This window comes from Nostoc sp. 'Peltigera membranacea cyanobiont' 210A, assembly GCF_002246015.1.
Taxonomy (GTDB): domain Bacteria; phylum Cyanobacteriota; class Cyanobacteriia; order Cyanobacteriales; family Nostocaceae; genus Nostoc.
Genome location: NZ_NOLJ01000007.1, coordinates 496719 through 554389, shown reverse-complemented (window position 1 = coordinate 554389; position 57671 = coordinate 496719). Strand labels below are relative to the sequence as shown.

48 protein-coding genes and 3 pseudogenes (1 of these 51 only partly in view) are annotated in these 57671 nt (G+C 43.1%); 30 read left to right on the top strand and 21 right to left on the bottom strand.

Annotated elements, in window-relative coordinates; all coding sequences use genetic code 11:
- On the bottom strand, positions 1–581 hold the start of the coding sequence (locus CDG76_RS24425) for a restriction endonuclease-related protein (protein ID WP_094351473.1). The gene continues 937 nt to the left of window position 1, outside the view; the window shows 581 of its 1518 coding nt (coding positions 1–581); its start codon is at positions 579–581; the stop codon falls past the left edge of the window.
- 187 nt (positions 582–768) lie between these two features.
- The gene (locus tag CDG76_RS24420; protein WP_223265360.1) at positions 769–1539 is read right to left on the bottom strand and encodes a lipoate--protein ligase family protein; all 771 of its coding nucleotides are present in this window, start codon (positions 1537–1539) and stop codon (positions 769–771) included.
- A 113-nt stretch (positions 1540–1652) separates the two neighbouring features.
- Between CDG76_RS24420 and CDG76_RS24415 the strand changes: the two genes are divergently transcribed.
- Complete coding sequence (locus CDG76_RS24415) at positions 1653–2132, top strand: DUF6985 domain-containing protein (protein WP_143854164.1); 480 nt, start codon at positions 1653–1655, stop codon at positions 2130–2132.
- Positions 2133–2263: 131 nt separating this feature from the next.
- Here the strand turns inward: CDG76_RS24415 and coaBC are convergent, their stop codons facing one another.
- From coaBC to CDG76_RS24400, 3 genes are all read right to left on the bottom strand, one after another.
- Complete coding sequence (coaBC, locus tag CDG76_RS24410; RefSeq protein ID WP_223265359.1) at positions 2264–3568, bottom strand: bifunctional phosphopantothenoylcysteine decarboxylase/phosphopantothenate--cysteine ligase CoaBC; 1305 nt, start codon at positions 3566–3568, stop codon at positions 2264–2266.
- Positions 3569–3654: 86 nt separating this feature from the next.
- Entirely contained in the window at positions 3655–3867 is a 213-nt protein-coding gene (gene isiD, locus CDG76_RS24405; protein WP_094351471.1) for a protein IsiD, read from the bottom strand.
- A 154-nt stretch (positions 3868–4021) separates the two neighbouring features.
- Positions 4022–4627 (bottom strand): alpha/beta hydrolase, encoded by a 606-nt coding sequence (locus tag CDG76_RS24400; protein ID WP_442946389.1) that lies wholly within the window; start codon positions 4625–4627, stop codon positions 4022–4024.
- A gap of 294 nt (positions 4628–4921) precedes the next feature.
- Between CDG76_RS24400 and CDG76_RS37630 the strand changes: the two genes are divergently transcribed.
- Entirely contained in the window at positions 4922–5041 is a 120-nt protein-coding gene (locus tag CDG76_RS37630) for an ATP-binding cassette domain-containing protein (protein WP_190240965.1), read from the top strand.
- Positions 5042–5211: 170 nt separating this feature from the next.
- Here CDG76_RS37630 and CDG76_RS24390 read toward each other — a convergent pair.
- From CDG76_RS24390 to CDG76_RS24380, 5 genes and pseudogenes are all read right to left on the bottom strand, one after another.
- A pseudogene (locus CDG76_RS24390) lies at positions 5212–7881 on the bottom strand (beta strand repeat-containing protein); the annotation flags it as partial.
- 838 nt (positions 7882–8719) lie between these two features.
- Positions 8720–8875, bottom strand: a complete 156-nt coding sequence (locus tag CDG76_RS37625; protein ID WP_190240970.1) for a hypothetical protein — start codon at positions 8873–8875, stop codon at positions 8720–8722.
- Positions 8876–9085: 210 nt separating this feature from the next.
- The gene (locus tag CDG76_RS24385; protein WP_262984357.1) at positions 9086–9553 is read right to left on the bottom strand and encodes an ISAs1 family transposase; all 468 of its coding nucleotides are present in this window, start codon (positions 9551–9553) and stop codon (positions 9086–9088) included.
- Positions 9519–9716 (bottom strand): annotated as a pseudogene (locus tag CDG76_RS39200) (ISAs1 family transposase); the annotation flags it as partial. The pseudogene CDG76_RS39200 and the gene CDG76_RS24385, both read right to left, overlap by 35 nt.
- A gap of 294 nt (positions 9717–10010) precedes the next feature.
- Positions 10011–11151: pseudogene (locus CDG76_RS24380) on the bottom strand (ISAs1 family transposase).
- A gap of 280 nt (positions 11152–11431) precedes the next feature.
- On the opposite strand from CDG76_RS24380, the gene CDG76_RS36475 reads away from it, so the two are divergent.
- From CDG76_RS36475 to CDG76_RS24290, 19 genes are all read left to right on the top strand, one after another.
- Complete coding sequence (locus CDG76_RS36475) at positions 11432–11620, top strand: hypothetical protein (RefSeq protein ID WP_143854163.1); 189 nt, start codon at positions 11432–11434, stop codon at positions 11618–11620.
- Positions 11621–12075: 455 nt separating this feature from the next.
- Positions 12076–14433: an NACHT domain-containing protein gene (locus CDG76_RS24375; protein WP_094351468.1), complete on the top strand. Its 2358-nt coding sequence runs from the start codon at positions 12076–12078 to the stop codon at positions 14431–14433.
- Between the two features lie 388 nt (positions 14434–14821).
- Positions 14822–16909: a glycosyltransferase gene (locus CDG76_RS24370; RefSeq protein WP_223265358.1), complete on the top strand. Its 2088-nt coding sequence runs from the start codon at positions 14822–14824 to the stop codon at positions 16907–16909.
- Between the two features lie 23 nt (positions 16910–16932).
- Entirely contained in the window at positions 16933–17499 is a 567-nt protein-coding gene (locus tag CDG76_RS24365; RefSeq protein WP_094351467.1) for a hypothetical protein, read from the top strand.
- 78 nt (positions 17500–17577) lie between these two features.
- Positions 17578–19386, top strand: a complete 1809-nt coding sequence (locus tag CDG76_RS24360; RefSeq protein WP_223265357.1) for an ABC transporter ATP-binding protein — start codon at positions 17578–17580, stop codon at positions 19384–19386.
- On the top strand, positions 19383–21188 hold the full coding sequence (locus CDG76_RS24355) for an ABC transporter ATP-binding protein (protein WP_094351466.1): 1806 nt from the start codon (positions 19383–19385) through the stop codon (positions 21186–21188). The genes CDG76_RS24360 and CDG76_RS24355 overlap by 4 nt, the downstream gene beginning before the upstream one ends.
- A gap of 142 nt (positions 21189–21330) precedes the next feature.
- Complete coding sequence (locus CDG76_RS24350) at positions 21331–21909, top strand: acyltransferase (RefSeq protein ID WP_094351465.1); 579 nt, start codon at positions 21331–21333, stop codon at positions 21907–21909.
- Positions 21909–22508: an acyltransferase gene (locus CDG76_RS24345; RefSeq protein WP_223265356.1), complete on the top strand. Its 600-nt coding sequence runs from the start codon at positions 21909–21911 to the stop codon at positions 22506–22508. The genes CDG76_RS24350 and CDG76_RS24345 overlap by 1 nt, the downstream gene beginning before the upstream one ends.
- Positions 22498–23679: a glycosyltransferase gene (locus tag CDG76_RS24340; protein ID WP_094351464.1), complete on the top strand. Its 1182-nt coding sequence runs from the start codon at positions 22498–22500 to the stop codon at positions 23677–23679. The genes CDG76_RS24345 and CDG76_RS24340 overlap by 11 nt, the downstream gene beginning before the upstream one ends.
- 2 nt (positions 23680–23681) lie before the next feature.
- A complete protein-coding gene (locus tag CDG76_RS24335; protein ID WP_094351463.1) occupies positions 23682–24884 on the top strand; it encodes a hypothetical protein in 1203 nt (400 codons plus the stop codon).
- Between the two features lie 76 nt (positions 24885–24960).
- On the top strand, positions 24961–26301 hold the full coding sequence (locus CDG76_RS24330) for a glycosyltransferase family 2 protein (protein ID WP_094351462.1): 1341 nt from the start codon (positions 24961–24963) through the stop codon (positions 26299–26301).
- A complete protein-coding gene (locus CDG76_RS24325; RefSeq protein WP_094351461.1) occupies positions 26298–27437 on the top strand; it encodes a glycosyltransferase in 1140 nt (379 codons plus the stop codon). Before CDG76_RS24330 ends, CDG76_RS24325 begins: the two co-directional genes overlap by 4 nt.
- 28 nt (positions 27438–27465) lie before the next feature.
- Positions 27466–28638, top strand: coding sequence for a glycosyltransferase family 2 protein (locus CDG76_RS24320; RefSeq protein ID WP_094351460.1), 1173 nt, complete (start codon positions 27466–27468; stop codon positions 28636–28638).
- Positions 28635–29765 carry a glycosyltransferase family 2 protein gene (locus tag CDG76_RS24315; protein WP_094351459.1) on the top strand — a complete coding sequence of 377 codons (1131 nt, stop codon included), beginning with the start codon at positions 28635–28637 and terminating at the stop codon, positions 29763–29765. The genes CDG76_RS24320 and CDG76_RS24315 overlap by 4 nt, the downstream gene beginning before the upstream one ends.
- Positions 29766–29793: 28 nt before the next feature.
- Entirely contained in the window at positions 29794–31008 is a 1215-nt protein-coding gene (locus CDG76_RS24310) for a glycosyltransferase family 2 protein (protein ID WP_094351458.1), read from the top strand.
- 85 nt (positions 31009–31093) lie between these two features.
- Positions 31094–32335, top strand: a complete 1242-nt coding sequence (locus tag CDG76_RS24305; RefSeq protein ID WP_094351457.1) for an efflux RND transporter periplasmic adaptor subunit — start codon at positions 31094–31096, stop codon at positions 32333–32335.
- A 225-nt stretch (positions 32336–32560) separates the two neighbouring features.
- Entirely contained in the window at positions 32561–33742 is a 1182-nt protein-coding gene (locus tag CDG76_RS24300) for an ABC transporter permease (protein WP_094351456.1), read from the top strand.
- Positions 33743–33922: 180 nt separating this feature from the next.
- Positions 33923–34345: a helix-turn-helix domain-containing protein gene (locus CDG76_RS37620; protein WP_223265355.1), complete on the top strand. Its 423-nt coding sequence runs from the start codon at positions 33923–33925 to the stop codon at positions 34343–34345.
- Positions 34346–34404: 59 nt separating this feature from the next.
- Positions 34405–34866, top strand: coding sequence for a transposase (locus CDG76_RS24290; RefSeq protein WP_190240964.1), 462 nt, complete (start codon positions 34405–34407; stop codon positions 34864–34866).
- Between the two features lie 646 nt (positions 34867–35512).
- On the opposite strand, the gene CDG76_RS24285 is transcribed toward CDG76_RS24290, so the two are convergent.
- The 6 genes from CDG76_RS24285 to CDG76_RS38575 form a co-directional block, all read right to left on the bottom strand.
- Positions 35513–36406 (bottom strand): calcium-binding protein, encoded by an 894-nt coding sequence (locus tag CDG76_RS24285; protein WP_223265365.1) that lies wholly within the window; start codon positions 36404–36406, stop codon positions 35513–35515.
- A 14-nt stretch (positions 36407–36420) separates the two neighbouring features.
- Complete coding sequence (locus CDG76_RS24275) at positions 36421–37533, bottom strand: IS630 family transposase (protein ID WP_094347467.1); 1113 nt, start codon at positions 37531–37533, stop codon at positions 36421–36423.
- A 224-nt stretch (positions 37534–37757) separates the two neighbouring features.
- The gene (locus CDG76_RS24265; RefSeq protein ID WP_094351452.1) at positions 37758–38330 is read right to left on the bottom strand and encodes a helicase-related protein; all 573 of its coding nucleotides are present in this window, start codon (positions 38328–38330) and stop codon (positions 37758–37760) included.
- A gap of 14 nt (positions 38331–38344) precedes the next feature.
- A complete protein-coding gene (locus tag CDG76_RS24260; protein ID WP_094351451.1) occupies positions 38345–38815 on the bottom strand; it encodes a hypothetical protein in 471 nt (156 codons plus the stop codon).
- Entirely contained in the window at positions 38815–40434 is a 1620-nt protein-coding gene (locus tag CDG76_RS38580) for a hypothetical protein (RefSeq protein ID WP_223265354.1), read from the bottom strand. The genes CDG76_RS24260 and CDG76_RS38580 overlap by 1 nt, the downstream gene beginning before the upstream one ends.
- Complete coding sequence (locus CDG76_RS38575; protein ID WP_223265353.1) at positions 40391–41998, bottom strand: hypothetical protein; 1608 nt, start codon at positions 41996–41998, stop codon at positions 40391–40393. The genes CDG76_RS38580 and CDG76_RS38575 overlap by 44 nt, the downstream gene beginning before the upstream one ends.
- Before the next feature lie 47 nt (positions 41999–42045).
- Between CDG76_RS38575 and purH the strand changes: the two genes are divergently transcribed.
- On the top strand, positions 42046–43566 hold the full coding sequence (gene purH / locus CDG76_RS24250) for a bifunctional phosphoribosylaminoimidazolecarboxamide formyltransferase/IMP cyclohydrolase (protein ID WP_094351450.1): 1521 nt from the start codon (positions 42046–42048) through the stop codon (positions 43564–43566).
- Between the two features lie 365 nt (positions 43567–43931).
- On the opposite strand, the gene CDG76_RS24245 is transcribed toward purH, so the two are convergent.
- From CDG76_RS24245 to CDG76_RS38565, 4 genes are all read right to left on the bottom strand, one after another.
- On the bottom strand, positions 43932–44441 hold the full coding sequence (locus CDG76_RS24245) for a PIN domain-containing protein (RefSeq protein WP_094351449.1): 510 nt from the start codon (positions 44439–44441) through the stop codon (positions 43932–43934).
- Positions 44438–44737 (bottom strand): hypothetical protein, encoded by a 300-nt coding sequence (locus CDG76_RS24240; RefSeq protein ID WP_190240963.1) that lies wholly within the window; start codon positions 44735–44737, stop codon positions 44438–44440. The genes CDG76_RS24245 and CDG76_RS24240 overlap by 4 nt, the downstream gene beginning before the upstream one ends.
- Positions 44738–44976: 239 nt before the next feature.
- Entirely contained in the window at positions 44977–45315 is a 339-nt protein-coding gene (locus CDG76_RS38570; RefSeq protein ID WP_223265352.1) for a hypothetical protein, read from the bottom strand.
- A gap of 12 nt (positions 45316–45327) precedes the next feature.
- Positions 45328–45504, bottom strand: coding sequence for a hypothetical protein (locus CDG76_RS38565; protein WP_223265351.1), 177 nt, complete (start codon positions 45502–45504; stop codon positions 45328–45330).
- Positions 45505–45633: 129 nt separating this feature from the next.
- Here CDG76_RS38565 and gatB point away from each other — a divergent pair, with 129 nt between their 5' ends.
- A complete protein-coding gene (gene gatB / locus CDG76_RS24230; protein ID WP_094351447.1) occupies positions 45634–47109 on the top strand; it encodes an Asp-tRNA(Asn)/Glu-tRNA(Gln) amidotransferase subunit GatB in 1476 nt (491 codons plus the stop codon).
- A gap of 650 nt (positions 47110–47759) precedes the next feature.
- Positions 47760–49022 (top strand): bifunctional ornithine acetyltransferase/N-acetylglutamate synthase, encoded by a 1263-nt coding sequence (gene argJ, locus CDG76_RS24225; RefSeq protein ID WP_094351446.1) that lies wholly within the window; start codon positions 47760–47762, stop codon positions 49020–49022.
- A 427-nt stretch (positions 49023–49449) separates the two neighbouring features.
- Here argJ and CDG76_RS24220 read toward each other — a convergent pair whose 3' ends face one another.
- The gene (locus CDG76_RS24220; protein ID WP_094351445.1) at positions 49450–49872 is read right to left on the bottom strand and encodes a hypothetical protein; all 423 of its coding nucleotides are present in this window, start codon (positions 49870–49872) and stop codon (positions 49450–49452) included.
- 769 nt (positions 49873–50641) lie between these two features.
- On the opposite strand from CDG76_RS24220, the gene CDG76_RS24215 reads away from it, so the two are divergent.
- The 6 genes from CDG76_RS24215 to CDG76_RS24190 all read left to right on the top strand — a co-directional run bounded on the left by CDG76_RS24215 (position 50642) and on the right by CDG76_RS24190 (position 57205).
- Positions 50642–52024: a CmpA/NrtA family ABC transporter substrate-binding protein gene (locus tag CDG76_RS24215; RefSeq protein ID WP_094351444.1), complete on the top strand. Its 1383-nt coding sequence runs from the start codon at positions 50642–50644 to the stop codon at positions 52022–52024.
- Positions 52025–52123: 99 nt separating this feature from the next.
- On the top strand, positions 52124–52963 hold the full coding sequence (ntrB, locus tag CDG76_RS24210; protein ID WP_094351443.1) for a nitrate ABC transporter permease: 840 nt from the start codon (positions 52124–52126) through the stop codon (positions 52961–52963).
- A 180-nt stretch (positions 52964–53143) separates the two neighbouring features.
- A complete protein-coding gene (locus CDG76_RS24205; RefSeq protein ID WP_094351442.1) occupies positions 53144–55144 on the top strand; it encodes an ABC transporter ATP-binding/substrate-binding protein in 2001 nt (666 codons plus the stop codon).
- Between the two features lie 408 nt (positions 55145–55552).
- Positions 55553–56410, top strand: a complete 858-nt coding sequence (locus tag CDG76_RS24195) for a nitrate ABC transporter ATP-binding protein (RefSeq protein WP_094351440.1) — start codon at positions 55553–55555, stop codon at positions 56408–56410.
- A 95-nt stretch (positions 56411–56505) separates the two neighbouring features.
- Positions 56506–56640 (top strand): hypothetical protein, encoded by a 135-nt coding sequence (locus CDG76_RS39195; protein WP_262984356.1) that lies wholly within the window; start codon positions 56506–56508, stop codon positions 56638–56640.
- Positions 56641–56725: 85 nt separating this feature from the next.
- A complete protein-coding gene (locus CDG76_RS24190) occupies positions 56726–57205 on the top strand; it encodes a YbjN domain-containing protein (RefSeq protein ID WP_094351439.1) in 480 nt (159 codons plus the stop codon).
- Positions 57206–57671 lie beyond the last annotated feature (466 nt).

Here is a 57671-nt window from a genome sequence, read left to right as displayed (position 1 = left end):
TTATCTAAAACAGTATGCACGCAAGCAGCGCGATCGCTTAATCCTTCTTCAATATATAGACGACCCAATTTGCACATTGCTTGATAGAGTTCTGGTGGCAGCATACTATCGTCTTGGCGCACAATTTCTCGACCTGGGAGAACCCGGTCATATTGGCGAAGAATTCCCTGAGCAAGTAACATCACAGCATCTTCAGCCATATCTATAGCTGGGCGATGTCCTGTAGGTAAAGGCAAAGAAGTTGCTGAAACTGTAGGTAGCCAAGTAGGATCATGACCTTGAGCCTCTGCAATAATTTGCCTCTCTAAAACATCTTCACCAAAGGAAGGCAAAACTTGAGCGATCGCCGCAAGTGTCCAACCCTTCTTCAATAGGAGAGCAGTTGCCAAACCCTCCAAAATTTGTCTAAATCCAAATTCTTGCCCTTTGGGTTGTGATAAAAGTTGTTTTGCTCTCCATGACCGAATGGTACGGAGGGCAGGTGATTCTATAGAGATTTCAAGGTGTTTAATCTGGCGTTTTAGCTCCTTTGTCAGAGCCTCCGCAGTTCCCTGCCACTGACGCACGTCCTCAAAGTACATGGCTATGTATAATGCAAATTACATCTTAATATATTTACACTAAATGATGTAAATTAAAATGTTAATTTTTTATTTACACTGCAAAACTACGCTGTACAGGAATTTTACTTACAACAAACTTTGGTTTTCTACGTATTTCCTACATAACCTCAAGTTTTGGAATAGGCGATACCTACGGTGAGCTACGTTAACGCACTTCATAAAGCGATCGCAATTTGAGGATATCTTGCCATTCGAGATCGGTGAATGGTTGAGTAGCTAATTCTATGCCAAAGTACTGTTTTGCTGTCTCTGTCAATGTCTCCACAATCTTGACAATCCAATCAGCCTCTTCCTGTGTATTGCAAAGTGAGGTATTCCACGGAGCCAGTTGTTCAAAGATTTCCTGAAATAAACCTTTGTCTGTAGACAAAATCATTGAGCCGTGTTGAAGAATGGTATTTCTTCCCTTGCGCTGGGCACTACCAATAAATTTACTTCCATCGGCAGTAACTAAATCGGCTGCTGTTGCTGTGTTGAAGCAACTGGGATTATGAATGTAACCTCGTCCAGCAGAACCATAACTTAACTCAATACCCAAGGTTTGCCAGCCTTGGATTAAAAAGTTACAGATTTTTTCATAAGTACCCCAGCTTTTTCCAGTACTAGCTGAGGTAATCAGGGCATAGGTTAAGTTCCCTTGGTGGAGAACAGCTCTACCTCCCGTTGGACGACGAACTAGATCGAGTGGCTGTCCCTGGTAAATCAGATTATGCCACTCGGCAGGCCATTGTTTTTGCAGATGTCCCAAGGAGAGAGCATAGGGCCACAAGGTATAAAAACGCAGGGTAGGCGGATGCTGTCCCTTTTCACATTGATTGAACAACCAAGCATCGATCGCCATTTGCACTGCTCCTGATGTCTGAAGCATTGGGATGAAACGCCAGGTGGATGGTGATTCCATTGCTAGTTGTTTCATCGGTTTTTTAGGAGAGGGATATTACTGGTAAGGGCCTGAGCAAGAATATGTAACTATGAACAAAGATAAACATATTTTTTCATAATTTTGATGAATAAAGGTAGTACTTGAAGATGATGAAATCCCCAACGAGTTACTACGATGCTGAGTTTGGACAGATGAGAATGGAAGATAACCACTGGACTTTAGCAGAATGTGCTGTTTTGGGCGATCGCCGTGTACCGATTTGTGTGGATTTTGAACACGGGCAGATTGGGGAACTTTCATCGCTTCAGCGTGAAGCTATTCGGCAAGCTCTAGCCTTGCCACCAGACGTTTTACGCATCACTGCTTCTCTGGTGCTGCAAAATTATGATGTATATCGTGACATGATTGGAGATGAGTCAATGCCGCTGCTGGCTAATCCCATTCAAGTCTGGGATCAGGTCACTTTCTCATATATCTATGTGCCGCCCCACGTTGAGTATGACCGGCATATTCCTACCTTTGAGTTGCTAGCTGAGTGTTCCTGGGACCCAGAACACGGCTTAGAAGTACGCTTTTGCAATGGAGTAGCAGACGATGCAGATCAGATAGGTGAAACAGGACGTTAACAATTCAAAATTCAAACATTTTAGACATTTCAGATGGGGATTTAAACCCCTAATTTTAATTATGGGGTTCCTATACCCTACACCCTATCCCCTACACCCTAGACCTCTTGCATAAGTCGAATCGACCCCCCTTAATCCCCCCTTATAAAGGGGGGAAACTTGAAATTTTGCTCCCTCCCCTTCACAAAGGGAGGGTTGGGGAGGGGTGATTCAACGATTTTTGCAAGAGGTCTCCTCTTCATAAAATCAAATAATTGATGTGCCATTTCTAATTTAGAACAAGGTGCGATTTCTACCTGATTTCCTTGACTATCTAAAAATATCGCTTGATTATTATCACTCCCAAAACCACTATCAGGTTGATCGATGGGATTAGCAACGATCGCATCAAGTTTTTTATTGTGTAATTTTTCTAATGCTGGCTTGACAATATCGCCAGTTTGTGCAGCAAAACCAATTAATATTTGATGTGACTGCTTGAGTTCTGCTAACTGGGCGACTATATCCGGTACTGGTTCCAAAGGTAAAGCTTGGGGGAGCGATCGCTTGGGCAATTTCTCTGTACTATAATCTCGTGGCTTCACATCTGCCACGGCTGCTGACATGACAATGATATCAGCGTTGGGTAAACATTCCACCATGACGTGCTGCATTTCGTCTGCACTAACAACGGGAATCGCTTGTACTCCCAATGGTACATCCCAATTAGCTGGGCCATGTACCAGAGTGACATTTGCTCCTCGGTGAAATGCTGCTTGAGATAGCGCCAATCCCATTTTACCTGTGGAAGGATTACCAATAAACCTTACTGGGTCAAGATACTCTCGCGTTCCCCCAGCGCTAATTAAAACTCGTTTACCTACTAAATCTCGTTTGCCTTGAGTGTGTAACAGCGATTGGATGTGAGCCAAAATTTCTGGAGGTTCTGCTAATCTACCAGCACCGACGCGATCGCACGCTAATAATCCTGATGCTGTATTCATCCCATGATATCGGCTATCGATCAATAGCTGTTGCCAATTTCGCTGTACTGATAGCTGTTCCCACATATCCGTATTCATTGCGGGTGCTAACAGCACGGGACAAGTAGAAGCCAGCACGGTATTTGTGAGTAAATTATCAGCCATCCCGTAGGCTAACTTTGCTAATGTATTAGCTGTTAAAGGGGCAATTACCATCACATCTGCCCATTCACCCAACTCAATATGCAACGGACGAGAGTGAGTTGGTTGCCAAAAATCATCATCTGTGTAGGCGGGATGACGAGATAGAGTGGCTATTGTCAGAGGGGTGATAAACTTTTGCGCCGAACGGGTGAGGATAACTCGAACCTCTACCCCAGTTTTAAACAGCGTCGAAACCAATTCACAAATTTTGTAGGCGGCGATACCGCCACCTACACCAATGAGAACCCTGTTCAATTTTGGATTAGTCATGGTAAAAAGTTAAGAGTGAGTCGTTCAAAAATTAGTACTAAATAGTTATAAATTCTAATTCTTAACTCCTAACTCTTAACTCTCAACTAAGCTTCATCATAGGGTTCCAAGTCTAAGAGGTAGATATAGGGTTCAACTAACTCTGGACGCTGAAATGCGATCGCTCGCAATAGATGCCAATCATTTAAACCCTCAAAAGCATTACTATAATTATCCAGTTCCAGACGTGTAGCTAGTTCTTCTACTTCTACTGCACTCATGGCAGCAATTTCTTTTTGGGAAATGCTTAAAGTTGTCATAATACTTGCCCCTCCCTTATGCAGCACTCGCCTTCAGCATGGGTTAAGTTGCGCTGAACGCAGCCACCCAATATATATTACTCATTAGAAGTCATTAAGTTCGTGAAAATTGTCAGAATTTGTACCAGAATTTATAAAAAATTCGTAATCCTGACTAAGCAATTGTATTTACAACGAAATTTCGTAGCACCTCTAACGTTTTTGGATCTATTTCATGCCCCATATCAAATTCGTGGTATTCTACTGGCACTCCTAGAGACTTGAGAGTTTCTCGTGCCTTCAAAGCAGCTTTCAGGGGCACAACTTCATCATATCTACCGTGAGTGATTAAAGTCGGCGGAATCCCACTTTTAGCTGCCGTTAGCGCGTCAGGATGTAAATACCCGCTCATGACAACTAAACCTGCTAAGGGTAATTTTGAGCCAACATCTAAAGTCATTGCTCCACCTTGAGAAAATCCACTCAAAATGGTACGTGACAAAGGTATGCCAGTGGTACTTTCTAAAGATTCCAAGAAATCTGTTAGCAGTTGCCGACTTTCTGGCAACCCTTGATACATATTTTCCCCCCGCAGGTCATACCATGCCCTCCCTATAGGGGAATAGGGATAAGGATAAGGTGCATTGGGCAATACAAATTGGTAATCGGGTAAGTTGAGCAAGGGTAACAAAGATGCTACATCCTCAGCATTAGCACCCCAACCATGCAAAGTGACAATTAAGCCTGCTGGGGGTTGAGAAGTTGCTGTGGGAACGGTAATGGCTTGTAAAGACAGAGGTTTACTCCTAAAATTTTACTTTTGTACATAGATCCTATCTCTTCAAGCAGACTTAATATTTAACGGCATTTGCTGCTTACCTAAAGAATACCGACATCCTATGGTGCTAGCCACCAAAAGCCGGGTAATTTCGTCTAAAAATATTTTTCACCAATTTCTATACAAGAATAATTCCTATCTGTAAACTTTTGCTTTTGGTTAATTTTTTGAACCAAAATGTCACCAAGCGGTTTGCAGAAAGTGCCTTTCCTGGTGTAGATAACGCATCTTTGAAGGTTGCAACAAGGAGATATCTTGGGATTGTTCCGCCCATCTGGTTGTGGTAAAAGTACACTGTTGCAAATGATTGCTGGTTTTGAGCGATCGCAAGTAGGAAAAATTAAAATTGGTCTTTAATTTATTGATTATCTCATCAAAAGGGGAGGTTATTTGTACAAACCCAACTATTGGTGCGATCGCTGGCTATAATTGCATCGAGAAATCGGATGCGAGTTGCTATTTTAGACACTTCGCAATCCGATAATTTACTATTTTCTCTGCTTAGAGTAATAGAGCGCTAATCACGATTAAACAACCACAAAATTGTTTTTGTTTAGTGACAAACCAGCAGATAGTTGTGCAAATTGTACTTGAGTAAAGGCGCTTGCATTGCCATCTTGGTCAAAAAACAATGCACCTGTAACATTGTTGTAAATAAATCGCTGAGTGCTAGTGGTTGCAGATGCTCCGATCCTAAACTGACTTGTCTTAAGTAAACCTGGTGATAATCCCCCACCAAAACCAGCAACTGATACCCGAATCAGTTCATTAGTCGCGTTGAAGTCATCAATTCTATCAATGCCTTCATCGAAACTATTGAAAGCAAAGGTATCAGTACCACCAGCACCGTTGAGAGTATCATCCCCATTGCCCCCCACAATCAAGTCATCGTAAAATGTACCTATAATATCTAATCGTTCGATATTCTTGTAGATAACCCGGTTTGCCCCCGCTGTAATTGAGCCAGTGTTAGTGGTGGCATTGAAAGTGGAAGTAATTCCCTCGCTACCACCGCTGTCATGGACGATCAACAAATCGTCACCTGCGCCTCCATCTATTGTGTCATTGCCACCAATAACCTCAACCGTATAAGATTCACGGTATCCGACATCGTAAGAATAGTTTCCTGTTATCGTATCGTTGCCATTGCTCCCCACAATATTGTCATTGTCGCTTGTACCTGCGATCTGTAATCGTTCGATATTCTTGTAGCTAACCTGATCCGTGCCTGCCGTAATTAAGCCAGTATTAGTGGTAGCATCGAAACTTGAAGTGATTCCCAGGTAGGCGGTATAAGACAATAAATCATCACCTCTGCCCCCATCTATCGTATCATTTCCCCTACCGCCTGGATTGAGCGTATCATTGCCATTACTCCCCACAATCAAGTCATTGTAGGATGTACCTGTAATATCTAATCGCTCGATATTTTTGTAGCTAACCCCACTCGTGCCCGCCGTAATTTTTCCAGTATTAGTAGTAGCATTGAATGTCGAAGTGATTCCCTCGCTACCATAGTTCAAAAACTTCAACAAATCGTCACCTGTTCCCCCATCTACCGTATCATTGCCACTCCTGCCCGGATCGAGCGTATCGTTCCCATTGTTCCCTACAATATTGTCATCATAGAATCCACCTGTGATGTTTAATCGTTCGATATTCTTGTAGCTAACTAATCTCGTGCCCGCCGTAATTTTTCCAGTATTAGTAGTAGCATTAAATGTCGAAGTGATTCCCTCGCTACTAGTTGCGGTATAAGACAACAAATCGTCACCTTTGCCACCATCTATCGTATCATTGCCACTATAGCCCGGTTCAAGGGTATCGTTGCCGTTGCTGCCCACAATCAAGTCATCGTAGGAGGTACCTTTGATCTCTAATCGTTCGATATTTTTGTAGCTAACCCGGTTTATACCTAATGTAATTGAGCCAATGTTAGTAGTAGCATTGAATGTCGAAGTGATTCCTCCGGTAACATAGTAGGAACCGTCACTGGTATAGGACAACAAATCGTCACCTTTACCTCCATCTATAGTATCATTGCCACTGTAGTTTTTAGAGAACGTATCATTGCCGTCACCACCATTCAGCAGGTTATTGCCTTTTGAAAAGTTAATAATCAAGTAATCGTCACCAGCGCCACCGTTGAGGGTGTTGTTACCAGAGGAGTAATTGTCGCTCTCGCCGCGGTTTGCGTAGCCTGAAGCAGATAGAGTATCGTTGCCATCACCCCCAGAGAGCAGATGATCGCCTCCTAAAGTATCAAGATTTGAAGAACCAACATTCAAGCGATCGTTACCAGTACCACCAAGAAGGGTGTCATTTTCCCTACCACCATTAAGCAAGTCATTGCCTGCACCACCCCACAACAGGTCGTTACCAGTACCACCGTCGAGAACGTCATTCCCTTCACCGCCCCACAAGAGGTCGTTATCAGTACCACCGTCGAGAACGTCATTCCCTTCACCACCGTTGAGAGAGTCCTCTCCTTCATCACCGTTGAGAGTATCATTGCCAGTACCCCCGTTGAGAGTATCATTGCCAGTACCCCCGCGTAGCAGATCGTTACCACTTTTGCCATCTATTTTGTCATTACCCCTTTGACCATTCACTACATCATTTGAGTTGTCTAAACCTGTAATGTTGTTGTTCAGGTCATTGAGGAATGTCACTGTGTTCTTGTTGAACAAGTAAGTTTGAGTGGAGTTGGCATCAAACACATCAAAACTGTCAGTAATGCTGGTTTGTCCATTAAACAGGATATTGCCAATAGCAGGTCGTAAAGAAGTTGTTGGAAGATTATCCAGGTTTTCTAATTTTAAGTTTTGAAGGATAATTTTTGCACTAGACACATTTTCAAAGGTGATTTCTAGATTGCTGTTGTTCTGAGTAAGCAGCAGATTTTGGGCAGTAAGATAATAGTCTTGGAATTGGATGACATCCACTTCGGCAATGATTGCTGCTGAGGGAGCTACGCCTTTACCTACGCCAGCGAAATCAGTAATAGTATCAGTGTTGTTACTAAAGTTGTAAGAGTTTATCTTGTAGATAAATTTATCCTTGCCACCGCCACCAGTGAGAATATCGTTGTCCTGAGAAACTGGGATAGTACTATCGTTACTATCACCATTAATCGTATCTGCGCTGTTAGTGCCCAGTAGGGTATCATTCCCGTTGGTTCCAATGATATTTGTCATAACTTTTCCCTACCTAAATCGATTTTTTGAGTAAATTAAGTTCTCAAGTTGCAGTTAGTGCTGTTTGAGCGCGCAAAAATTCGCCAAATGTTGACGTTTCGACATTCTTTTATGTCACCCTTGAGGGTTACGAATTTTTCTTTGAAGATTTCCCCTTTGATTGGCTTTTACGTAGCACTTATCTAACTATCTGGAACTATCTAAGTCTTAGGCACTATACAAATTCATGAGCGTGTGGATTCGATTCACAAAAAAACTAGCTTTAGGATTATTTCAATCATCTTTTATCAGTAGCGTAGGCTGTAAAAACCGTAGGCATCGCTGAAAAAGAGTTAAAAATCAAGCTTGAATGCCTGAAAACCACACCTCATAATTTAGTTGGTTTGTCAATGTGTAAGTCTTACTAGCTTCAAAACAGGGAACACTTGACAGAGCATAGAAGAAGGAATCTTTATGTCCTCGTTGTGGGTTATTGTCCGTGGGTGTTTAGCCTGAAAATAGGGAGCATCTAAATAACCTGATAATAACTAAATACCGAATATTTACTTATATGTCTATATACGAATAAAAATCTTTGCATACTCTTCATATTATTTGCTGAGAAATGTATATATTGAGAGCCTATCCGAAAACCAAAATGGGTTTAAAAGTAATCCAAATACAAGCGAAATGTAACGTCGCTAAGTAGTTATCTACCTTCTTCTCCTTGCTAGCCCAAACTGTTCAAGTCAAAACAATTACGGAGAACCTGTTCATCTACTTACGTTACCACGCAACTACTGGATCTCAGAATGATTCCTAAAGGTCTTGAAGTAAACCAAGGCAGGGTTAGCGCATCTCAAACCCCATTGACAGTTGGATTATAGGGGAGTGTTGAATTTGAGAGAGCCGCCGCCAAAACAGAAACCATATACTGATCATTCATCGCGGCTCGCCGTGACTTTTGGCGAATACTGCGGCGGAAAGATGATTCTCGCTCTAAGGCGAATGGCACTAAGAAAAGCTGAAACCTCCTTGCTGGCAGGGTGTGGGAGGTGTGGGGGGTGTGGGAGGCAATGCAGCGTTCATTGATGTGCAGTTATTCAATTTCTCCTCTTTCTCCCCACCCTCCCCACACCTCCCACACTTCCCACTCTCCCCACACTCAAAAATCTTGTTATATCAGGGCTTTGCGATTAACTTAGTGCCATTCCGCTCTAAGGCATTAAGGGCAATGCGACGTAGCTTTAGCATTATTCTGTGGACTGTGCAGAGAACGAATTCGACATTCATCTTCATGAAAAGTGACATCTAATGTCCAATGAACAGAATTTTCTATTCCCCAATGCTGTCGAATGGCGCTACCAATTTTATGAGCATCACTGGCGAGACTGGTGATATAAAATTGCACCTCATGGGTAGTCTGATTCCAATGCTCAATGGAACGCACTACCATAACTACTGTTGTCAGTCCTGCCCACAAATCTTGTTCATGAAGTACAGGAAGTTGTGACACTGGTACGGTGTAAACCTGACGATTCTCGATGCGGTGATGTCCTTTTTCTATCCGTTGACTAATATTCACATCAACATCTTTAAATCCCAGAGATTGTGCTATTTCAAACCAATTTTTCACTTGTTGGTGCAGCGTAGGGTGATTATCTTTCAGGCTCAAAATAAATATAATCAGCATTTGCGGCAATGATTTTTTGGGCAATGGATTTTTGAGTGCCCATTGCATCAATGGTGATGATGCAGCCAGATATGTCTAGCATTTCTAACAGTGCTGGAATTGCCGTGATTTCATTGGATTTGTCAGTGACCTTTGTTTGTCCCAAGACCAGACGGTGTTCACTTGACCATGCACTAACCGTGTGTAAAGCTTTTAGCTGAGATTCTCGGTCATATGAGCCTCTTTACTAATAAAAACTAAGAGAGATTTCAAAATGACATAGATAATTGTAAAAATTGATGGAATGATAAATAAAACAAATGAAGCATTTTTGATAAATATGAATTAGCTTATCTGTGGCTGAAGAATTATTTATTGATACTAAACGATTCAAGATTTGAGTTTGTAAAAGCATGTTTATCTAGAGGAAAAGGGAGATTTTTTCTAAAGGTTTAAATTCAACTTCTGATATATTAGTTTATGCTAATGCTAAAAGTATTGATAAATAATTGTTATCCAGCCCTGCGAGAAACTGTTTATTTTTTATTCCACGTTTGACGCGCTTCTCTTGACCTAAAAGATTGACTGCAATATGTCTGAGAATTGCAAAATTCTGTGGAGCATTATCTTTTCTAATCCGACAGTCATCTTCCCTCAAGGCGACATCCAATATAATATCCAATGTAATGAATTCTCAATTCCCCAATGACTGCGAATAGAATTACCAAACTGTTTAGCATTTGACTCAAGGCTACTGATAAAATAATGGGTTTCAACCGTTGTTTCACCATTTAATGAACGAACGGATTCTACCATTCCAACACTATTGAAGTTTGACCAAACTGAATTTGAGTTAAGCCGAGACTGGATTTGAGATAACATCACATAGTGGCGGATTTCACGACGACCATGACCTATTTCATCTGTTTTATATGGGCTATGTTCAATCCCCTCAAAACCTGCATTTATCCCTGAGTTAAATAGTTTTTCTACCTCATCATAAAGATTTCCCTGATTCTTTTTTAACGTAATTACATAATCTGCATTTTGCTGTGTGATTAATTTCACGATTTCTTTCTGGCAGCCAATTGCATCAATTGTCACAATACATCCAGACAGTTCTAAGACCTTTAATAATTCTGGAATTGCTGTAATTTCATTCGATTTCTCATCCACCTTAACTTGTCCCAATACCAATCTATTTGTAGTTGCCCAGGCACTCACTATTTGGATTGCACTTTGGTCACTACTTTTATCATAAGAGCTACGTAAAGTTTTTCCATCAATTGCAACCACTTCACCCTCGGTTATCTTCTGTATTGATCTCATCCAATCAAGAAAACATGATTGAAACTGGTGGGGATTTATTTGTGCAAATACTCGTGTAAATGTATCGTGTGATGGAATGCCGTTTGGGAGTTCTAAAAATGTTTTTAACCACTCATACTTTGCACAACCATAAGTCTCGATTCCTACCCATCCATCCGCTCCACAAATCACCGCACATACGGCAATGGGGTCATGATATCAATTAAATTGTGTCGTTTGGTACGATCTATGCGTGGATCTTCTATGACACTAAAGTAGTCAGCAATTGTGATTTTTGGCTTGAGCTTCATTCAACTATAATCTGGTTCTTTTTGTTTAACGCACTATCGAATTTACTACAAAAACGAACCCGTATTGCTTGGCAGCCGTCGGCTGCCACAAACTCCCCCCTACAAGGATTATCATTCTTATTCAGTTTCATGCCAAATTTTCTGAAAGTACTGTGTGGTGGAGTGTTGGGGAATCCCACTTTGATTATCTATCTTTAATATTTAGATGCGTTCGCCCTAAGATTGGGGCTAATAAAGAACCGATATAGCCTTCAGTTCCAGTTACCAGTATTTATCATGCATGTCAAACCTGATAGGTAGAGCTTGGTTTTGTAAAAAACCTTTGTTGACTTACTACAAAACTACAAAACCCTTTCCTCAAGACGATCTATCTCGCATGAAGAAACGCTTACAAGAAAGACTGTCTCTCTCGACTGCGCCTAATGTTGTGGTAAATACCACAATTCCTTACATAAATACCAGTGTCTAATAAGTATGTTTGCGATCGCGTTCAGGAGCATGTATGACTTAACGTATAAGTTATATCAAATGAGTTTGCTTTAATTTGTATATCTATCCTACCTTTCCTACTTTTCCTACTTTTCCTACTTTTCCTACCTTTCCTACTTTTAATTAAATTGTTTTAATTCGTATTTAAAATCACAAATCATAAAAAACATTTTTTTCTAGAGAAAGGTAAAATATAAGCCATAAGAGGGAAGAAAGCCCCGAAATAAATTAGTTAGTTTTAAAAGTCAGTAATTTAACCGATCGTATTAATAAATATCAGTTAAACTACATTGATTACGTTAGTTACAACTTTTATTTAGATATATCAAAAAAAATTGATAAAACTTAAACATGAAAGTGACATAATTAATGAATCAATAATTAATTGATTAAATATTTCCTTAAGTCAATAACTGGAGATTAAAAAACTGCTTTATGGCACGACGTTCGTTGAAAGCATCTACTGTAGGTATTGAGAAAGCAAAAAAGGCTTTTAAAATTAGAGAATGGACGCAAGAGTATTTAGCTAGCGAGATAGGACTTGAGACTCGGCAACCAATCTGGAAATTTTTTACAGGCAAGCCGATTGAGCGTCAGAACTTTATGGAAATATGCTTTCGACTCGGTTTAGATTGGCAAGATATAGCTGAACTACCCAATCCGAGGCTACTGACAGAAAACAACCAGGAATGGGAAGACTGCCAAAATGTCGAAAGCTTAGTGCAAATGTTGCGATCGCGTCTAAGTGATAAGATTAAATCTCAATGTGCCACTACACGGTTGTTAGATATCGATCAACCAATTCAACTAGAAGAAATATATGTCAGTACTAATATTTTGAATAATATTACAAGTCGAAGATGGTTAGATATCCTCGATCTACAAGGCTTAATTACAGAAGAATTCGACTGTTTTAATTTTAATCAACTTTATCAAGAACGAGCCTCTGCAATACAAGCAGTTATCACCTATCCCAAATTAATGGTACTAGGTAAACCAGGATCTGGTAAAACCACATTTTTACAGTATATTGCCATGCAATGTAATCAAGGCAAATTACTCTCAGACCGGATACCAATCTTTATTCGCTTGAAAAATTTTGCTGAGGATGCTAGAGAAACCGGAAATTACAGTTTATTGAACTATCTTAGTCAAGAGCTTGCTGACTGCGGTGCTTCAGATCAAGAAATTCAAACATTATTAGTTAACGGCAGAATATTAATTCTTCTGGATGGGTTAGATGAGATTCCAGAAGAAGATAACGCCAAAATTATCAGTAAAATTCGCAGTTTGGCTGAAAATTATTACAAAAATAAGTTGATTATTACATGTCGCATCGGTTATCAACAGTATCACTTTGAGGAATTCAGCGATGTTGAAATTGCTGATTTTGATTATTCCCAAATTGAAGCTTTTGTCCAAAATTGGTTTGTCAATGTTAGCAAGAATTCCATAGAAAAAGGAAAAGCTTTAGCTTGTCAATTTATGCAAAAATTACAGTTTTTGGAGAATCAACAAATTCGAGAACTAGCTGTCAGACCACTTTTGCTTAATTTGGCTTGTTGTGTGTTTCAAGCCCGTTCAGACTTTCCAGTTAGAAGGGTCGAATTTTACAAGCAAGGATTGGATATTTTGCTCAATCGTTGGGATAAAGTGAGGAGCATTAAACGAGATGAAATTTATCTTCATTTATCTTTAGCTCAGAAGCTTGAACTGCTGAGTCAAATTGCTGCTATTACCTTTAAACAAGGTCATTACTTTTTTACACAGAGTATTGTCGAGCAATACATTACAGACTACCTCTGCAACTTAAACATAGCTCAAACTGAGCCTGAGATGCTCCAACTAAACAGTGAAGCAGTGCTGAGATTGCTTGAGACACATGGATTACTGATAGAGCAGGCGCGGGGAATTTACTCGTTCTCACATATAGCTTTTCAGGAGTATTTAACAGCTAAAAATATTATTACTAGCCCCAACCCACAAATATTAGAAAAAAAATTAATCGATCTGGTTAGCCATTTGACTGAACCACGTTGGCGCAAAATCTTTTTACTAATCGCTGGCATGTTGGATAATCCCACTTGTCTATTGCAATTAATGAAGCAACAGCTCGATCGGCTTGTAGCCTTTGATCAGCAATTAGAAAATTTCTTCAACTGGCTTAACCATAAGTCTCTTTCAGTTCAGTCTACTCATAAAAGAGTCGCTATTCGTGCTTTTTATCTAACACTAGAACTTCTCGACGACCTGAGCTTGACTAATGACCTGGCTTTTTCCCTTGGCATCGATCTTAGACTTACTAGTAATCTTACCCCTGATTTAGCTCTAGATATAGCTCTTCAGTGTGCCCTTCACTTAAGCGTTGCCCTATCTAACGAGCCTACTTTAGATCGAGTTTTAGCTTTAAGCTTTGCTCTCCCCGATCGCCAAACTCTTGTCTGTAATTCTGAGTTACAAAGTTCTTTGCAAAAACTCAAAGAACAATTACCAACCCCGGTTCAAGGCAGAGAAAAATTAAAAGAATGGTGGAATAGTAACGGTCAAATTTGGGCTGATGAATTGAGATTGGTGATAATTCGGTGTCGCAACATTGGTCATCAATGGCATTTTAGCGAGCAGCAGAAAGAAATACTCAAACAGTATTATACTGCTAGCCAGTTATTGGTAGATTGCCTCAATAGTGCTTGTAAAGCAACTCCCACCATACCAGAGAGTCTTTTAGCAACGTTATTGTTACCCACCCCTAAAATATTGATGAGAAACAGCATACAGCAGATTTATGAAGCATAGTAGTAACAATTTTTAAAAGTACTGTTTTCAGGGTGAGTATATGTAGTATAAAACTTTTTGCAATATTTCGTCCATTGGCTGAAATTTAACCCTGAATCTATGTATTAAACTGCAAATTTTTGAACTGACTCAGCAACTGGTGTTGCTGAGTTTGATTGACCAACTGGATACAAAACTAGACTGAAAGTATACGTTAATTCATACATTTTCGTAAACGCGATCGCAAACGTACTGCTGACACAGTATTAAGTATTACTAAATTGTTAATTAATAGCGATTGTGGTGGTGCTAACGCCAAATATGCTGCGAATGCATTAATGAGCTAAGTATATGTGTGTTTCTGTTTTTGAGCAAACTGACGTAGCGTTTCAGCAGCAAGGAAATAAATTTGCAGTCAATTGTCGGGGGTAATTTGCAAAACTTGACTTCAACACCTTCTGGCTTCTGTGCTGAACCACTTGCAAAAAGCGAGGTAGTCACAGTAAGAGGTAAGTTTTTCTTTATTAGAGATCAAAAGTTTTTCCTCAAAGGAGTGAGTTACGGCCCTTTTTCCATTGGTAGCCACGGTGAGTCTTTTCCAGAAAAATCAGTTGTGGAAAAAGATTTCGCCATGATAGCAGAAATGGGGGCTAACTGTCTGCGTACCTATACTGTTCCACCTGATTGGCTGTTGGATCTAGCTGCAATCTATGGTCTGAGGCTGTTAATTGGTATACCTTGGTCTCAGCATATTGCCTTCCTTAACTCTTCTGCTGTAAAAGCAGAAATCCGTAACTGCATTGTTCAAGGAGTTAAAGTTTGCCGGAATCATCCCGCTACCTTTGCCTATTTGGTGGGCAATGAGATTCCTCCAGATATTGTCCGATGGCATGGAGCAAAACCAGTTCGGGCTTTTATTAAAGAGTTAATGGCGGTAGCAAAAGACAGCGATCCCGAAGGTTTGGTGAGTTATGCCAATTACCCCTCTACAGAGTATTTAAATATTGACTTTACTGATTTCTCATGCTTTAACGTTTACCTGCATCGGGAAACAGATTTTCGTCGCTACCTCTCACGGCTTCATAACCTAGCCGAGGATAAACCTCTAGTGCTGAGTGAGTTTGGCGTTGACTCAATGCGTGAAGGAACCCAAGCCCAAGCCGAAATTCTCTCTCAAAAGCTGTCATCTAGTTTTGAGATGGGAGCAGCCGGGACAATAATATTTTCTTGGACGGATGAATGGTTTACTGGCGGATATGCCATACAGGATTGGGCTTTTGGTCTAGTTGACGCCGAACGGCTCAAAAAGCCCGCCTTCGAGACAGTTCAGCAGTATTACACAGCGCCTCTACCGCCAGCGCTACCTGATTATCCCAAAGTCTCAGTGATTGTATGCGCTTACAATGCTGAACGCACGATGGATAGTTGTCTAGCTTCTCTCAAAGAACTCAACTATCCCAACTATGAAGTCATTGTAGTTAATGATGGATCGAGCGATCGCACTCTCCAAATTACTCAGCATTACGACTATGTACGCCTAATTAACCAAGAAAACAAGGGATTAAGCGTCGCCCGCAACGTCGGTATGGCCGCGGCAACTGGCGAAATTGTGGCTTATACAGATTCTGATTGTATGGCAGATCCAGACTGGCTTACCTATCTGGTCGCCAAGTTTCTCTCCTCTGGACTAGCTGCCGTAGGCGGGCCAAACTTATCTCCCCCAGAGGACTCTCTTGTTTCCGCCTGCGTTGCCGTCTCTCCCGGCGTACCTACTCACATACTTTTGAGTGATGAGGTAGCCGAACATATTGCTGGCTGTAACATGGCTTTTCGTCGGGAGGTTCTACAAGAAATTAACGGCTTCAACCCGATATTTCGTACTGCTGGGGATGATGTCGATATCTGCTGGCAACTACAAGATCGAGGTTACACCATTGGTTTTAGCCCAACAGCAATCGTATGGCACTTTCGCCGTAATACAGTAGCTGCCTATCTCAAACAGCAGCAAGGTTATGGCAAGGCAGAAGCACTCGTTTATTTTCAGCATCCTTACCGCTTTAACCTTCTGGGACAGCCCTCTTGGTTGGGGAGAATCTACGGAGATTTATCTACATTTCTTCGTATTGGTCAACCAGTTATCTATTCTGGGGTGTTTGGTCGTGGTCTGTTTCAAACGTTGTATGAGCCTTCCTCATCTCTCATTTCTTACCTCCCCCTGACACTGGAGTGGAATGTCGCAGCTTTGATCCTATTTGTCTCTGCGCTTTTGTCTGGCGATCGCCCCTGGTTGGGTGCAGTAATGTTCCTTATCTCTTTTAGCTGGTGTGTAACTGGTGCTATACAAGCGCGGATTGACTCTCGTTTTCTTAAAAGAAGGGCACGGTTGCTTGTGGCGCTACTGATTTACCTGGGTCCGATTGTACGTAGTATAGAGCGCTACAAATGGCGAATCAAAGAACTTAAGAAAGCCGAGCCGATAAACGTTGATGAACTGTAAATAAAAATAAAAGCATTAAAAAAATGACTCAAACACTAACTCAAGCAGATTTAATTCAGTTTGATTTGCCAGCCCACAGAGTAAATATTTCCTGGCGCGATCGCGCCTATGAGTTGTCCTATTGGACAGAAACAGGAATAGAGAAGGAGAACCTGCTGCAAAAGGTAATGGATTTACTCCTGCCTTGCAAGTACTTCATTGCGATGGATCAAGGCTGGAGCGACTGGGATTTAGAGATTTACCAGGGAATTTGGTCAAAAGTTCAGCTGAAAGTATGTACCGAAAATCATGGAGGTAACAAAAGAGTTTTGAGGGTGCGGTGTGCTTTGAGAATGTCACAGTTAGCCATTATGGCTATGGTTGGCTATTGTCTGTTCACAATTGTGGCGATCATTCTGGGAATGCTAGAAGTAGCAAAACTCACAATTGCACTAGGTACGCTCAACGCCACTGTCATCTTATATCAGAACTTCCAGTTAGGACGTATTCTCTACCAGGTACTGGAGATTGTTGCCAAAAGAGTTTACTTGCTGCCAATACAAACCACCAACAACCAGTCTGTCGCAGAAAGTGTAATATTACAGCCATGACAAACGTCTTGGTACTCCAGTAAGCAAATGGCCAGACGGGAGGTAGATCTGCAAGTGAGGCAAGAGATCAAAGCAATAATGCATCGATACGGGCAGATGCTCCGATATCCGCTGCGCCAGTGGCGTACCTTAATCGCAATCCTCGGTCTCACGGCTGGCACTTGTGCCACCGCCACACTTCAACCTTGGCCAATGAAAATCTTGGTGGATTATGCTTTCGGACAGGCAGTCATCCCCCCGCTGGTTCGCTCATTTCTGGGGACTTTTAACTTGGCGTTCACACCACCGCTACTGGTCATTGTCGCCGCTGTTTGTAGCCTTGGACTTTATGCCCTAAATGCTACTCTGGAAACTAGCCTTAGCTGGGCCTGGAGCGCTGCCGGACAAGGTATGGTCTACGAACTAGCCCAAAGACTGTTCTATCGTTTGCAACGCCTTTCACTGCTGTTCCATAACCAACGGACTGTCGGTGATTCCCTCAGCCGTCTGGCCGGAGATACCTATTGCGTTTATACCTTGAGCGGTGCTTTGCTGATTTCACCTGTGCAATACTTGCTGACGCTAGCAACTATTGGCATTGTTGCCTGGAATCTGAGTCCTTTGCTAACGCTGCTTTCGCTTTTCGTAGCCCCAATAATGGGCGGTTCAGCTCTTGTTTTTGGTTCTCGACTCAAGCGCCGGACAAAACTTAACCGCGAAGCCCAGTCGCGCCTCACCAGTTTTGTCCACCAAACGGTAACAGCAATTCCCATGATTCAGGCATTTGGTAGAGAGAGTTACAATACCCGGCAGTTTGAGCATCTAGCGGCAGACGCAGTTGTTCTCTCACAACGCGAAACTCTGCTCAAGAGCGTTTACGGTGTGGCCAATGGTACTGTGACAACGATTGGTACTGCGATCGTTCTGTATGTGGGCGGGCAGCAGGTGTTATTGGGGGCTATGAGTATCGGTAGCTTGCTCGTCTTCTTAGCATATCTACAATCTATACAAGGAGCATTTAAGGGTCTATTTGGCATCTACGGGAGCCTGAAGTCTGTAGATGCCAATATAGATAGAGTTTTAGAAGTTTTAGATGCTCAAGATGGAGTACAAGATGCCCCTGCTGCCAGACCATTGCCAGTTTGTCCGTTGGGAGAACGCGGACACGTATGTTTAGAGAAAGTCACCTTCGGTTACGAACCTAACTATCCCGTCCTCAAAGAAATTACCCTGGAAGCGCGACCAGGAGAAACGATCGCACTCGTAGGCGCGACAGGTGCTGGTAAGAGTACACTGGTTTCCCTGATTCCCCGCTTTTTTGACCCTTGGCAGGGACGAGTCCTCTTTGATGGGGTAGATGTCCGAGATGTGCAACTGAAAAGCTTGCGGGAGGAAATTGCCTTGGTGCTGCAAGAGCCGTTTTTACTGCCGCTTTCGGTGGCAGAGAACATTGCCTACGGGTGTCCAGAAGCAAGCCTAGAGAAGATTGTCGCAGCAGCCAAAGCGGCTAAGGCGGACGACTTCATCCAACAGTTGCCGCAAGGGTATGATACCCCGATCGGTGAAAGAGGAGCGCTCCTCTCTGGGGGACAAAGGCAGCGAATAGCGATCGCCCGCGCGTTGCTCAAGGATGCACCAGTACTGATTCTTGATGAACCTACTTCTGCCCTGGATGCCCAGACTGAGGCTTTACTGCTGGAAGCTTTAGATCGCCTGATTGAAGGACGGACTACGTTTATCATTGCCCATCGACTTTCCACGATTCAACGAGCAGATCGGATTGTGGTTCTGGAACAGGGAAAGGTTGTGGAGATGGGAACGCACCAGGAGTTGCTGGCTATCGGTGGTTTCTACCAGCGTTTGCACTCCTTGCAGTTTCCCAAACCGCCGCAGGAGGTCGTTCTATGAAACTGTGGTGGCTGCGATTGGCACGTTACGCCCTGGTTCGTTGGCGCGGACTAATTTTTGTCATGCTGCTAATGCTGATTAATGTAGGGCTAAATGTACTCAAGCCTTGGCCTTTGAAGTTAATTGTTGATTGCGTCCTGAACAACCAATCGCTGCCAAATAGCGTTCTTTGGCTCAAAACCTTGCCTGGTAGTGAATCCGATATTCAGTTGCTCGCTTGGTTAGCAGCTGCCACAATCGTTTTATTTTTATCCAGTGAGGGAGTTCGACTGATACAGGAATATGTTGGAGCTGGTGTTGGCAGCCAGATGGTTTATGACTTGGGAGCAGCACTGTTCGATCGCTTACAGCATCTTTCTTTGAGATTCCACAACCAACAGCGTGCTGGCGATCTGGTTAGGCGGGTAATGACCGACAGCATCTGTATTCAGAATCTGGCAATGGGGGTTTTTCTACCCGTGCTTACTTCCTTGGTGAATTTGGTCGCAATGTTCGCCGTGATGTGGCAGATTAATCAACTGCTTTCACTGCTCTCGCTGATGATTGCTCCTTTAATAATCTTACTAATTTGGGTCTTTAACCAGCCCATGACTGAACGAACCTATCAGTATCAACAATTTGAAGGTGAGATCGTCGCACTCAGCGAGCAGACTTTGACAGCAATACCGATTATTCAAGCATTCGGACGTGAAGCACACGAAGATGAGCGCTTTCGCTACCTGTCTCAAAAAGCCCTGCAAGCTTATGTACGCTCTATCCTTGCCCAAATGCAATTCAAAGTTGGGGTGGGCGGTGTAACCGCAGTCGGAACAGCAGCAATCATGGCTTACGGTGGCTTCCAGGTTTTGGATGGGTCACTCTCAATTGGTTCTTTACTAGTCTTTCTTTCTTATCTCGCCTCCTTGTACGTGCCGATGGCGACTCTGGCTTATATGTCCTCTAGTTTTGCTGGCGCAGCTGCTAGTGCTCAAAGAGTGCTAGAGGTTTTGGATGCTCAAGATGGGGTGCAGGATGCTCCTAATGTTAGACCATTGCCAGTTCGTCCAGTGGGAGGACGCGGACACGTATGTTTAGAGAAAGTCACCTTCGGTTACGAACCGAACTATCCCGTCCTTCAAGAAATTACCCTAGAAGCGCGACCGGGAGAAACGATCGCACTAGTAGGGGCAACGGGTGCTGGCAAAACTACTCTAGTCTCCCTGATTCTCCGTTTTTTTGACCCCTGGCAGGGACAAGTTCTTTTTGATGGAGTAGATGTCCAAAGTGTGCCAGTCAAAAACTTGCGCGAGCAGATTGCCCTAGTGCTACAAGAGCCGTTTTTGCTGCCGATAACTATCGCAGAGAACATTGCCTATGGCTGCTTTAATGCTAGCCGCGAAGCGATCGTCAAAGCCGCCCAAGCTGCGAATGCTGACACCTTTATTCAACGATTACCCCAAGGTTATGACACGGTAATTGGTGAGCGCGGAGCCACACTTTCAGGGGGCGAGAAACAACGATTAGCGATCGCCCGCGCCCTGCTCAAGGATGCTCCAGTGCTAATTCTGGATGAACCTACCTCTGCCCTAGATGCTCAAACCGAGTTTCTGCTGCTGGAGGCATTAGAGCGACTGATGGCAGGACGGACTACGTTTATCATTGCCCATCGCCTTTCGACAATTCAACGAGCCGACCGAATCGTAGTTTTGGATCGGGGGAAAGTAGTAGAGATGGGAACTCATGAGGAGTTACTAGCGTTTAGTGGCTATTACAAGAGGTTGTATAAATTACACTTTGGCTCAACCCAACCAGCATCAGCCTAGACACTTGAAGCATTTTAAAAGACGTAAATACAGCAATTGCCAAAAATATCCGAGGATTGAAATACTGATTAACTTTATTACAAAAATATGTTTACCAATTCATCTTGATTTGCATTACAACATACAGCGCTCCCTTGAATTCATGAATGATTTAACCAGCCAGCCACTCGATCGCCAGACAAGAACTATTCCACCCAATGTCCAAGTAGGACTCAACAGTGTTATCAACCACGATGAGCGCTGTTTTGCTCGCTTTCAGAGCCGTGTCAATCCCGCGCTGCTCGTCGGAGAAAACTGCACGTTGGATTATGTCCACTTTGCGTTGGGCGAAGCTGCTAGGGTTGAAATTGGAAACTATTGCTATTTGACTAGTGTTATCCTGCTTTGCGAACAGGAAATTTCCATCGGCAACTATGTGGTTTTGGGATGGAATACCACGATCGCTGACACTGACTTTCATCCAATCGCACCAGCAGAACGAATTGCAGATGCGATCGCCTGCTCTCCTCTGGGAAAAGGACGGCTCCGCCCTCCTGTGATGCGCCAGCCGGTGATTATCGAGGATGATGTTTGGGTTGGCCCCAATGTCACAATCCTCAAAGGAGTTCGCATTGGTGCCGGAGCTTGGATTGAGGCTGGGGCATTGGTGACACGGAATATACCACCCTGTAGCAGGGTGATGGGCAATCCAGCCCAGGTGATTGGGGAGGTAGAAGCCTAATGGATGCCACACGAACATTACCGTGGGACTGGTATCCGGGAACAATTCCCGATAATGTTGTTTTAGGAGACGACACTTACATTGAGACTAGTCTCAGCTTTAAACTTTACCGCAGCCAATTGCCAGTAGGGCTACGATTAGGTAATGGCTCTGCTGTATATAAAGATACTATGTTTGACCTGGGTTCCGACGCTCAGGTAAAGGTGGGGGAACATGCATTGATTCACGGGGCCCGCATCGTCTGTGATGCCGAACTGAAGATTGGCAATTATGCTTTAATCTCCTGGCAAGTTGTCCTCATGGATACCTACCGTTTACCATTCGACATTGCCAAGCGACGAAAAATTTTAGAACGAGCATCGTGTCAACTTTCTCAATTCTCTAGCGCCGATGTCCCAGCCCAACCAATTTGGATTCAAGATAACGTCTGGATTGGATTTGATTCCTGTATTTTGCCGGGGGTAACAATAGGCGAAGGGGCGATCGTCGGTGCCCGATCTGTTGTTAGCCAGGATGTTCCACCGTACACCGTTGTGGCTGGCAATCCTGCCCGGATCGTTCGGCAGTTAGAGGCAGGAGGTAGCAAGCATGAATTGTGAACCCCCTACTAAGGGAAAAATTATTGTCTTCGGGATTTTGTTCTGGTATCCCTTAGCAGGAGTAACCTATCAATTTCTCCACTATATGCTAGGGCTGCGTCAACTCGGCTATGACCCCTACTACATCGAAGATTCAGGACGCTGGATTTACAACCCCTTAATCAACGATCTATCTCCAGACGCTACCGAGAACATTAAGCGAGTCGCACCCATTTTGGAGGCCTATGGCTTTAAAGAGCGTTGGGGATTTCGCGGCCACTATCCAGGGGGCGAGTGTTATGGGATGAGCGAAACCCAAATCCTCAACCTATATAAGGAAGCAGACGCATTCTTGAATGTAACTGGCGCTCAAGAAATCCGTGAGGAGCATTTGGCTTGTCGTCGCCGCATCTATGTTGAGTCCGATCCAGTTGGATCTCAAATTCGGGTTGTTCAGGGAGACGAAACCTTAATTGCTGACCTGGAAGCCCATGATACACACTTTAGCTTTGGAGAAAATCTGGGTGCGCCTGATTGTGGAGTAACAACGGATCGCTTTCAGTGGTTGCCGACTCGTCAACCGATCGCAACAGACTTGTGGAATACGTCAGATAACACACCAGGCATAGCTTACAACACTATTACCACCTGGGACAATAAGGGAGGTAAAGATATTACCTATCAGGGTGAAACCTATTACTGGCGAAAGGCACGCGAGTTTAAAAAATTTATCGATCTGCCGCACCAGCGTTCAGTGCAATTTGAGATTGCGGCTGCTGATGTAAGTCAGGATGTGCGATACCTGCTACAAAAACACGGTTGGAGCCAGGTAGATTCAATAGAACTCTCCCAAAATCTAAATTCTTACCGCAGTTATATCCAGCGATCGCGCGGAGAATTTACTGTAGCTAAGGATCAATACACGCGATTGCATAGTGGCTGGTTTAGCGATCGCTCTGCCTGCTATTTGGCAGCAGGGCGTCCTGTAATCACCCAAGAAACAGGGTTTAGCAAGTTCTTGCCCACGGGGAAGGGATTATTTGCATTTAACACTATGGAAGATATTCTGGCGGCAGTGGATGCGATCGAAAGCGACTACGAAGGCAATTGCCGGGCAGCCCGTGAAATTGCCTCAGAGTACTTTGCCGCAGAGAAAGTGATTGGCAGCCTAATGGAGCGAGCGGGGTTATAAGCATGGCACGCATTGTTGTTTGTGGATATATGATTCGACATCCAGTAGCTGGCAATCTTTTAGCCTACTTTCACTACGTGTTAGGGCTACATCATCTGGGACATGAAGTTTTATACCTGGAGGAAAGCGGCTGGCCTCAGTCCTGCTACAACCCGATCAACCACAATTACAATGATGATCCGCACCTTGGTTTGCACGCAGTCCAGACCCTAATAAACACCTATGGCGTGAATGCAACACTGTGCTATGTAAATCGGGATACAGGAACTGTCTACGGTGCGGATTGGCAAGAAATAAAGCAGATGCTCAGGACGGCGGATCTGCTATTGAATATCGGTGGAGTTTGCTGGTTACCTGAATTTCTTTTATGTAAACACCGAATATTAATCGATATGGACCCATTCTTTACCCAGATTGGGACATTTGCTGCCGAAGGGCGCAACGAGTATCACGCCTACTTTAGTTATGGCGTTAATATTGGACAACCCGATTGCGGCATACCGAGTGATGGAATTGAATGGCTCCCCACCGTACCGCCCGTTGTATCAGATATCTGGAAAAGCCCGATACTTACTCCAGAAGATAGTGGCGAAGAACGCGCAAATTTACCATTCACTACAATTGCCAATTGGAATGCTTATGGGGGTGTGACTTACAAAGGCGAACATTATGGACAGAAAGATCAGGAATTCATGCGCTTGCTGGAACTCCCTAGTTACTGTTCGCAGAAACTCGAACTCGCTCTTGCCGGCAAGGACGCAGAAATAGCAGAGATTGCGAAATCTTTACAGGCAGAAGGCTGGTTAGTTCGAGATGGTAGGGAAATTAGCGCTAGTCTGTCAACATACAGAACTTACCTGATTGGCTCCCGTGGGGAGTTTAGCGTTGCCAAACAAGCTTATGTCAAAACCCGTAGCGGTTGGTTTAGCGATCGCAGCGTCTGCTATATCGCCGCTAGTCGTCCCGTCATCTTACAAGATACCGGATTTAGCGATTGGTTACCGACGGGGCAAGGTGTGCTGGCATTTTCATCCTTGGAAGAAGCCGTAGGCTGCATAGAGCGCGTCAATACAAATTATCAGGCTCACTGTCAGGCAGCACGGGAATTAGCCGAGCAATTCTTCAGTTACAAAGTGGTGCTACCTCGACTACTGGAGACAGTTTTAACCACGGACACACCTGATCTATCTCCATTTCGAGTCTGACTGCCTATAGAGAAGGAGAAATCATCAGGTAATATATCTAATCAAAACATTTAACAAATTTAAAATAAATGAGATTATGAACACTCAATCACCAAAGGTAAGTATTGGTCTTCCTGTTTATAACGGAGAAAGCTTTATAAAAGAGGCGATTGATTCTATCCTGAATCAGACATTTGAGGATTTTGAATTAATCATCTCAGATAACGCTTCGACCGATCAAACTGAAGCAATCTGTCAGGCGTATGTAGCTCAAGATCAGCGAGTTCGTTACTTTCGTAATTCAGAAAACCTTGGAGCTGCCGACAACTTCAACCGCGTGTTTCAAGCGGCTATCGGCGAATATTTCAAATGGGCAGCTCACGATGATGTGTGTGCATCTACTTTTCTAGCTGAATGCGTCAATGTTCTTGATCGAGAACCGACAATAATCTTGTGCCATGCCAGAACAATTACTATTAATGCTCAAGGAAAACCTTTCAAAAAGTTAAAATCCAACGCAGAGATCAGTTCAACAATTCCCTGCAAAAGATTTCGAGAGGTTATTAGCGAGGATATTTTCCAGTCATCTAATCCGATATCAGGGGTAATTCGGACAGATGTCCTGAACAAAACTCCTTTGCTGGGAAATTATCCGGCCCACGATCTGCCTTTACTTGCTGAATTAAGTCTTTATGGAAGATTTTATGAGATTTCTGAGTATCTCTTCTATAGTCGAGACCACAGTCAGCGGGGATCGCGTGCCTATGATTATCGCCAACCTCATAAGGCTATTGTCTGGTTCGACCCAAAAATGGCTGGAAAGCTTATTTTTCCATCCTGGAGGATGTTTGCCGAATATATGGCAGGCATCAATCGAGCGCCCCTGAGTTGGCGCGATCGCTTACTTTGTTACAGTGAACTAGCCAAATGGGCGAAAAATCATCAACAAAATTTGGGGCGCGATTTGATTGTTGCTACTGAATACTTACCTGTTATGGGTTCAGAGCTTGCCAAAGCTTATAGCAAAGGCTCTGAAGCACGCTGGCTAAAGCAGGTTAGGCAATCGACAAAACAATTGGAAACTATTATTTCCAAAGAAGAAACCTTTATTCTTGTTGATGAAAACAAACTCGGAAAAGACACTTTTGCCAAGTGGTTGACTATACCTTTTCTGGAACGTGAAGGAAAATACTGGGGTTTACCTGCGGATGATAGCACTGCCATTCAGGAGCTAGAGCGGTTGCGCCAATTGAGAGTCAACTTTATTGTTTTCGCTTGGTCTTCCTTTTGGTGGTTTGAGCACTATTCCCAGTTTTATGACTACCTGAGAACAAAATTCGACTGCATCCTAGAAAACAACTATTTTGTCGTATTCAATCTACAGCATGAACTGGCATTTACCGCTCAAGACGAGTTAGAAAGAGTTGAGGTACGATGATTATAATTTTTGCTAGTGCTATAGGTCGGTTTCCCATAGGAGGCAACGCCTGGTCTGACCTGCAATACCTTCTGGGTCTGCGTGCCCTTGGGCATGATATTTTCTACTTGGAAGAATGTGGATCAAAGTCGTGGGTTTACAACTGGGAGACCGAGCAAATCACGACGGAGTTAGAGTATCCTAAAAATTATCTTAAAAACTGCCTAGAACCGCTTGGTTTCAAAGATAAGTGGATTTACCGAACTGACGAGCATTCAGTCGGTATGGAGATTGACAATTTGAGCGACATCTGCTCCCAGGCTGATTTAATGATTATCCGTGGCTCACCACTTTCTGTTTGGAGAGATGAGTATGGATGGCCACAGCGCCGCATCTACATTGACGCCGATCCCGGTTTTACTCAGATTAACATTGCTAACGGTAATTCGGAATTAGTACAGACGATTGAACATTGCGATCGTCTGTTCACAATTGGGCAACGCATTGGTGCTGAAGACTGTCTTATCCCCACAAAGGGTAGGCATTGGCTAAAGACATTACCTCCAGTAGCACTGCCTTACTGGCCAGTAATTGAAGACAATGACACCACCTATTTCAGTTCGATTATGCAGTGGCACAGTTATCAGGAGGTGGTATACGAAGGAGTCACCTACGGTAACAAGGATAAAGAGTTTTTAAAGTTTATTGATATACCGCAACTCACCAAACAGCAGTTTCGGATTGCCTTAAGCGGCGGCTTTCCTGATGAACTATCGCAATACGGCTGGGAGGTGATCCCCGGATGGATTGCGTCCTTTACACCAGAGTCTTACCAGAAATTTGTTCAAGCATCCCGTGCTGAGTTTGGAGTAGCAAAACAGGGTTATGTTGCTACAAAGGGTGGCTGGTTTAGCGATCGCAGCGTCTGTTACCTAGCTTCTGGCAGGCCAATTCTAGTTCAAGACACAGGTTTAAGCGATTGGCTGCCGATAGGAGAAGGGATTTTAACTTTCCGCGACCAAAAGGAGGTAGTAAAAGGTGTAGAAGCCATCAACGCTGACTATGAGCGACATCAACATGCAGCACGGAGGTTAGCAGAGGAATATTTTGACTCAGATAAAGTTCTTTCGTCTCTTCTAGAGGCGGCAATGAACTAACTGCCATTGAGTTTAGGAGATATTAATTATGGCAACAGTAACTATTGGCTTTTCTCCTCGCGAACAGTTTTCCCTAGCTGCTGAATCTTTGCAGAGGATTTTTGATTACACCTCTATCCCCTTCAACCTGATTGTAGTGGACTGCAACACCCCAAAGGTATATTGGCAGCAGATAGAACAGGTACTAAAAGGGCGTAGCAATGTCAAAATCATTCACGCGAATGATTACCTAATGCCTAACCAGTCAAAAAACTTGGTGATTCAGGAAGCCAAAGATGATTTTGTGTGCTTCATAGAAAATGATGTTCTGGTTGAGGATGACTGGTTATCCCATCTGATCGCCGCCTGTGAAGAGCATCCCGCAGATGTCGCAATACCACGCATTATTGAAGGGCCTCCAGGAGAGACAAAAGTTCACTGGGACCCTGGTCTGGGTCAAGTTCAGCCAGTGCAAACAACCAACGGAGTCAAATGGGAAATCCTGCCACCCACAGGCGATCTACAACTCGATCGAGGTTGCGATCGCCGGACGATAGAGTTGTCTGGAGAGGCTCACTGTCAGCTTTACCGCCGGAGTGTTTTCGACAAAGTTGCTCCTTTCGATCAAGACATCATTTATCTAGATTGGATCGATTCTAGTTTGGCTTTATATAATGCCAAAATTCCAGTTGTGTTTGAGCCGAAGTCTGTTATTCATTTTTGGCATCCTTATCCTCCCCATTTAGATGAACTCGATTATTTTTGGCGAAGATGGGATCTTCAACAAGCTGCTAACGAGATTGATCGCATTCAAAAAAAGTGGAATCTGGTTCGTGTAACCACAGATTTAGATTTTGTCATGGAGCGAAATCGCATCGGTCAACTTCATGCGATCGCCGAAGAACTCAAAGCTCTGATCTCACCGCAAGAATCCTTTATTTTGGTCGATGAGGACATCCTGAACGGTAACGAAATCATCAAGGGTTTTCAGACTATCCCCTTTACAGAACACAATGGGCAGTATTGGGGCCAACCAGCAGACGACGAAACGGCTATCCGAGAATTCAATCGCCTGTACCAAACAGGTGCTAGTGCGATCGTTTTCCTTTGGCACACTTTTTGGTGGCTGGACTATTACGTTGAATTTTATGACTATTTAAGTCAAAAATTCCCCTGTGTGTTGCGAAATGACTGTGTGATTATATTCGACCTACGCTCATGAAAGAACCTCTAGCCAGTATTATCATCAATAACTACAACTACGGGCATTTTCTGCCTGAAGCGATTGAAAGTGCTTTGAATCAAGATTATCAGCCGATAGAAGTAATTGTGGTTGATGATGGGTCAACGGATAACTCACAGCAGATCGTTGCTGATTATGGGGAAAAGATTATCCCCCTGTTAAAGGAAAATGGCGGACAAGGCTCCGCATTCAATTCGGGGTTTGAGATTAGCCAAGGTAAGGTGATCTGCTTTTTAGATGCGGATGATATTTTACTGCCTACTGCTATTGGAAAAGCAGTTGAACTGCTGCGCGATCCGAATGTGGTTAAAGTACATTGGCCTCTGTCCGCCGTTGATGCTCATGGCAAGCTGTTAGGAAAGTTAATTCCCGAAGATCCTTTGTCAGAGGGAGATTTGCGTGATGCACAGATCAAAAGCGGTATAGAAGGTCATATTTTTTCCCCTACGAGCGGCAATGCCTGGTCACGCAGCTACTTAGAAAAAATTTTACCCCTGCCGGAAAGCCGCTATCGATTCAATGCTGATTCCTACCTAGCAATTCTTGCTCCCTTCTCTGGCAGCATCAAGCGCATTACTGAACATCAAGCTTTGTATCGCATTCATGCCTGCAATGGCACTAGCAAGCGTAGTTACAATTGGCGACTTAACCACTATCACAATGAAGTGGCAGTCCTACGCGAGTATTTAGAGGAGCAGGGCATTCAAATTGATGATGCTTTTGAATACTGGAAAGGTTCTTATCATCAATCTCTGCAAAGGATGGTCGATTTGGGGCAAGAACTAGAACCCTTCATTCCAGCAGAACAAGACTATATTTTAGTTGACATGAATGAATTTGGGCAACATCAACTACTTGAAAATAGTCACTCAATCCCCTTCCTAGAAAAAAATCGTATCTATTGGGGGCCACCAGCAAATGACGCTATTGCTATTCAGGAGTTGGAGCGACTGCACCGTTCAGGCGCAAGTTTCATCGTATTTGGATGGCCTGCCTTTTGGTGGCTTGACTACTATGTTGAATTTACTCGCTATTTGCGTACCAGGTTTCGTTGTGTTTTGGAAAATGAGCGCTTGGTTGTCTTTGATTTAGGCATTTTAGCTTGATACTACCTGGCCGTTATTACCGAACGATATGAAACCTGAAAGCAAAGTTACGATCGCAATCCCAACCTACAATCGCTCGGAGTTACTAAAAGCTAGCCTTGAGAGCGCATTGGCACAGGACTATCTAGATTACCAGGTGCTTGTATTGGATAATGCTTCTGAAGATGATACAGAGGCAGTTGTACGCTCATTCGCGGATTCACGGATCACTTATGTACGTCACGAAACTAATATTGGAATGTTTCGCAATTGGCAGCTGGCTGTTAAGATAAATTCTAGCCCTTATCTAAATATCTTGTCGGACGATGACATCCTGCTGCCCGACTTCATCCGTGAATCTGTCTTAGCATTAGACAACCATCCACATACTGGTTTCTCGGTTGCCCAAGCCGGGTTTATTGACATTTATAATGTTCGAGTGGACATAACAGACCCGGAAGTTTCGGACAACTTGCCAGCAGGACTGATCAACGGGCTAGAGTTCATCCACCAAATTGTTGATGGGCAAAAATGGATTTTGCGCTCCTCAGCAGTCATGTTTCGTGCTTATGCACTTGCAGCAGTTGGGACATTTGACATACCGCACTCCAAGTACATGCTAGACCTGAACCTATACTTGCGGATCGCGGCGCAATTCGACATCTTCTTTATTGCTCAAGAGTTGGCCCAAGTCCGGTTTCACCTAGAACAGGATTCCCAGGTTACCTTCCACTCTTCAGGGGGAACAGGCTCGCTGGCTGTGGTAGCAGAACGTACTGATGCGATCGCTTATTTGTTACAGTCGCCGCGTGCAGAAGATGCATCTTATCGTCAGTGGCTCGCAGAGCGCCTGTTGCATATAAGTATGCGCCGTAGTGAGTTCACGTCTGATCTGATACCTAGACTTAATTTGAGTTGGTCAGAACGGCTAGAAATTGCTATGCAGGAAATTGCATCTGTGATTCCAGCAGGGAAGCGTTTGATTTTGGTGGATGAAAATCAATGGGGTTCGGAGATTCTGCCGGAATTCGATGCTCTGCCCTTCGTCGAACATCAGGGTCAGTACTGGGGAGCGCCACTGAATGACGAGATCGCCATCCAGGAACTTGAACGAATGCGTCAAGCGGGAGCAAGTTTCATGGTCATTGCATGGCCAGCCTTCTGGTGGCTTGATTATTACTCTGGGCTACGAAATTATCTCAGTTCAAATTTCTGCTGTGTTTTGGACAACAGTCGCCTCGTCGTGTTTGATCTGCGGCTGTGAGATTCTCCAACATTATTAATATGCGGTGAAAGCCTTGGGCTGCGATCGCTTGTTGTGAACTGCAAACTCACGGGATCAAGTTTTCATGAACTGGAAATATGAAAAAGGTAAATTCAATATCCCTGGTCGATGGCTAGCCTGGTCAGGAGTTTTGGCTTTAGCCAGCGCTGGCGGTTGGCTGACCTACTTTTTAGTTCTCAACCAACCTCCTGAACCAGTAGCAGTACGCTTGCTAAGTGTAGAGCGAGGTAATATTGAAACCACAATCAATGAGAGCGGTACTGTTGAGTTGCGGGAACAACGGATCTTGAAGTCCCCAAAAGAGGGTGCAGTAGAACGAGTAATGGTAAAACCTGGTGACAGGGTAAAACTTGGTCAAGTGCTGCTCACGCTGCGCTACCCTGAGCGAAAGATTGCTCTTACCAATCAGCAGTTGCAAATTCAACAAGAGCAACTCAACCTAACACGTAGTCGCCAGAAAATTCTTGAAGCCCAAGAACGATTAACAGCCGAGGAACGACAACTCCAGAGGCTTGCTCCCCTGGTGCGAGAGGGAGCTATTGCACAACAACAAGCCCAAACGCAGGAAGACGCAGCCCGCGTTGCTCGGTCTACCCTGCGAGATACTCAAGCAGAGGCACGTACAACTGCCTTAAAAATTCAGACTTTGCAATTGGAGCGCCAACTTATTCAGCAGCAACTCCAAGATAATATTGTGACTGCACCATTGAATGGTGTAGTTTTGGGTGTCAATGTAGAGGACGGTGATGGGGTCGAGTTGCGTACCAATCTGCTGACTCTGGGTGATCCAGGAAAAGTACTGGTGAAACTCCAGCTTTCTACCCTCAACGCTGCTCAAGTCCGGGTCAACCAACTTGCCCGGATTAATGCCATCGGCCCGAATGCAAAGACATTCTCTGGACGCGTACAAAGCCTGTATCCTCAAGCACTTACCACTGAAGCCCAAAAACAAAATGATAGCAGTGCAAAACAATCAGATCAACCAACAGTACCCGCAACGGTTCAGCTTGATACCCCAACTCGGACACTGCTCCCTGGTAGCAGGGTAAATGTCGAGGTTGTGTTGCAGCAACGGCAGAACGTAGTAGTTTTGAAGACGGAGGCGATTGTGCGATCGCAAGCGCGTCCCTTTGTATGGGTTCGGGATAGCCAAAACCAAGCCCAAAAACGTACCATTAATCTGGGATTAGAGGGGTTAATGGCTGTAGAAGTAACCTCTGGTTTATATCCTGGTGAAAAGGTCATACTGCCGCCCGTTGAGTCGCAACTCAAGCCAGGGCTGCCAGTTAAGGCAAGTGAAAAGTAATAAATAAATTAATATTTCGACTTTACTCTCCCAGCTTATTTTCTTGACATTCACCCCACACCCTTATACCCCAATACAGTTCAGTTAAGCATTTCTTTCTTCTCTCAGTGTCCTCTGCGCCTCTGTGGTTCGTTAAAAAAATTGACTTTGACAAAGAGTTTTAGCCTTAACTGAACCGTATTGCCTTATACCCACCTATTTTCAAGCTAGAGCAAAGCGACTATTATGGCTCTTTCAGCTTTTGACTTATTAAATATTACCTTTCACTCATTAGGTAGGAACCCCTTGCGTTCTGCTCTGACTACTCTAGGGGTGTTTATGGGTGTGGCTGCTGTCAGCGCTACACTTCAGGTTGGTAATATTAGCCGGGCCGCGATCGCTCAACAATTAGCAAAACGAGGCGCACCTCAAGTTTCAGTTTATCCAAACTGGGATTCTGGCAGTCAAACCACCCAACTCAAGTTGGAAGACATGGAATTCTTACGACAGCGAATGGTAGGCTTGCAGGCGATCAGTTCTTTTAATTGGGCTGGTTCTACGCCAACTGTATTTCGGGACAAGGAAGTTACTCCACCCATGTCACCTGTTTCCCAAGATTTTTTGCTGACTTCAGGGAAATCATTGGTTTCGGGACGGTTTTTCACATCTGAAGATTTTGCTAACTACCGTCCGGTGATAGTAATCGATCAATTGCTGGCAGAACAACTTTTCCAAAAGCAGGAACCTGTGGGGCACCTGATTTATGCTGGGCAAAGACCCTATATCGTCATAGGGGTCGTAGCGACTAGTCTAAATGAAAATGCACCCCCGGCGGGTCAACTGTATGTGCCGATGTCTATTTACAATGCTTTGACCGGTAGCCGCGACATTGGGAGTATCCAAATGCGCCCTTACTCACTTGAAGATGTGGAAGAGTTAAGCCACCAAGCAGAGAAATTGCTGTTACAAAGATTTCCAGGTTACAAATTTAAATTTTGGAATAATGTATCAGATATTATACAGCAGCAGAAAACTCTAGAGATGGCTTCCCAAGGTCTAACAGCAGTAGGAGTGATCGCGCTATTAGTTGGCGGTGTTGGGATTGCAAATATTATGATTGCCTCAGTAACAGAACGAACCGCTGAAATAGGTTTGAGACGGGCGGTGGGTGCAACCCAACGGGAAATCATGCAGCAATTTATTCTAGAGGCGATGCTTTTAAGTCTAATAGGAGGGACAGCAGGGCTGGGAGTGGTGCATGGATTGACAGTTGTGGTTACGGATACCTTTAGCTTGCCCTATGAGTTTGATAGCAAAATTGCAGTGCTAGCACTAGGGTCAGCACTAGCGGTAGGGGTGGGAGCTAGTTTGCTTCCCGCCGTGCGGGCCAGCCAGATCGACCCAGTAAAAGCCCTACGTTCAGAATGATGAACCTATCCCACAAACTAGTAAATCCGATTCGGATCTGACCCAATACTGATGCTGTTGGCGAAATATTTCTTCACATTTCAAAACCCTAGAAATGCCAAAGCGAGCAGAGAAATAAGAAAAGTGGGATGATGTTGATCAACAAGCATCTACCATCACCTGCGGTGAAGGAGGAATTGAGTGATTCAACCGCAAGCAATAGACCGTGTGATTATGGCTTGGGAAGCAAAAGAAGGCTCTCAACGCCAGTTGGCGCAAAGATTTAAGGTCAGCTTGTCATTTGTGCGAAAGTTACTGCGTCAGTATCGCACAAACGGACAAGTTGAGGCGAAACGACGTGGAGGATACCAAAAGCCAACAATAATAAACGAGCATCTATCGCTTATCCAGTCTTTGGTTGAGGAAAAAAATGATTTGTTACTCAGAGAATTATGCGATCGCTATACAGAACGCACAGGGATTAGTGTGAGTATCACGACAATGCATCGTGCGGTAGAAAAATTAGGCTTAGGTGTAAAAAAAAAGTCTTTATGCCAGCGAGCAAGATACCCCACGAGTCCAAGAGTTAAGGCACGATTATCGCTCCTCTTTAGATCAGATTGATGTCCGAAACCTAGTATTTGTCGATGAAGCTGGATTAAATTTATCAATCGCTGCGCGGGTTGTTCGCCAGAGCAGTAAATGGCGAAAGAGCGGTTGGTAGTATCCCTGGAAACAAGGGTAGAAACGTTTCTTTGGTTGGTGCTTTAAACCTTGATGGACTGATTGCAGCAATGACTGTGCCAGGAAGTATAAATACTGAGGTATTTCTCACTTATATCACTCAAGTCTTAGCACCTCAGTTGTGGAAAGGGGCGATTGTGGTCATGGATAACCTGAAAGTTCATCACGCCGAACGTGTAAGGGTTGCTATTGAGTCCGTCGGTGCAAAAGTCAAGTTTTTGCCCCCCTACTCTCCAGATTTATCTCCCATAGAACTGTGTTGGTCGAAACTGAAGCAATTTCTCCGTTGCTGTGAGGCACGCACCACCGAATCACTCGACCAAGCAATGGCTGAGGCTCTCAATTACATTACTGAAGATGATGCCTTCGGTTGGTTCAATCACTGTGGTCTATTTACCTGAAAATTGCTGTATATGTCGAGGATTATTGTATTCATTCCACATTCCTTGACCGCACGAAGGGCATTTTTTTTGAACACAATCGAGAACTTCAAATGATGTTGCCTCTGGTTTTAGACTTTTTCTTGCCAAGTTTTTGCACCATTATTTCGCTACAAGGTCAAGATTACAGGATTTCCACTCTTCTCTAGTAAGTTTTGCCACGCTAAGTTATATAATACTATTCACCTCAAGTCTCGTGCTTTACGCAAAAAACGAATAATCTTGAAGTTGGCATTACAAAGTTTAGAAGTCAACATCAGCCAGCGTCTTACAGACGGCATCCACGATTTTGAGCTTCTTCCTTAGCGGGGCACAGAATATGGTTGCTGGTGATGGGGTGCTAGGTAAGGAAATCTGGGGATAGAATTTGTAGGGTTTGAGAGAAAGTTACACATGGCGTAATCTATGGATCTTTTCTTAAAAAGCGCAGAAATAGATTGCTTTGTGATCAACTTTCTGCATTTTGCCCTTTGCCCTTTACTACATCTGAAGGTTAAGAATGCAGACTATATATGATACCAAAAAAGCAAGGGAGATGGGGATTTGGAAGAACAAGTAAAATAAAAGCTGACTTCTAACCCCCCCACCTCAGCACTGCTAAGTTGCGTTAACCGTTATAGGAAATAAAGTCACTCTCGCCTATCAAGCTAGGATTGGTGTCGCTTATAAAGGCTATTAACTCATTTGTGGAGGTAACAATAATAGAAGTACTATTGCCACTTGCAGAAGAGATTGTCAAAGCTCCAAAAGTCAAACCATCAGATAAACCTAGTCTATCAATGCCGTCTTCAAAGTTATAGATGGTATCTATACCATTGCCTGAAGCGAGAACAAAGATATCTGCACCGCCTTGTCCGTAGAGGTGGTCATTGCCAGCACCACCATCAAGTAAGTCATCTCCATTACCACCGCTAAGGTAATCAATGCCAGCACTACCGATGAGGCGATCATTTCCATCCTCTCCATAAAGGTAATCATTGTTACTTCCACCAATAAGAGTGTCATTACCAGCACCGCCGTAGAGATTGACGCTACCTAGACTAAAGGCTGAAGCATCCAAGATATTGTTACTAGTACCACTACTCAGCGTTGCCCGTTCGATATTGCTGAAAATATCGCTTCCTAATCCAGCAAGTTGAGTGTTAGTTAAGGTAAAGTTGACATCAGCTGATTCGCTTAACCCATCAATACCGTCGCCACCATCTAAGACATCATCACCGACACCACCGGAAACGACATCATTACCAGCACCAGCAATCACCTGATCATTACCGCTTTCTCCATAGAGTAAATCATTGCCAATTCCACCATCAAGAGTATCATTATTATTACCCCCATATACATAGTCATTACCAGCATTACTGATGAGGTAATCATTACCATCCTGCCCTAAAAGGTAATCGTTGCCAGCACCACCATTAATCGTATCATTACCACCGCCCCCAGAAAGATTGACGGTACCTAGACTAAACGCTGAAGCATCTAAGGTATTGTCACTAATAAGCTATTCCACATTTAAGTTGCAATAGTAATATTACCCTTATTCTTAATTTTTCTTCCCCATTTAATAATTAATTCTCCTTGATTTAACAGCTTATCAAGTAAATTTTTTAGTTCATCGACTGATTTAAATAACCTGTGGGCTACATATTCTTTAGCTGAATGCCATACCAATTCTACTAAATTCATATCTGGGCTATATGCCGGCAGAAAATATAGTTGAATGTTTGGCAACTCTTTCTCAATTGCCTCTATAATTACTTTCTTTTTATGGTAACTAGCGTTATCCAGAATAATTAAAATTACTGGGCCATTCTCGGAAAAATTAGATTCTAGATTTCCTGCTAAAACCCATTCTTTTTTCACAAATTCATTTAATTTTTTTAACTGCGCATAAAAAATTTCACCATTCCCTTTCTCAATGAAATAACACATTCTCTTGCTGTCGTGATATCTTACTCCTCCCATTATATTTACACGCCCGCGACTCCTCTGACCTGTTACTTTTTTACTCGAACCTTTTTTGCTCCAATTTTTACGTCTAATTACCCTGAGACTAAAACCACTCTCATCCCAAAACCAGACTTGTAACCTTTCAGGGCAAGACTTTGAAGCTTCTAGATATCCAAGCAGTTTTTCTTTAAAGACCTCTCTTTTTATCGGATCTTGCTTATCCTCTAGACTGTATTTTGCCCAAAGGTAAGCATACTTTTTTTGCTTTAATATTCTCCTGACTTGTTCTCCGCTTAACTTAATATCAGTTCTTTTGTCTAAATATGTAGCTAATCTTGCTGTTGTCCATCGTCCAAATTCATAGCCTAATTCACTTGGTTCTTTGTCAATAACTTCCATTAATAATTCAATATATTCATTTGTTGCTTTCTGGTAATTTCCTTTTCTCCTGCCATCTTTTAGACTTTCTAAATTGTCTGGATCACCATGAACACACCAATATGCTACACTTCTACATGAACAGCCTAAAAATTCACTTATCTCCTGATAAGTTTTTCCATCATTCATCAGAAGTAACATCAATATTCTCTGTATAAATTGAGAGCGATCGCTATCTTTTAAAGCTTTTTGTAAATTGTCTTTTTGAGATTGAGCTAGAAACCCTTTAGCAGGCATGATAACGCTATAGACACGGATATATCTATTTTACCATTTATGCAATTTAAATGTGGAACAGCTTANGTTTCAGCTTTTCTTAGTGCCATTCGCCTTAGAGCGAGAATCATCTTTCCGCCGCAGTATTCGCCAAAAGTCACGGCGAGCCGCGATGAATGATCAGTATATGGTTTCTGTTTTGGCGGCGGCTCTCCCAAATTCAACACTCCCCTATAATCCAACTGTCAATGGGGTTTGAGATACGCTAACCCTGCTTTTATACGAGTGTGAATTGTAGAGCGCAGCATTACCAGCAAAGTCAATAAATCGCTTGACTGACGCAACCATAATCGTTCGCGGTCAATATCTTCTCCTTCAATGATGAAATCATTGATTAGAATGACTAACCGTCTATCTTTGTAATCTCCAGAAACTTGCATTCCGGTTTCTGGATCTGTATACATTCCTCGACCCCGGTAAATTAATTGCGCGACTTCCATTAAAGCGGCTTCAATATTAAATCGGGGAATTGCTGCAATAATCCAATCTGTTTTTGGGAAAGAAACACCTCTTGCTCCTGAAGAAGTCATCAAGAAAACTCGGATTTGATCGCGTCGTGGTTCTTTTACTAATTCCAATCGCTTATTAGCTGGGACGCTTTGATCCAAAACTGCTACCTGTCCCTTGTTTACCAGAGCATCTTTACCACTGGTCAATTTCTCTTGCAAGTGACGTAAGAAAGCTTTGTCCTGAGCAAAGAAAATTAGCTGCTCCGCTCCCTGTTGTAACCCGCGTTCGATTTCCAAGTAGGCATTCATTAGCAACTGGTCTTCTAATTGCTCTCGAACTGCTTGTCGAATTGTCTGTTTTGTACCATCACTGGTTTTCCTGGTAAATTGAAAGCTGCTTGAAATGCTTTTGCTGTCTCTTCTTTTTCCTCATCGCGTTGCATTTCCTGTGTTGGCAATGTCAACGGACACCAAATTGCTTCCAGCTTTGCTTTACGAATTCCACTGTGTTTGAGACACTCTCGCATTGTTGTCCAACCTAAACCATAGCCGAGTACCAGCAGATGACGTAGCATCGTCTCTACCCATTCTTTTGTATTCGGATCTGTCAGTTTGAATGCTTTTACCAGCTGGTGGTAGACATCTGCATTCTTCACGGATTGCCAAGGTTGCAGAACCGGATGATCGTCCAAGACCAACTTTTGCTGAATTAAGTGTTGCAGAACACCACGTTTGACAGCAATTTCAAATACCTGCCCCCAAATGGAAGCCTGTTCTAAAAAAGATAAATCCATCACTTCCTCCGGTGCAGAACTTGAGAAACGTGGGTGAGTAAGGCAGGATAATTGAGTAATACCTGTCCTTTGCGACGATGATGTAAAACTTTCACCTCCCCAGCCCCTTCAACTGTGGTAGGTGAGATCCAACTGAAGGGGTCAAGGACTGGGATAAGTTGACCTTTTTCAGCTTCGAGAAAATGCAATCCCCGGAGTACAGCTATTAAACAGGGATGAATAGGAGAATTATGTTCTGGATTTATCAAATGCTGACGGGCGCGTTCAGTCCAGTTGATATCGCGGACTTGCCCATCTGATACTAGGAAATAAATGCAAAAACCAGATTGTGGGCGCTGTGTTTCTTGAACAGCAAAAAGGGTGGCAAAAGTATAAACCGGAATCAAATCACGAAAATATTCGCCGGTAACGGAGCGTTGGAAATCTGTATGATCTCCAGCTTGCAAAATTTCAAATGCTGCTTCATTGAAACCGCGCTTATGCAAACGAGTGGCAGGAAATACATCCCGCACCATTGAGTAAATATTGAGATCGGGAAAAGTTTCAAAAACTTGTTCTAAAAATTCTTTAGGTATCAAAGAAGAATTGTAATCTGCGGCTCGATTAATTCGGCGATCGCCATAGGCATGAGCCAATAATATAATGTGCTGATAGCCTTGGCTTTCTAGGTAACTAATTTCTTCTTGGAGTAAGCGTTGCTTTTTCAAACCTTTTGAAGAATCCAGCACATCAGACTGCATCCGTTCTCTTTTGAGTTCATAACCTAAAAATGGTTGATTAACTGCTGTCGCAACATAACTTTGGGTGAGAAAAAGATATCCTTTTTCACCTTGATCCAGAAAAGTTTCTTCATCACAAGGACGACTGGCATAGGAAATTAAACCAATCTTGGGTGCTGAATGAGCGCTTGGGGTGCTGATGAAGAGTGGAAATGCACTTAACAGAGCATTAAAAGTCCCAGATTTAGTAAATTTTGCCTTTTGGTCTTGTTGAGCAATATTTTCCAGAGTCAGCCCTTGCATTCTGATAGGAGTATCTTCAGCTAGTATTGCTTCTAAAGTTTGGGCTGCTGCATAAATATAAGCATCACCGCTACTGTCATCGCTTTGTTTGCCCAATTCTTGCAGCCTGAGCATTAAAGTTGTGAAATCAACCGATTTGCCGTTATCACCTTGTTGCAATCGTTTGATGATACGCCACAAACAGCAGTAAACTAGTACAGAAAACGCAGCAACTACGGCTGCATGATACTGCTTACTTTCTTCAGAACCTTTTTTATCTGGTTGCCGCTTTACGGTATCAACATCGTATTCCACTATAATTGCGGCTGATAATACCCATCCTGCTGCCTTAGAAGCATTTGTAGAATGTTCATAAGTCCATTGACGATTTTGATCCCTGCGAAAAGAACGAGGAACCCAACAAATTTGCAGAAGTCGCTCTGGTAATGAACGTTTTGCCTGCAATTTACTTGCTGGGCCTTGAGTTGTTAAGTCATATTCCGAAAGCTCGGCTGTAACTTTAACCGAGAACAGTAATCCGAATGTGTCTGGTTGATCGCAAATTTCAATATGTTTAAACCATTCCACCTGTTCGCGGGAACTTTGTTGTGGCCCCACAAGTAAATCTCTTACGCCTTCTTCTGCTCCTATTAGTCGCGTCCACTGGAAGATAGATACCTCTTTTCACACAGATAAACTGTTGGGAGGAACGATGCTGAACTTGAGAAATTACTTTTTGACTCTTGTCACGGACTACGTTCATTAGTGCCGTTGCAATGGAATTCATTACTTTGGCGCGTTCCCGTAATTCCTGTAAAGTTTGGCTAATAGCTGCCTGTTTGCCCGATTTCAGAGTTTCGATGAGTTGAACTACTTTATTAATTAGTGATTCTGAAGTTAGCGATTCTTCAGCATCTTTGGGAACAACAATGTCTAAAAAGATAAGTTCAGCTAAACGACGACAGATCGACCAAGGTTTTTGTAGGGAAGATTGATCGTTACTTAGTAAGGCTTCTGCAATTTGATCCAGTCGCGCTTCAAAAGCGGGTTTGCCTAATTCTGGATTTTGTCCATTGACTCGAAAACGATAGCTTACCTCACGGTCAACTTGATTTTTAGTCTTTTGCTCGAAGATTTGGGTTTTCCACTCAGGCCAAACAGGCAGACAGGAATAAAATATTACTTTGCTGAGTTCATCTGACAAGTCAAACTCCACAGCACTACCGAAATGAGCAGTTAAATCAACGGTATAGCCATGTTCTTTAGAGGACGTAACCAAAATGAGTACTCGATTGACATATTCTGCTAAAAGTTTGTATTCTAGTTGATATTTTGAGCGGGCATTGTCTGCGATCGCTTCCATAATCCGAAAGGTAATAGTCAATCGGACTCTAGACAAGGCTTCATCGTCTAAAAAGTTCAAAAAACGCTGGATTTGGCTATATTCTCTGTCTTTCTCGGCTTCCAATGTTGCGATCGCTGAATGAATATCGTCTTCATCGCAATCAAACTGATTTTCCAAATGCTTGGTAGCTGCACTACACATCTGCTCAAAATAATCAGTTCCTTCTACTCGTTCACGTGCAGAAATAACTTTGGCAACAACTTTGTCAGACTTGCTAGGCTTGGTATCTCCTGCTTGAAATTTTATCGGTACGAGGTTAGCAGTGTTAGTTAGATTCTGAAACTTAGTACCTTCACGTGTAGCAAGTTGTTTGAGTTGCTTATCAGCATCATCTAACAGCAATGTCAATAATGAGGTATCGGAAGGTAATGCAGTATCTAATGCTTGGTCGATAGCAGCAATTAATTTGTCTATTGCACCGGGTAACTTTGTTGCATTGCCATCACTCAAACAGCCACCAATGCGCGACCTATTCCCGAATGCTGGCATTGACAAGTTTTGAATAAACCCACCGTCTCTAGCTGGGTTGAAAGCTTCTTGGAAGTCAGGCTGTGTAAAAAACCGACGCAGAACGGCTGAAGTATTTATTCTCAAGCGTTTATTTTGTTTGTCATCAAATTCAAACAGCGGCATCCCTTTAGGGTTTGGCTGGTCGGTATTTGCCTGATTACTGCTGGGAAGAATAGCTTTAGTGAGTAATTCTATGGGTGTAGCGAGATCAAAAGTTAATTTATTTGTCGGTCTTAGCAGTATTGAAGTAAACCAAGGCTTATGCAAAACTTGAGATCCCTTGCTTCACAACCTAACATCTGAGGAATTGATCGATGGCGCGTCTAGCCCTGCTGAGTGTATCTAACAAAACTGGTATAATTGACCTAGCCCGTAGCTTGGTTGAAGAATTCGACTTTGATTTAATCAGCAGTGGGGGAACAGCCCAAGCCCTCAAAGATGCAGGACTCCCTGTCACCAAAGTTGCAGATTATACAGGTTCTCCAGAAATTTTAGGTGGTCGAGTCAAAACGCTACATCCCCGAATTCATGGCGGGATTTTGGCCAGGCGAGATGTTCCCCAAGATATTACAGATTTAGAAAATAACCAAATTCGCCCGATTGATTTAGTGGTGGTGAATCTATATCCTTTTGAGGAAACGATCGCTAAACCAGGGGTAACATTATTAGAGGCTGTAGAACAAATTGATATCGGTGGCCCTGCTATGCTGCGGGCATCATCGAAAAATTTCGCCCATCTCGCTGTATTATGCGATCCGGCACAGTATGACGAGTATTTGCAGGAATTGCGCCAAAATAACGGCATAGCATCCCTAGAGTTTCGGCAAAAGGCGGCATTAAAAGGATTTTCGCACACTGCTAGTTACGATCGCGCGATCGCATCTTACCTGGCAGAAGCACAGCAGTACACCCTTAGCGGTACACAATTGCAATCTCTGCGTTACGGTGAAAATCCACATCAACCCGCTACCTGGTATCAAACTGGTACTACTCCAACGGGATGGGCAGCCGCGACGAAACTGCAAGGTAAAGAACTTAGTTACAATAACTTAGTTGATTTAGAAGCGGCACGCCGAATCATTGCTGAATTCACTGACACTCCCGCCGCAACGATTATCAAACATACAAATCCCTGTGGTACGGCATTGGGAAGCAGTATTTCTGAAGCGTACCAAAAAGCTTTTAACGCTGATTCCACTTCTGCCTTTGGTGGTATTGTCGCACTCAACCGTCCGATTGATGCGGCTACAGCCAGCGAGTTAACCAAAACATTTTTAGAATGTGTGGTTGCACCCAGTTGTGATGCCGAAGCTCAAGAAATCCTTGCCAAGAAATCTAACGTGCGGGTTTTGACTCTAGCTGATTTGAGCAGTGGCCCTAAGGATACAGTGAAAGCGATCGCAGGTGGTTTTCTTGTCCAAGCTAGCGATGATGTGATTACTGACGCCAGTCAATGGCAAGTTGTAACTGAACGTCAACCCACACCCGACGAATTAGCCGAATTGTTGTTTGCTTGGAAAGTTTGCAAACACGTTAAATCTAATGCCATTGTTGTAACTAGCGATCGCACTACACTAGGAGTAGGCGCTGGTCAAATGAACCGCGTTGGCTCAGTTGAAATTGCCCTAGAACAAGCTGGAGAAAAAGCCAAAGGTGCAACTCTCGCCAGCGATGGATTTTTCCCCTTTGATGATTCAGTCAAAACAGCCGCAGCAGCAGGAATTACAGCCATTGTTCAACCAGGCGGAAGTCTGCGCGATAAAGATTCAATCAAAGCTGCTAACGAACTGGGTTTGCTGATGGTCTTAACTGGTGTACGTCACTTTTTACACTAAATCATTGACCATAAGGTGTGCAGTTTTGAAAGTGTCACATAATTTACTTGCCCTTTGATAGAAGCGGTGATATCGTAGAGTCGTGTGTGAGGAGCAAGTTAAAAATAAAAAGCGTTTGGGGTGGAAACACGGCAACACTCCCAGGCGCTTTTTAATTTGTCAGCAATTAGATTGCTTGTGGGATTTTAAAATGTCACTCAATATACTTGCCATTTAATAGAAGTAGTGATAATATCTATTTGTGTGTGAGGAGCAAGTTAAGAATAAAAGATGTCTGGGGTGGAAACACGGCAACACTCCCAGGCATTTTTTAATTTGTATATAGAAATTATAGAAATTAACGCTTCCAAAATAATTTCATATTTTTACTTCCAGTTAAAGATACGAATATTGTTAAAGTTGATCACGTCAACTTCTACACTTTGAAGATAACTTGCTAGCTTGAAGTCATCAGTTAGTACAAGATACTTCTCTTTAGATAAAGTCAGGATTCCACTGTCAGTAAGTCCGAACTTGACAAATTTTTCAGTATTAACAGCATCTAAACTATTTACGTAGTATTCATCCAAAAGAGCAACATTTTTAACGAATTGAGCAAATATTGTAAAGCATTGAGAACGTTCAGGTTCACCAAGTTGATTTGCAAGGCTATTAACTTCTGTCAGAATATTCGGAGTTGTTACAAGCTTTTGAAAGTGTGCAATAAATTCTAGCAGAAGCTCATAATCTTCTGGTATAAATTGCTGGGTTCGATTAAATTTAGTTATTCGTTCTTGATTGACGCTCCCAACTAACAAGAGAAGCAGGATATTTGTATCAATTAAAATCCCTTTTTGGGAATAACGGCGAACAAGGGAAGCAATCAAATTTTTCATACTTGTCTAATTTTCATTGCTTCTACTTCGCCAGTTTGAGAATTCACTTTAAAAAGTTTATATTCTCGTTCATACAACACAGGGGTAGAAGCAAGAGAGGGAGGAATTAAATCTTCCAATCGGCTTTTAGGAGGTTTTTTAGGAATATCAAACCCTAAAGTAATCAACCAGAAGCTTTTATCCTCAGAAAGTTCTACTTCTTCAAGTCTCAAATCTACCAATGAAGAACCCATGATGTCTTGTATGGATTGTATGTATTGATATGCAGCATTTACTGCTGTTTTGACATCAATCATAATCTGAATTGCTCCCTGACATAATTTGCTAATTCAATGTTTATTATAGTAATACCAATTGAAAAAAAGAATACGACAAATAGACCATTTGTAGAGACGCGATTCATCGCGTCTTTAGCCAAGGATGTGTTGCAATGATTAATTTAATTGGTATAAGTTAACCTTGTTATCTGATAGTTGATTAGCACATAAGTAACAATATCTACTTTCCCTATTTATTTAATTATTTTTAATAAAAATCAATTAATTAAATCCGAGTTGTGGGAAATATTTTGCAAAAACTCTCTAACTTCTCTTGATTTGTTGAGAATAATAACTTGCTGATTTGGTGTTAGTTGACTAAGTTTTTCTAAAATCCCAGGACGACGAATAATTGGGTATGACCAGATATATTTGATAAATTCCCAATTCAATCTTTCAGGGCAATCTGATGCCATATCAGGTCTGGATTTTCCTGCATAAATGAAGCGACGTTTAATCACTCGTGATAAACATAAAAGCCGGGGAAAATCCAAAAAAATTACCGTGTCTGCAACTGGCAAACGAACGTCGAGAGTACCGCTATAATTACCATCCATAATCCAAGATTCTCATAGGGTTAGGTCTTGGATTATGCTCTGCCATTCAGTTTTTGGAGTCTCAATCCAACCAGGATTCCAGTACCAAGCATCCAAGTGAATCACTTCTAAACCTAAGATGTTTCCCAGTTCGCGGGCCAGGGTAGATTTACCAGCACCTCCAGAACCAATGATTAAGATTTTCTTCACCTTAGATGTGCATCTCCCTTTTCAAGCTCAAAAGGTAAGCATTGCTCACCCAAATAACCGTCTTCAGGGCAACCCAATACGCCGCTACAATAGTACCACTACAAGGATTATGCCCAAATTATTGATATTATGACCACTGCTACGACCGTAAAAACTGAGTATGAAGCGATTATTGGTTTAGAAACCCATTGTCAGCTGAGTACCAACACCAAGATTTTCTCTAATAGCTCTACGGCATTCGGTGCTGACCCCAATACTAACATTGACCCGGTTTGTATGGGTTTACCTGGGGTCTTACCTGTACTCAATGAAAAAGTATTAGAATACGCTGTCAAAGCTGGTTTGGCACTAAATTGTCAAATCGCTAAATATAGCAAATTTGACCGTAAACAGTATTTTTATCCAGATTTACCGAAAAATTACCAAATTTCTCAATACGATCTACCGATCGCAGAACATGGTTGGTTAGAAATTGAGTTGGTAGATGCTGAGGGTAATCCGATTCGCAAACGCATTGGTATTACGCGTCTGCACATGGAAGAAGATGCGGGAAAATTGGTACACGCAGGTAGCGATCGCCTTTCTGGTTCTTCCTATTCTCTGGTAGACTACAATCGCGCAGGTATCCCATTAGTAGAAATTGTTTCAGAACCCGATCTGCGTTCTGGAGTAGAAGCTGCTGAATACGCCGAAGAATTGCGCCGGATTGTCCGGTATCTCGGCGTGAGTGACGGCAACATGGAACAAGGATCTCTGCGCTGCGATGTCAACATTTCTGTGCGTCCAGTGGGACGAAAGGAGTTTGGCACCAAGGTAGAAATTAAAAACATGAACTCCTTCAGCGCCATCCAACGGGCGATTGACTACGAAATTGAACGCCAAATTGCCGCCATCGAAGCAGGCGCGAGCATCATCCAAGAAACTCGGCTGTGGCAAGAAGGCGCTCAATGCACAAGTAGTATGCGGGTGAAGGAAGGTTCTAGCGATTACCGCTACTTCCCCGAACCAGATTTAGCACCAATTGAGGTGTCAAATGAACAATTAGAGCAATGGCGTAGTGAATTACCAGAACTACCAGCCCAAAAACGCCATCATTACGAAAGTGAGTTGGGGCTTTCCCCTTACGATGCGCGAGTTTTAACAGAAGATCGTTCAATCGCCGAATATTTTGAAACTGCGATCGCATCTGGAGCAAATGCCAAAGCTGCTGCCAACTGGATTACTCAAGATATTGCAGCCCACCTGAATAAGCAAAAACTCACTATTATTCAAATCGGACTGACTCCAACCAATTTAGCAGATATTATCACTCGCATTGAAACGGGCAAAATTAGCAATGCTCAAGCTAAACAAAAGTTGCCAGATTTGCTTAGTGGTATTTCTCCTGAGAAAGCCTTTGCCGGACAAGAGTTAATCACCGATCCTAGTGTACTGGAACCCATTATTGATGAAGTCATAGCCGCCAACTCCAAAGAACTAGAAAAGTATCGCAACGGTAACACCAATCTCAAAGGCTTCTTTGTTGGACAAGTTCTCAAAAAGACAGATAAACGTGCCGATCCTAAGCTGACTAACGAATTGGTCGAGAAAAAACTGAACGCCTAGCAATCTGTCAAGTTAACTTTGCTGGGTGAGGAAGTAGGGGAGACAAGGGGACAAGGGGGACAAGGGGGACAAGGGGGAATTATTGAACAAGTCTCTCCCTTGTCTCCCCCCTCTTCCTTGTCTCCCTTGTCTCTTCATCCATGCCCAATTCCCCAACTAAGTATTTTCCCGGTCTTGCTTCACACAATCTTCATATAAAAGCTGGTGACAACCCTCATACGTAAAATGATATGCTGTGGTAAGTAGATGCACCCTGATGATCTGGAGAGCTGCCTAAGTAGCTCTCTTTTTTATTTTATTTTCGTGGTATTTACGGATAAACCTCAAAAATTTTTAGAAATAATCTCAATAAATAAGTATTAACCCTTAAAAAGTAAATTAGAGAGATCAGTAAGTAGATGTATCCTGACGATCTAGAGAGTGAGCCAAGTGGCTCTCCTTTTTTGTTTTGGTTTTTCGTCATAAGAAAGGTAAAAACAATTATGCCAATCGCCAACTGGTGCATTATTATTGCCATCAGCAAATAAACTCACAATAAAAGGGAGTGGGGAGTAGAGGGAAACTAATAACTCTTAACTGGTAACTCCTAACTCAGCACTTTTGTAAAGTACAAATTGACCTATCCAACCTGATAGTTGTAAGGAAGAATAATGGCAGATTGGCAAGAAATAACAGGTGGTATCACAGCACCAAGGGGGTATCAGGCGGCGGGAATTACCGCAGGATTGAAACCTTCGGGGTTGCCAGATTTAGCTTTGATATTCTCAGAAGTGGAAGCGATCGCAGCGGGTGTGTTCACCACCAGCCAAGTGAAAGCTGCCTGCGTAGAATATTGTCGCCAACGCTTGCAAGCCAAACATAGCGCTCGTGCCATCCTCTGCAACGCTGGACAAGCAAACGCCGCTACAGGAACTCAAGGCTACCTTGATACCTTAGAGTCTGCTATGGCAATAGCCCAAGCCCTGAACATCTCGTCTGAATCTGTGTTATTGGCTTCCACTGGTGTAATTGGTCAAAGAATTAAGATGGATGCTTTGCGAAGCGGGATTCCCAAAGTAGTAGCAGCACTATCAGAAACAGGCTCGGATGCCGCCGCTGGGGCGATTATCACTACAGACTTGGTAACAAAATCTATTGCTTTAGAGACAACTATAAGCGATGCCTCCGGCGGGCTGCGCCAACGCCCGGTACGAATTGGCGGCATTGCCAAAGGTTCCGGCATGATTCACCCCAATATGGCAACCATGCTGGCATTTGTGACTTGTGATGCTGTGGTTTCGCCTCACCTTTGGCAACAGATGTTAGCAAGGGCAGCTGATAGAAGCTTTAATTCCATTACTGTGGATGGTGACACCAGCACCAACGACAGCTTAATTGCCTTGGCAAACGGTCAATCTCGCACCCCAGCAATTATAGAATGGGGCGCAGAGGCAGAGAAATTAGAGGCGATGTTAACAGCAGTTTGCCAGCATTTAGCCAAAGCGATCGCTCGTGATGGTGAAGGTGCAACCTGTCTAATTGAAGTAGAAGTAACTGGCGCTCATGATGAACTCTCAGCTCGACAAATAGCCAGAACCATCGCAGGTTCATCCTTAGTTAAATCTGCAATCTTTGGACGCGATCCAAATTGGGGACGCATCGCCGCCGCCGCCGGACGTGCAGGTGTACCATTTGAGCAAGAAAACCTGCAAATTAAGCTAGGGGATTTCTTAATGTTAGAAAATGGACAACCTCTACAATTTGACCGTGCAGCAGCAAGTGCTTATTTGAAAAAAGCATCGGTGGGTGCTTATCTGCAACAGGATACGGTGTTAATCTCCGTTAATGTTGGCAATGGTTATGGTGTGGGTAAAGCTTGGGGTTGTGATTTGAGTTATGACTACGTGAAGATTAACGCCGAATACACTACATAAACTACTCACAACAATTTTGAAAAATGGTAGATACTCAACTTAACGTTTTACCATTTTTCTTTTCCTAAGTTAATATTTCGGACAAGTCTAATAAGAGTTCTAGCAAGTAATATCATGTCCGTTTAATTGCTTATTAAACCCGAAGAACCCCACCCCCGCCAAAGCTACGCTTTGTCTCCCCTCCCCGCTTGCGGGGAGGGGATTAAGGGGTGGGGTGCAATGACTGTGGTTAACATAACTAATTATGCGGACATGATATAACGAGGTATAGAGAAGATCCAGTCAGGGTTTTTCACTCGGACTGGATCTAGTGTTCAGTTAATTAGATATTCCTTCTAAGCATCTAGTTATTTTGGCTTTTGCGCTTACTGAGATGGTTGAAGCTTGATTTTTAGCGTCATTTCAGGCGAAGACAGGGCAGTGTATATCAGAAGACTCTGTAGTACACATCATAGGTAGACCCTCCTCCAGATACTTGCGTTACGTTCTGACCGTTTGTTGCTCCTGTAACGGTAAAACCACCTAAATAGTCGTCATCACCGTTCAAAAAGTCGTCATAATCAAAAAGGTTGACGTTTGCGGAACCCTCGAACCCTAGCCCTCGGTTAACTGCAATATACTGTCCTGTACCTACATCATCAAACCTTCCTGCAAGCGTTTGACCATTGACTGTAATATAGGGATCGTCTCCGCTGGTACTGTCTGCACCAGCATTGATGACTTGAAAACCATCAATAAGAAGAAAACCTCCTCCCTCAATAGCACTCGATTGTTCGGAAGTTAATTCAGTGAACAAATTTTCTAAACTAAGACGAGACAGATTAGAAGTTGTTTTGTCGAAGTCTAACATGGTTTTTTCATTACTTGAGTTTTTATGTTTCAGGTTTAAACCCTTCCACGTTGTTTATTACGTAGGGTTTTTCTAATTTATGCACTTGAGCAAAAAAGAGATATCCTTGATTTTTCCAATTAATCAAATCCTCTCACTGGTAAGCTAATTTTTGAAAAGCAGGGGAACCAGTGTTTGTAAGAATGTATCAACCATAAAGGTTTCAGTCGTTGTGTTGCTCTAAAAACAGGAGTAGCGAGCATTTTATTATTGAGTTTAAATACTTATTACCTGCCTTCACGACTAATTTCACACCTCAAATAGGATTGCTATAGTTAGGATAGATAAAAACTTATACATGGCAATTTAATATTAAAATTAAGTTAGGAAAGAAACGAAAATAGCAAAGCATAATATAAACCTAATAGTCTTCATAAATAAAAACTTATATATTCAAAGTTATTCATGTAGTTAAGGATAATAGATAAATTTTTCCTTATATATCCAATCTAATATTTGTTTAATAATCCCGACTCCAAGTTAACAATTTCGGCTTCAAAGGCTGTAAACTGATTTCAACAAGGTGAATGATACCTCTGCATCACACTAGAAAAGCAGAGTCAATAATTTAACCGAGTTCTTATATAGGTAGCTATTTCATTTATGAAATGGCTGTGATCGCTTGGCCAAATATAGCTTGATTAATCATTAATAATGCAAGAAACACAAGGTTTTTTGCCTAAATTGTCATAGCTATAAAAAATAACATTCACGTTTTCAGGAGATATTTATGACAGAATTTTTTAATCAAATTTCTCGCCGCAAATTTATCTTCACAGCCGGAGCATCTGCGGGTACTATATTCCTCAAAGGCTGTTTGGGTAATCCTCCTGAAAACCTTACTGGTGGAAGCAACCAAGTACAACCAACTGCTCAAACGGTTGCTAATATTAGCCCTGAACAAACACCAGAAACTACTACAGTTAAGCTGGGATACATTCCCATTGTAGAAGCGGCTCCTTTAATTATTGCTAAAGAAAAAGGCTTTTTTGCAAAGTATGGGATGAGCAATGTTGACCTTTCCAAACAAGCTTCTTGGGGTGCAGCTAGAGACAACGTAGAAATTGGTTCGGCGGGTGGTGGGATAGATGGCGGTCAATGGCAGATGCCAATGCCACATTTAATCACAGAAGGTTTAATTACCAAAGGCAATCAAAAAATTCCCATGTATGTATTATGTCAATTAATTACGCATGGAAATGGAATTGCGATCGCCAGCAAGCACCAAGGCAAAGGTATTAGTTTACAACTCGCCAGCGCTAAGTCTTTATTTAAGGAATTAAAATCCTCAACACCCTTCACAGCTGCATTCACCTTTCCCCACGTCAACCAAGATTTATGGATTCGCTACTGGTTAGCAGCAGGTGGCTTAGACCCAGATGCAGATGTCAAATTGCTCACAGTACCAGCGGCGCAAACTGTGGCCAATATGAAAACAGGAACAATGGATGCCTTTAGTACAGGCGACCCCTGGCCTTATCGTCTGGTGCAAGACAAAATCGGCTACGTAGCAGCATTAACCGCAGAAATTTGGAAAAATCATCCTGAAGAATACCTTGCCATGAGAGGCGATTGGGTTGATAAAAATCCCAAGGCTACCAAAGCAATTTTAAAAGGAATTATGGAAGCCCAACAGTGGTTAGATAATTTTGACAACCGCAAAGAAGCGGCTGAAATTCTCGCTGGACGAAATTATTTCAATCTTTCTTCACCGGAAATATTAGCCGATCCATACCAAGGTAAGTATGACATGGGTGATGGTCGCAAAATTGATGATAAATCAATGGCTGCTTACTACTGGAAAGATGAAAAAGGTAGTGTTTCTTATCCATACAAGAGTCATGATTTATGGTTCATCACTGAAAACGTTCGTTGGGGATTCTTGCCAAAAGATTACCTAGATAATAATGCTGCCAAGGCTAAAGAACTTATCAACAAAGTCAACCGCGAAGATATTTGGAAAGAAGCTGCAAAAGAAGCTGGCATCGCCGTAGCTGACATTCCCACAAATACATCCCGTGGTGTAGAAGAGTTTTTTGATGGCATCAAATTCGACCCTGAAAAGCCAGAAGAATATTTGAAGAGTCTCAAAATCAAGAAGGTCAGTGTTTAGATACGCGATTAATCTCTTGTAGAGACGCGATTGATCGCGTCTAAAGATTCATCGCGTCTAGGACAAATAACAAATAAAATTTGCGGAGAATACAACATCATGACAATAGCTCAAAAACGCCCTGCAAGCCCTAGATTTAATAATGGCTTTATAGCCAGCCTGAAAAAGCAATTTCCTGACCTGATACCACCAACGATTGCCATCACAATCTTCCTCGTTCTCTGGCAACTTTTCGCTTGGACTCCGGGCGCTACATTACCAGGGCCGATACAAGTTGTTCAAGATACTTGGATTCTCATTTTCTGGCCATTTTATGACCGGGGTGGGCTTGATAAAGGTTTATTTTGGCAGATTCTTGCTAGTCTACAACGGGTTGCTATCAGTTATACCCTAGCTGCGATCGTTGGTATTGCCTTGGGCATTTTGATTGGGGTGAATAAAACCATGTCCAAAGCATTAGACCCCATCTTTCAATTACTGCGGACAGTACCACCTCTAGCTTGGGTACCGATTTCTTTAGCAGCCTTACGACAAAACGAACCCGCAGCCTTATTCGTAATTTTCATCACCGCCATTTGGCCCATCTTAATTAACACTGCTGTCGGCGTTACCCAAATTCCCCAAGATTACAACAACGTCGCCAAAGTTCTGCAACTTAGCCGCAAAGAGTATTTCACTAATATTTTGATTCCAGCGGCATTACCCTACATTTTTACCGGGTTGAGAATTGCGATCGGTTTAGCTTGGTTAGCAATTATCGCCGCCGAAATCGTCATGTCTGGTATTGTCGGAATCGGCTTCTTTATTTGGGATGCCTATCAAAATAACAACGTCAGCGAAGTAATTTTAGCTCTAGTTTATATCGGCATTGTTGGGTTGGTGCTAGATAAAGCGATGGGCTGGCTGCAAAACAAGATTTTACCAGCAGAGCAAAAATAGTTAGGAGTTAGGAGTTAGGAGTTAGGAGTTATGAATTTAAAAATTTTAACTCCCAACTCTCAACTTCCAACTCTCAACTTCCAACTTTTCACTCTCAACTTCCAACTCCTCACTCTCAACTCCTAACTCCTCACTCTCAACTCCTCACTCTCAACTCCTAACTCCTCACTTTTGACCCCTATGTTTGTAGCTGTCGATCAAATTGAAAAAGTTTTTGAATTAACTGGTGGTGGCAAATATATTGCCCTTAAAGGAATCGATCTCCAAATTAAAAAAGGAGAATTCGTTTCTTTGATTGGTCACTCCGGTTGCGGTAAATCCACTCTATTAAATATGATTGCAGGTTTGGATTTGCCAACTGAGGGTATTGTCACTCTCGAAGGACAAAAAATCACCAAACCCGGCCCAGACAGGATGGTGGTTTTCCAAAATTATTCACTATTACCTTGGCGGACGGTAAGAGAAAATATTGCCTTAGCTGTGGATTCGGTAATGAAAGGTTTACCCGCAGCCGAACGCAATGCCATTATCGAAAAACATATAAATATGGTGGGTTTGCGTCCCCATGCTGACAAACAACCGGGAATGTTATCAGGTGGACAAAAGCAGCGAGTTGCGATCGCCCGCGCTTTAGCGATTCGTCCCAAATTACTGCTGCTAGATGAACCATTTGGTGCATTAGATGCACTCACACGCGGCAATTTGCAAGAACAACTAATGCAAATCTGTGAAGAAAATCAAGTCACTGCGGTGATGGTGACACATGATGTAGATGAAGCCGTGCTGTTATCTGACAGAATCGTGATGCTGACCAACGGCCCCGAATCTAAAATCGGCGACATTTTAGAAGTGGATATTCCCAGACCCCGCAAGCGGATGGAAGTAGTAGAACATCCCAGCTACTATAGCTTGCGAAGTGAGATGATTTACTTCCTCAATCAGCAGAAACGGATCAAGAAAATTCGGGCGCGGAAAACTGCTGACATTGCCCGTCATGGGTTGGAAAAAGTTAACCTAGAAATTGGCTTTTTACCTCTGACAGCTTGCGCCCCCTTAGCAGTTGCCAAAGAAAAAGGCTTTTTTGTCAAGCATGGTTTAGATGAAGTTAACCTGGTGCGGGAAAGTAGCTGGCGGGGTATAGAAGATGGCATAAGTGGTGGTTATTTGGATGCAGCTCAAATGCCTTCAGGGATGCCCATGTGGTTAACTTTGGGAGGACATAATAACCAACCTCTGCCCGTTGTCACCGCCCTCACCATGACTCGCAACGGTAACGCCATCACCTTGGCAAAACGCTTTTACAACCAAGGCGTGCAAACCTTATCAGACTTTAGAAATCACCTGATTCTTACCCACGAACAAAGGCACACAATGGGGGTAGTGCATCCCGCTTCTATGCACAACTTGCTGCTGCGTTACTGGCTAGCAGCTGGAGGAATTGACCCCGATAGCGATGTGGATATGAAGACCATTCCCCCAGCGCAGATGGTAGCCGACTTAAAAGCCGGAAGCATTGATGGGTACTGCGTCGGCGAACCTTGGAACTACCGCGCTGCTGTGGAAAATGTCGGTTTTACTATTGCTACCGATTTAGAAGTTTGGCTGGGACACCCTGGTAAAGTTCTTGGTGTGCGGGAAGATTGGGCAGAAAATTATCCAAATACGCATATTGCCTTAACTAAAGCTTTGTTAGAAGCTTGCCAGTATTGTGCAAATCCCGAAAATACCCAAGAAATTCGGCAAATTTTAGCAGGGCGAGAGTACGTTAGCACTGATTTAGAATACATTCAACTCGAAGATCCAGATAATCTCACCTGTGACTTAGACCATCCGTTGCAGGACTATGCCCATCACCAGTTTTATTCTGAGTCTGCCATTAACCGCCCCAGTCGCACCGAACAAATTTGGATTATGAGTCAATTGGCGCGTTGGGGTGACACTCCCTTCCCCAGAAATTGGGTAGAAGTTGTGGAACGGGTGTGTCGAGTGCGAGTTTTCAGCACCGCCGCACGAGAATTAGGTTTGGATATTAGCTATATTCGCCAACCGATCCAACTGTTCGATGGTACTCCCTTTAACGCCGACGATCCGATCGCTTATCTCAACAGCTTGAAAATTAAACGTGATTTTTCAGTCGCGGAAGTTGTTCTTGATGCACCGAGAAGGAGACTTGCGTCATAAAAGAATCGTGAGAGAAAGAGGGAGTGGAAGGAGTAAGACATTTTACTTCTTGTGGGGTGGGCGACACGAAAGCCCGTAATTAAAGGCGGGCAAGATGCCCACCCCACAAGATTAAATAATTTTAGTTGTTAAAAATCTCTTGAACTCCATTAATGAGCCTCTGAACTCCATTAATGAGCCTCTGAACTCCATTAATGAGCCTCTGAACTCCATTAATGAGTCTTTGAACTCCATTAATGAGTCTTTGAACTCCATTAATGAGCCTTTGAACTCCATTAATGAACCTCTGAACTCCGTTAACGAGTCTTTGAACTCCATTAAGAAACCTCTAGGTTGCAGCGAGTAGTCCCCAGTCCCCAGTCCCCAGTCCCCNCTTGCCCGGAGGTGGGAAAGTTAAAACCGGATACCATGCAAAACCGCAACTCAACAGCTACAAACACACTAGAAAAATCATTCGCCACTGCAACCACCAGCCGCAGACCTTTCCTAGAAATTAAAGACGTTACCAAAGTCTATCCCACAAAGAAAGGCCCCTTCACTGTACTCGACGGCGTTAACCTCAACGTCGAACAAGGCGAGTTTATTTGCCTCATCGGCCACTCTGGCTGTGGCAAATCGACACTGTTAAATATGGTATCCGGTTTTAACTTTCCCACCTCCGGGCAAGTGTTACTCGAAGGAGAACCCATTACCCAACCAGGCCCAGACAGGATGGTTGTCTTCCAAAACTATGCCTTGCTACCTTGGCGGACTGCTTTTGAAAATATTTACTTAGCTGTCAACGCCGTTTATCCTAACAAACCACAAGCTGAAAAAAGAGCGATCGTCCGCGATCATCTCGCAATGGTGGGACTGGCGGACGCGATGGAAAAAAAACCAATGCAAATGTCCGGCGGGATGAGACAACGGGTTTCTATCGCCCGTGCTTTGGCGATTCGTCCGAAAGTTTTAATTTTAGATGAACCTTTTGGGGCGCTAGATGCCATCACCAAAGAAGAATTACAGGAAGAATTGCTCAAAATTTGGGGCGATAACCGTTGTACAGTGCTGATGATTACCCACGACATCGACGAGGCACTATTTTTAGCAGATAAATTGGTGATGATGACCAACGGCCCACACGCGAAAATTGGCGAAGTCATGGAAATTCCCTTTTCTCGTCCCCGCGATCGCAGCCGCATTATGGAAGATCCCCAATACTACCAACTGCGTAACTATGCCCTAGACTTCCTCTTTAACCGCTTTGCCCATGATGATGTAGGTTAAGTGCGATCGTCATTGATTTTTCCAGAATAATTCTTTGTTCCTCCCGCTACCATACCAAATGGTGGCGGGAGCAATTAGTCCTGGATTTCTCACTTGTGAGAAATCCAAGGGGTGTGGGAGGTGTGGGAGGATGGGGAAGAAGTCTTACCCCCCACACTCCCCACACTCCCCACACTCCCCACACTCCTTTTTCCCCTCTGCCTACACTATGCGTGAGAAATCCGGGTTAGTAGGGGTAATTCATGAATTGCCCCTACAACTGCGTCCACAAGTTATAAAGTATGTGTAGAACGAGTATGTTGAGAAAAAATCTGTATGACAAGCTACCCAGAAACCCTAACTAGTAATGAATCCGTTAATGATTTAATCTCCGAGACGACAAGCATTAACCATGTTGAGGTAATTGAAAATGTCATCGATTCTTTGGAACAAGATGATAGTGCGATGGTTAGCCACACTCCAGAGGGTGGTTATCTCTGGAAATTTAAGTATGGAAGTGTGCAAGTATTTGTCCAACTCAACGGCACAAGCGATGAAGACACCATAACAGTTTGGTCTGCGGTGCTAAATTTACCTGCCAAAGATGAACCTAAGTTGATGCGGTATCTTTTGGAGTTAAACTGCTCTAGCACTTTTGAGGCGCGTTTCGGCATTATTGAAAACCGGGTGGTTGTAATATCAACACGCACCTTAGCAGAGTTATCTCCTGGCGAAGTATCTCGATTAATTACCGTTGTGGCAACGATCGCTGATAATAACGATGAAGCCTTACAAACTGAATTTGGTGCAACTTAAGGAATTTTAGATTTTAGATTGGGCTATTGCTACATCCGATGCATAGCAATCCGGTTTGGGCGAATCTGCAAAGACTTTTTTCTGTGTACCAATTAAAAAACGCTTGGGAGTGTTGCCGTGTTTCCACCCCAGGCGTTTTTTATTTTTAACTTGCTCCTCACACAATTAGATAGTATCACTGGTTCAATCAAAAGGCGAGTCTAGTAAGTGACACTTTTAAAGCTGCACTGTCAAGTGAGTTTAAATTTATACTCCCTTGACTTGACCCCATCTGTATTTTGGGTGCGATCGCTCCAGAAAAGCGGTTTGGTTGGCATTGATAGCATTTAGCATACGTGTTGGGCTGCTGATTTCATTACACAGCCACTTTATATGATGTCCGGGCAATTAAGCATAATACCCGGAACCCCACCCCGCAAAAGCTGCGCTTTAGCTCCCCTCCCCGCCGGCGGGGAGGGGTTGGGGG

Coding starts and splice junctions, on each gene's coding strand:
- CDG76_RS24420 (WP_223265360.1), bottom strand. CDS start 1,539: ATGAAACAACTAGCAATGGAATCACCATCCACCTGGCGTTTCATCCCA.
- CDG76_RS24415 (WP_143854164.1), top strand. CDS start 1,653: ATGATGAAATCCCCAACGAGTTACTACGATGCTGAGTTTGGACAGATG.
- coaBC (WP_223265359.1), bottom strand. CDS start 3,568: ATGACTAATCCAAAATTGAACAGGGTTCTCATTGGTGTAGGTGGCGGT.
- isiD (WP_094351471.1), bottom strand. CDS start 3,867: ATGACAACTTTAAGCATTTCCCAAAAAGAAATTGCTGCCATGAGTGCA.
- CDG76_RS24385 (WP_262984357.1), bottom strand. CDS start 9,553: ATGCTGATTATATTTATTTTGAGCCTGAAAGATAATCACCCTACGCTG.
- CDG76_RS36475 (WP_143854163.1), top strand. CDS start 11,432: ATGTCAAACCTGATAGGTAGAGCTTGGTTTTGTAAAAAACCTTTGTTG.
- CDG76_RS24375 (WP_094351468.1), top strand. CDS start 12,076: ATGGCACGACGTTCGTTGAAAGCATCTACTGTAGGTATTGAGAAAGCA.
- CDG76_RS24365 (WP_094351467.1), top strand. CDS start 16,933: ATGACTCAAACACTAACTCAAGCAGATTTAATTCAGTTTGATTTGCCA.
- CDG76_RS24360 (WP_223265357.1), top strand. CDS start 17,578: ATGCATCGATACGGGCAGATGCTCCGATATCCGCTGCGCCAGTGGCGT.
- CDG76_RS24355 (WP_094351466.1), top strand. CDS start 19,383: ATGAAACTGTGGTGGCTGCGATTGGCACGTTACGCCCTGGTTCGTTGG.
- CDG76_RS24350 (WP_094351465.1), top strand. CDS start 21,331: ATGAATGATTTAACCAGCCAGCCACTCGATCGCCAGACAAGAACTATT.
- CDG76_RS24345 (WP_223265356.1), top strand. CDS start 21,909: ATGGATGCCACACGAACATTACCGTGGGACTGGTATCCGGGAACAATT.
- CDG76_RS24340 (WP_094351464.1), top strand. CDS start 22,498: ATGAATTGTGAACCCCCTACTAAGGGAAAAATTATTGTCTTCGGGATT.
- CDG76_RS24335 (WP_094351463.1), top strand. CDS start 23,682: ATGGCACGCATTGTTGTTTGTGGATATATGATTCGACATCCAGTAGCT.
- CDG76_RS24330 (WP_094351462.1), top strand. CDS start 24,961: ATGAACACTCAATCACCAAAGGTAAGTATTGGTCTTCCTGTTTATAAC.
- CDG76_RS24325 (WP_094351461.1), top strand. CDS start 26,298: ATGATTATAATTTTTGCTAGTGCTATAGGTCGGTTTCCCATAGGAGGC.
- CDG76_RS24320 (WP_094351460.1), top strand. CDS start 27,466: ATGGCAACAGTAACTATTGGCTTTTCTCCTCGCGAACAGTTTTCCCTA.
- CDG76_RS24315 (WP_094351459.1), top strand. CDS start 28,635: ATGAAAGAACCTCTAGCCAGTATTATCATCAATAACTACAACTACGGG.
- CDG76_RS24310 (WP_094351458.1), top strand. CDS start 29,794: ATGAAACCTGAAAGCAAAGTTACGATCGCAATCCCAACCTACAATCGC.
- CDG76_RS24305 (WP_094351457.1), top strand. CDS start 31,094: ATGAACTGGAAATATGAAAAAGGTAAATTCAATATCCCTGGTCGATGG.
- CDG76_RS24300 (WP_094351456.1), top strand. CDS start 32,561: ATGGCTCTTTCAGCTTTTGACTTATTAAATATTACCTTTCACTCATTA.
- CDG76_RS24275 (WP_094347467.1), bottom strand. CDS start 37,533: ATGCCTGCTAAAGGGTTTCTAGCTCAATCTCAAAAAGACAATTTACAA.
- CDG76_RS24265 (WP_094351452.1), bottom strand. CDS start 38,330: ATGAATGCCTACTTGGAAATCGAACGCGGGTTACAACAGGGAGCGGAG.
- CDG76_RS24260 (WP_094351451.1), bottom strand. CDS start 38,815: ATGGATTTATCTTTTTTAGAACAGGCTTCCATTTGGGGGCAGGTATTT.
- purH (WP_094351450.1), top strand. CDS start 42,046: ATGGCGCGTCTAGCCCTGCTGAGTGTATCTAACAAAACTGGTATAATT.
- CDG76_RS24245 (WP_094351449.1), bottom strand. CDS start 44,441: ATGAAAAATTTGATTGCTTCCCTTGTTCGCCGTTATTCCCAAAAAGGG.
- CDG76_RS24240 (WP_190240963.1), bottom strand. CDS start 44,737: ATGATTGATGTCAAAACAGCAGTAAATGCTGCATATCAATACATACAA.
- CDG76_RS38570 (WP_223265352.1), bottom strand. CDS start 45,315: ATGGATGGTAATTATAGCGGTACTCTCGACGTTCGTTTGCCAGTTGCA.
- gatB (WP_094351447.1), top strand. CDS start 45,634: ATGACCACTGCTACGACCGTAAAAACTGAGTATGAAGCGATTATTGGT.
- argJ (WP_094351446.1), top strand. CDS start 47,760: ATGGCAGATTGGCAAGAAATAACAGGTGGTATCACAGCACCAAGGGGG.
- CDG76_RS24220 (WP_094351445.1), bottom strand. CDS start 49,872: ATGTTAGACTTCGACAAAACAACTTCTAATCTGTCTCGTCTTAGTTTA.
- CDG76_RS24215 (WP_094351444.1), top strand. CDS start 50,642: ATGACAGAATTTTTTAATCAAATTTCTCGCCGCAAATTTATCTTCACA.
- ntrB (WP_094351443.1), top strand. CDS start 52,124: ATGACAATAGCTCAAAAACGCCCTGCAAGCCCTAGATTTAATAATGGC.
- CDG76_RS24205 (WP_094351442.1), top strand. CDS start 53,144: ATGTTTGTAGCTGTCGATCAAATTGAAAAAGTTTTTGAATTAACTGGT.
- CDG76_RS24195 (WP_094351440.1), top strand. CDS start 55,553: ATGCAAAACCGCAACTCAACAGCTACAAACACACTAGAAAAATCATTC.
- CDG76_RS24190 (WP_094351439.1), top strand. CDS start 56,726: ATGACAAGCTACCCAGAAACCCTAACTAGTAATGAATCCGTTAATGAT.